We start from the raw sequence: 57671 nt of genomic DNA, 5'->3' as shown, positions 1-57671 counted from the left end.
CCGAGATCGGCAGACCGCCCGCAAGGCTCTTTGCAACCGTAACGAGGTCCGGCTGGATGCCGGAATGCTGGAAGCCGAACATCTGGCCCGTACGACCGAAGCCGGTTTGAATCTCGTCCGCAATCAGCACGATTCCGTGCTTTTGCGTCAGCGCACGCAGTGCCTGCATGAACTCGGGCGGCGCTGCGAGGAAGCCGCCATCACCCTGCACAGGCTCGAGAATGATTGCAGCGACGCGATCCGCTGCAATTTGCGTTGCGAAGATCTGCTCGAGTGCGGCCAGCGCGTCGTCCGACGACACACCGTGATACGCGTTGGGATACGGTGCGTGGTAAACATCCGGCGCAAACGGGCCGAAATTCTGCTTGTACGGTGCGCTCATACCGGTCAGCGTCATACCCATCAGCGTTCGGCCGTGGAAGCCTCCACGGAACGCAATGACGCCGGGTCGGTTCGTGTACCCGCGAGCGATCTTGATAGCGTTCTCGACAGCTTCGGCACCCGTCGTGAAGAACGCAGCCTTGTAGCCCTGGCCCGGAGCAACAAGCTCGGACAGGCGCGCTGCGAGACGAACGTACGGCTCGTAGCCGGCCACCTGGAAACACACGTGCGAAAACGACTCCAGTTGCTGCTGGACCGCGGCAACTACAGCCGGATGATTGTGGCCGACGTTCAGCACGCCGATGCCACCGACGAAATCCAGGTATTTCCGGCCTTCCTCGTCCCACAGGTAAGCGCCAGCCGCACGCCGGGCAAAAATGGGATGCGCGGTTGCCACGCCGCGTGCCACGTACGATTGGCGCATCGCGGCCAGTTCGCTGGTCGCATTCAGTTCTCGACTGCTCATGAGCTTCACCTCCTTGGAATGCGCTCATGGTAGGAAGCCAGAACCCGGACGAATACCTACCAAAAGTAGGAAAATCATCATCCCGCTTCCGTTTTATCGAGCCTTATCCTATCTTTTATACGAATATAGCCTTCAGACTTCCTCTCTCCTGTGGGTAGTTATGCGATTTGTGGCTAAGTTCAATGACTGTGAACGGGCACGAAACCGCGACCCGCGCCCCGGCTTTATGCCGTCGCCATTAATGCGAATCAGGAGTAGTGGAGATGAATACCGTGCAGCTGTCCGCGGTCTACGAAGAGGACCGATCGGCGCGGCGACGCGCCATCGTTGCAACCGTACTTGGCAACGGATTCGAGTGGTTCGATTTCATGGTGTATGGCTTCTTTGCAATTACCATCGCGAAGCTGTTCTTTCCGACCGGAAACGACCTGACGTCGTTGATGCTCTCGGTCGCGACTTTCGGTGTCGGGTTTCTCGTCCGACCATTGGGCGGCATCCTGCTCGGGATCTACGCCGATCGCGCCGGACGCAAGGCAGCACTTTCGCTGACGATTCTGCTGATGTGTGCCGGCACGGCGCTGATTGGTCTTGCGCCGACGTACTCGCAGATCGGTATCGCGGCCCCCTGCCTCATCGTGCTCGCACGGCTGCTGCAGGGGTTCTCCGCCGGCGGCGAGATGGGGACTGCAACCGCCTTTCTCACCGAGCATGCACCGCCCGGAAAGAAGGCGTACTACTCGAGCTGGATTCAGACGAGCATCGGCTTCGCCGTCCTGCTTGGCGCTTGCTTCGGCACGGGGCTCACACTCGGCCTGTCGTCGGCGGACGTCGAAAGCTGGGGATGGCGCATTCCGTTTCTGTCGGGTCTCTTGATCGGGCCGATCGGCTTCTTCGTCCGGCGGAATCTCGAAGAAACGCCGGTGTTCCTGAACGCGACCGACAAATCGAAGACGCCTCTTTCAGACGTACTGCGGGACTATCCGTGGCAAGCATTTGCCAGCTTTGCAATGGTCGTCCTCTGGACCGTCTGCATCTACGTCATCTTGTTCTACATGCCGACTTTCTCGGTCAAGGTACTGAAGCTGCCGTCATCCGCGTCGTTCATCGCCGCGATGGTGGGCGGCGGAGTCATCACCGTGTGCTCGCCCATCACCGGTTGGTGGTCGGACCTTATCGGAAGAAAGTGGCTGCTCGGTGGGGCGTCTGCTGCCATGCTTGCACTCGCATGGCCGATGTTTGCGATGATCGTGACAGCGCCGTCGCTTGGCACTTTGTGCGTGTTCCAAGCCGTCTTCGGCGTGCTGATCGCGATCTATACCGGCCCGATTCTCGCCGCGCTTGCCGAAACGTTCCCGACCAAGGTTCTGTCGACCGGCCTGTCCATCGCGTACAACCTTGCGGTGATGACGTTCGGCGGATTCGCATCGCTGATCCTGACCTGGTTGATCAGCAAGACGGGAACCGCAATGGCACCCGCGTTCTACGTGATGTTCGCGGCGGGCTTCAGTTTGCTCGGCGTGATCTTTGGCTACCGACAGCCACGCACCACCTGACATCATTCGAAATCGCGGCGCCCCGCCGCGGTACAGCCGGGGAGCCGAGATGAAACTTGATACCGCCATTCGTGAAACCGTACTGCGTGATGCCGACGTCGTCGCCGGTGGGCAGAATCTGCAACGGGAAATCTCCTGGGTGCACATGGTCGATCACCCGGACATCGTGAACTGGGTGAAATCCGGCGAACTGCTGCTCTCGACCGGCTACAACTGGCCGCCCGACGAAAACGCGTCACGCCAGCTTGTTCGAGACCTGAGCGCAATCGGACTCGCCGGCGTTGTGCTTGCCGTGCCGAACTTCCGCGAGCATTTCCCGCCTGAAGCGGTCGAAGAAGCGAACCGCGTCGGGCTACCGCTTCTGGAGCTTCCATGGGAAATCCAGTTCAGCGACGTCACCCACGAGATCCTTGCCAAGATCATCAATTTCCAGGGTGAGCTCATCGAACGCTCGGAGCAACTGCACCGGGCACTCACCAACGCAGCCGTTTCGGCAACAAGCCTGTCCGATATCGCGCACGCGCTCAGTAATCTACTCGGGCGGCCGGTGACCTTTACCGACCCAGCCGGTCATATGCTTGGCAGCTCGATCGACGACACTGACACAACCGCCGCACTGGAAGCGGAATTCGTCGATGCGGCCCGTAGTGACCTGCACTCTCACTACCGCATCCCGGCGACCCGGCCGACAAAGGTCCCATTTCCGGTCACGGATGGCTTTGTGCAACGTCTCTGTCATGCCGTACGCCTTCAAGAGACGGTCGTTGCGCTCATCTGGCTCGATCTAGTTGACGACGGGAACGACGAGCTGGACGTGCGCGCAATCGAACACGCGAGCGTTGTCGCGGCGCTGCACATGATGCACCAGCGGCAGCTCGCTCAACAGGAAGATCGTCTTGGCTATGCTCTCGTCGCAAGCCTGCTTGATGGCGAATTTACCGCGTCTGCAAGTGCGCTCGAGCGTGCTCGGGTATGCGGCTGGAGCGAGGCTGCATCATATCGAGTTGGCCTCGTACTCATTGACGAGCCGATTCCGCTTACGACTGAAGGTCTCGAGCGCCGCGAACGCTGGGTTGACGCGATAAAGCGTCAGTTGCGTGCGAAAGGCATGCCCGAAATGCTTGCAATCTGGTTGAATCAAATTCGATTCATCCTGCCGGCTGACGCATCGATAGAGGCGTTATGGGACGCCGTGACAGACCGACGAGCGGCCATGGCAGTGAGCCGGGTACATAGCGGCGTGCAAGGGATGGCAACTGGCGCGAAAGACGTCGAGGCTCTGGTACCCACCCTGCGGCCGGGCCGGCTACATCACTTCGATGAGATCCTTTTTCCTCGAGCACTCATGGGCGAAGCAGACGCGCGGAACATGCTCGTCGAGCGACTCGTGCTGCCATTGGTGGAAAAGCGTCGAGGCGAATCGCTACTCGATACGTTAGGCGCGCTTTCGGACGAAGGTTTCCAGCTTGCAAATACCGCGAAAGCGCTCGGCATACACATCAGCACGCTGCGGTACAGGGTCGAACGAATCGAAAGCGCACTCAACGTGTCGCTGGAAGATCCTCAGACCCGGTTCAAGCTGCAGTTCGCGATCGCACTGTATCGACTTCGCGAAGAATAGCCTCCGCTTTCCTATTTGATATAGGAAGATTTCGGGGTTACATGACGCTTTAATACGGAAGACTGGCTGCACGTCCGGAATGCACCGGCTTTTGCTCGGTATCAGCATGACGGCCGTGTCTGCCCCTTGAAATGCGACTTCCGATTAGGCGTGATTCGATGACTTCCGGTACCGCGGCCACTCGCCACGACCTCAATACCCTCCTCGCTCTGCAGCAAACGCTCAAGCGCACGACTCAGGCTGAAGTCCGCTTCGATGCCGGATCGCGCGCGGCTTACGCGTCGGAGGCATCCAACTATCGCCAGGTGCCGATCGGCGTTGTCGTGCCCCGCTCGATCGATGATGTCGTCGAGATCATGCGCGCATGCGCGGCCGCCGACGTTCCCGTTCTGCCTCGTGGCGCCGGCACGTCGATGTGTGGCCAATCGGTCAACCACGCCGTGATCATCGACTCATCGAAGTATCTGACGACGATCGAACAGATCGATACCGATGCCCGCATTGCGACCATCCAGCCCGGCGTCATCTGCGATCAACTGAAGAACTCGGCCGCCAAGGTTGGGCTGACTTTCGGCCCGGACCCTGCCACGCACAGCCGATGCACGCTCGGCGGGATGATCGGAAATAACTCTTGCGGCGCACACTCGGTGATGGCAGGCAAGACTGCCGAAAACATCGAATCCCTGGAGATCCTGACTTACGACGGTGAGCGCTTCTGGGTTGGTCCCACCGATGAGTCTGCATTCAATGCACACCTCGCAGCCGGCGGACGACGCGCGGAGATCGTCAGCCAGCTCAAGGGTCTGGTCGATCGCCATGGCGACGCGATCCGTGAAGGTTTCCCCAAGCTCAAGCGACGAGTCTCCGGCTACAGCCTCGATCAGTTGCTGCCCGAGAACGGCTTCAACATTGCTCGCGCGCTGGTCGGCTCCGAAGGTACCTGTGCGACGGTATTGCGCGCGACGACCAAGCTGGTGACGAATCCGACCCACCGAGTGCTGGCGGTATTCGGCTTTCCGACGATCTTTGATGCGGCGGACTGCGTTCCGCAACTTCTTCCGCTCGGACCGATCGCGATGGAAGGGTTGGATACTGGCATCATTGGTGGCCTGACCGAACGCGGTCTCGCGCTCGACGACATCGCCGAACTGCCGACCGGAAACGCGTGGTTGATGGTCGAGTTCGGCTCAACCGACGCCAATGAATGCATCACACTCGCCGAACGCGCAGCCTCGCTTGCGTCGACGTTCTCCGGCCAGCCTGCCGTCCGCGTGGTCGCCGATTCACAGTTGATGCGTCGACTGTGGTCGATTCGTGAGATCGGCGCATCCGCAACGTCGATTGGCAACGATCCTTCCAAGCCTGATCCGGTGGTCGGCTGGGAAGACGCGGCGGTCGAACCGCATTTGCTGGGCGCATACCTGCGCGAATTCTCCGCACTCGTCGACCGGTACGGCTATACGACCAATCTCTACGGTCACTTCGGCGACGGTTGCATTCATTCGCGCATCACGTTCGACTTGCGCAATGCCGAAGGTGTTCAAACCTGGCGTCGCTTCCTTGTCGAGGCAGCCCAGCTGGTTGTCAAATACGAGGGTTCACTGTCTGGCGAGCACGGAGACGGGCAAGCGAAGGGCGAACTGCTGTCGCTGATGTACTCCCCTGAGTTGATGGAGGCATTCCGAGAGTTCAAGGCCATCTGGGATCCGCGCGGCAGGATGAATCCCGGCAAGCTCATCGATGCGATGCCCGTCGATCAGAATCTCCGCCTTGGCCCGACCTACCGACGTGTGGACCACGCCAGTCCGATGAGCTTCGGCGACAATGCGCGCCCCGACACGTTCGCACGCGCAACGGAACGCTGTATCGGTATGGGGAAATGCCGCTCGCTGGAAGGCGGCACGATGTGCCCGAGCTTCCGTGCAACACGAGAAGAGAAGTATTCAACGCGCGGTCGCGCTCGGCTCCTGTTCGAACTGCTCAAGGGAGAAGTCATCGAGGACGGCTGGCAAAGCGAGGCCGTAAAGGATTCGCTGGATCACTGTCTCGCGTGCAAAGGTTGTCGCAGCGACTGCCCCACCCATGTGGATATCGCGAAGTACAAGAGCCAGTTCCTGTACGAGTACTTCAGGAAAAAGCGGCGTCCGCTCATGGATGCCATGATCGGGCGCATCGGCACGTGGCTGCCTGTCGCCACCCACTTCAGCGGGATTGCCAACATGCTGATGCGCAACCGCGCATTCCGCAAGGTCGGCGCGAGCGCTGGTTTGGCACCAGATGTCCGCTTCCCCGCGATTGCCCGGACTAGTTTCCGAAGCAGCAACACGGCGCGGTTGCTCCTTTCCGGGCGTGCGCCTGACGATCGCGCCAGCCGGACTCCGGTACTGCTGTGGACCGATACATTCAACAACGGCTTTTCGCCCGAAGTACTCGAAGCCGCGGTCCGGGTTCTCGAGTCGCAGGGATTCGATGTTCGGTTGCTCCGCAAACACGTTTGCTGCGGCCGTCCGCTTTACGACTCGGGACTTCTCGACCTGGCTCGGCGCAACATCGAGGAAATCATGGAAGGTCTGTCTGACGTGATCGCCTCGCGCATCCCCGTAGTCGTTCTCGAACCCAGCTGCCTTTCCGTGTTCCGCGACGAACTTCGTGCGTTGTTCCCCAACGATGAACGGGCCAAGGCGCTTTCCGCATCCGTCAAGACGCTTGCGGAGCTGCTGCAGTCGAAGGGCGTGGATATTCCGCGATTCGACGAAGACGTCCATGTGCACGGCCACTGTCACCAGAAGGCATGTGGCGGAATGCAGGCGGAATCCCAATTGCTGAAGCAAGCGACCCATTCGGGAACCGTTCTCGCCACGGGCTGCTGCGGAATGGCCGGTGCCTACGGCTACCACACCCGCACCGCGGACATCGCGAAATCGGTTGCCGCATCCGAACTCGTTCCGGCTATCAACGCGCTCGATAACGAGGCGGTTGTCATCAGCGACGGATTCAGCTGTCGGTCGCAGATTCGCAATACGACCGGGAAGAAGGCTATTCATCTGGCGCAATGGCTGGATGAACGCGCTACCACGTCCGAAGCGGTCGCCTCATTGGAGCGCGTCGGAAAAACGGAGCTGGTATGAGTCGCAGAGCGCCCCATGCATGGCACCCGACGTGACCGAAGGAAGTGCTGCGACAAACCTCCAATTCAGCTGTTTCTGCTTGCAGGTACATGATTTCACACGGTGTTTCCGCCGCCGTCGTTGCATAACATTGAACACATAGCCGCCACCATCTTTTACTAGGTACATCATGTCAATCTCGGCACTCATCGAATCGGACCGCAAGCACCTGATTCATCCGGTCGTCAACTTTCGCGCACATGAAGCACGCGGCGCCACGATTCTCGAATCGGGCAACGGCGCTTGGCTTCGCGACGCCGACGGCAACGAACTGCTCGATGCGTTCGCGGGTCTGTGGTGTGTGAACACGGGCTATGGCCAGGAAAGCATCGTCAAGGTGGCGATGGAGCAGATGACGCGCCTGCCCTACGCGACCGGCTATTTCCATTTCGCCTCCGAACCCGCGATCGCGCTGGCCCAGCGACTGGTCGATCTGACTCCCGCATCGCTCAAGCACGTCTATTTTTCGCTCGGTGGCTCCGACGCAGTCGATTCGGCCATCCGGTTCATTACCCACTACTACAACGCAATCGGTCGCCCGACGAAGAAGCACTTCATCGCGCTCGAGCGCGGGTACCACGGATCTTCCTCGATCGGTGCAGGCCTCACTGCCATCGCCAGCTTCCATCGGAACTTCGACGTGCCGCTCGCGGTTCAACATCACATTCCGTCGCCGTATCCCTATCGCAGCGGCACGCCTGACGATCCGGCAGCAATCATTGCCGCGTCGGTCGCCGCGCTCCAGGCCAAAGTGGCAGAGATCGGCCCCAACAACGTCGCGGCCTTCTTCTGCGAGCCCGTGCAAGGATCCGGCGGAGTGATTGTGCCGCCGAAGGGCTGGTTGAAGGCAATGCGCAAGGCCTGCCGCGAACTGGACATTCTGTTCGTTGCGGACGAAGTGATCACCGCATTCGGCCGCACTGGCCCGATGTTCGCGTGTGAGGCAGAAGACGTCGAGCCCGACCTCATGACCGTTGCCAAGGGCCTCACCGCCGGCTACGCGCCCATGGGCGCCGTATTGATGTCGGATCAGGTCTACCAGGGAATCGCGGACGGCGGCAAGCGGTCCGACGCAGTCGGACACGGTCAAACCTATTCCGCACACCCCGTCAGCGCCGCCATCGGGCTTGAGGTACTTCGCCTGTATACGGAAGGTGGATTGCTCGCGAACGGTGTTGCGCAAGCGCCCCGTTTCGCTGCGGGGCTCGACAGTCTTCTCGATCATCCGCTCGTCGGCGACTCCCGACATCGCGGCCTGCTCGGCGCAGTCGAGCTCGTCTCCGACAAAGCGAATCGCACGCGCTTCGATCCGTCGCTCGATCTCGCGAATCGAATCTTCGAAGCCGCGTATCGCAACAAGATCATTTTCCGAGCATTCGGCGACAACATCCTCGGCTTCGCGCCCGCCCTCTGTTTCTCGGAAGGCGATATCGAGCAAATGGTCGAGCGGGTCAGCAAGACGCTCGACGAAGTCCTGGAAAGCCCGGACGTACGCCGCGCAATGAAAGGCTAATGCCCCGTTACCGTGCTCCGCACGGATAAAAAAGCAGCATATTCTCCAAAGGTATCGAGTATGGAACTGAAACTGAAACGCCAAGAACTCCTGCGCTTCCAGAACCTGATTGGCGGCGAATGGACGGATGCGGTCAATAGCGCCCGCTACCCTGTCACGGATCCGGCTACCGGCGAACTCATCGTCGAGGTTGCCAACAGCGGAAAAGCTGACGCGCACGCGGCAACGGACGCAGCGGCGAAGGCAGCCCAGGAATGGCGTGAACGCCTGCCCCGCGAGCGAGCAGAGATTCTCCGGCGGTGGCACGGACTGATTGTCGCGAACACGGAGGACCTCGCAACAATCATGTCCATGGAACAGGGCAAGCCGATGGCGGAGAGCCGTGGCGAAGTGGCTTACGGTGCGTCCTATGTTGCCTGGTTCGCAGATGAGGCAACGCGCATCTACGGCGACATCATTCCGCAAGCACAGCGTGGCAAGCAGATGCGCGCCATCAAAGAACCCGTCGGGATCGTCGCGGCCATCACGCCGTGGAACTTCCCGCTCGCGATGATTGCGCGCAAGATTGCTCCCGCTCTGGCGGCCGGCTGTACCGTCGTCGGCAAGCCCGCCGAAGACACGCCGCTCACGGCGCTTGCTCTCGCTGCACTCGCTCAAGAAGCAGGTGTTCCCGCTGGGGTTCTCAACATGCTCAGCGCATCGCGCGATCAAGGCATCGAAGCGGTGGGCGACTGGCTGGCCGATGACCGCGTCCGTAAAATCACGTTCACGGGTTCCACGGCGGTCGGGAAGTATCTCGCCCGCGAGTCTGCCGGCACGCTCAAGAAGCTGTCACTGGAATTGGGGGGTAACGCCCCCTTCATCGTCTTCGACGATGCGGACCTCGAAGCGGCCGTCGCAGGCCTGATGGCGGCGAAGTTCCGCAATGGCGGCCAGACGTGCGTGTGCCCGAACCGGATCTACGTGCAAGCGGGCGTATTCGACAAGTTTGCCGCGCTGCTGGCGGCTCGCGTGGGCGCGCTCAAGGTCGCCCCGGCAACCGACCCGCAGGCGCAAATCGGTCCGATGATCAACACGAAGGCAATCGACAAGATCGACCGCCACGTTACCGATGCGGTTTCAAAGGGTGCCACGGTTCTGACCGGCGGCAAGCGCCTGACCGAGATCGGGCCGAACTACTACGCTCCGACGGTTATCGCGAATGCGAACAGCGAAATGCTCGTCACCTGCGAAGAGACCTTCGGGCCTGTGGCGCCGCTGTATCGTTTCGAAACCGAGGAGGAAGTCGTGCGTTTGGCAAATGACACCCCGTTCGGTCTCGCGGCTTACTTCTACACGCAAGACATGCGGCGTGCCGATCGCGTGTCGCGCCAACTCGAGGCCGGCGTTGTCGGGCTGAATGAGGGGGCGGTTGCAAGCGAAGCTGCACCGTTCGGCGGCGTCAAAGAATCGGGCTATGGTCGCGAAGGATCGAAGTACGGTCTCGACGACTATCTGTCCATCAAGTACATCTGTCAAGGCGGTCTCGAGTAACGCATTTCCGTCGACCGTGAGGCCATCGTCCCACAGGGACGATGGCCTTCTCTCTTCCTCAGTCCGAACGCCGGCCGGATGCTGACTCGCGGGTCGATTCGATGGGAGTGCTCAAGGGCGACACATATGCCATCCCGAGCAACAACTGCTTGTGGAGCAAGCCAGCGCTAACGCATGACCGAGTGAATCGATAGAGAGCCTGTCACACTAACCATCTCACGAGAGTTGACCCGTGCAAGGCAGTGGCGCTTGACCGTCTTCGCCGAGCCGGCGTGAGCTCGAGCCGCTACCCGGATTGAAGCGTCGATAAGACGCCCTGTGGCGCAGTCTGCCGACGTACTGGCTAACTGTATCGTCTACTCGTCCGATAGAAGCTTCTCGAGCGGTACGCCGTGCTTTACAAATGGCGAGCGAATCACGATGTAGCTGAAGTACTTCTCAATGCCGAGGTTACGATCGAGCAACCGCTCAATCACGTCCTGGTAGTGCCCGATGTCCTTGACGACGAATTTGAGAAGATAGTCGTATCCGCCACTCACCAAATGACATTCGGTGATTTCGTCGAAATCGCGGAGATTCGCCTCGAATCGGACGAAGTCCTCGCGCCGGTGATCGTGCAACATGATTTCCGTAAATACAGACACTGTACTCGTCAGCTTCGTGACGTTTACGTGAGCGCCGTACCCAGAAATCACACCCGTGGCCTCAAGCCGTTTGACGCGTTGCAAGCATGGGCTGGCCGATAGGCCTACAGCAGCTGCGAGGTTCGCATTTGTGATGTTGCCGTTCCTCTGCAGCTCCGCGAGGATTTTGATGTCGATCCGGTCGAGTTTGGTTCGGTTACTCATATCGTGCTGGTCTCGAGTCGGCGTGCGAACCGCACTTCCTGTCGGGTTCACGAAAGTTCTTCGTGATGCGCCTTGACGAACTGTGCCATGCTGGTGAACTTGAAGTCGACCGTCGGCTCCGCAAGCGTGCGCGCCGTCGCGCCAAGTCCGCGTTGCTCGAATCGCCTGTGAATCCAGCACGAACGGATATCGAGCCGATTCGCTGGCTCGTGATCATGGTACATGCTGTCTGCGACATGCAGAATTTCATCCTTCTGCACACCGAGCGTAGTCAGCACGTCGAGCATGTATTCGAAATTTCGGTTCGACGGCTTGTAGCTGCCGACATCCTCAGCCGTCACGATGGCATCGAACGGCACGTGAAGCTTGGCGTGGCTGAAAGCAAAGTTGTCGTTGTCGACGTTGGATATCACGACAAGCTTGAAGTACTTCTTCAGATACTGAAGGGTGCTTGCTGAATCCGGAAAAGCCGGCCAATCACGCACCGAACGCCCATATGCGACTGCCTGTTCGTGCGTATAACTCAGCCCCCATTCCTCGGCGAGTCTCTTGTAAACCACTTCGAGCAGCCGATTGTACGGCATGTCCGGAGTTGAGATCTGCTGGTAAGACTCGTGCCGAGCGTGCGCTTCAAGTATTTCGTCACGGGTCAATGGCTGGTCAAGTGACGAAGTCAACGACGCCAGGCCAGCAACGATGCCTGACTCCCAGTCGATCAAGGTGCCGTAACAGTCGAATGTCAGGGCCTTGAAATCGGTCAGCCGCATGAACGACTCCTTAGCTGGATATTCCGGTTCACGCGGACAATACCACGTCCGGAAATGCCTCCGCGCCAAGATCGGCGCGAAGGTGGGTCATGCCGACATGGACGCCGGCTGGTGACGCGACTGCTTACTTTTGCAGCAGCGCTTCCTGGTGCGCCTTCGCGAGTTCCGCCATGCTGTTGAAGCGGAAATTCACCGTCGGCTGCTCACCCGGGTTCATCGTCGCACCGAAGCCAGGCTGCGAGTGGCGACGATAGATCCAGCACGAAGCAAGTCCGAATGCGTTCGCAGGCTTGTGATCGTGGAACAGGCTTTCCGCAGTGTGCAGGATCTTCTCCGACTTGATGCCGCGGGCGCCGAGCTTGTCCAGCATGTATTCGAAGTTCCGCGGCGACGGCTTGTACGAGCCGACGTCCTCGGCGGTGATGATCGCGTCGAATTCGACCTGAAGCTTCGCGTTGCTGTACGTGAAGCTGTCGTTGTCAATGTTCGAGAGAATCACGAGCTTGTAGTACTTCTTCAGGTACTGCAGCGCGCCCGGCGAATCCTCGAACGCCGGCCAGTTTTGCACCGACTTGCCGTATGCCACGCACTCTTCGTGCGTGAACGGCACGCCCCATTCCTCTGCCAGGCGCTTGTACACGATCGGGAGCAGGTCCTGATAGCGTTTCGCCGGCGTGTAGAGCTGCTGCGACGACTCGTGACGTGCATGCGCCTCGAGCACCTGATCGCGCGTCAGCGCCGGTTTGACGCGCTCCAGCAGGGAGCGCAGCCCCTCGAAGATGCCGGTTTCCCAGTCGATCAGCGTGCCGTAGCAGTCGAACGTCAAAGTATCGAAGTCGGTCAGTTTCACGGTACTCCTCCTGTTGGTTAGTGAGTAAGACATAGTCTATTGAGCCTGCTCAGTAACCGTTACTTATGTTGGCTCCGGCGTCAGCACTCTCTGTTGCCTGAAAATGCTCGATCAGCAGAATCTGCTGCTGCGTTATGCGCGAGGTAGCAGGCGGGCTTGAAACTGCCCACGTCACCGCTCCCTATCGTCCTGACGAGCCAGCCCGACTGGAATGCGAGCTCAATAACCCAATGATTTTGAAAGAAAATTACCCAATCGCGGGTAGCTGGATTCCTCAGGCACTCATGCAGACCACATACGCCCCAAGGGAGGCCAGTGCACACCACGGTAACGGTGGATCGGGGACGGCAGACCGTCTCGGGAACAGTCGCGTCCCGTTGTTAGGCTTCAGGACGCGCGACCGACGGCTGTGCGGCAAATCCCCCGCTAAGTCTCAAATGGGTATGCTGTACCGGCGGCGACCCAGCGTCTCGAAGATGTGCTGGTCAGCTAATCGAATTCTCGGACTTGTCGAGAATGGACGGCTCCGTGATCGAGATCGTGTCCACGCCGACCGCCGCCGGTACTCAAAGGCCCTGTTTCGCGCTCCGCGCGACGAACGCTCGCTACTGACGGATCTGGTTCAACTTGCCGTCGACGATCTTGTAGAGCGTAACCGGCGCGTTAACCCATTCACCAGACGAGTCGAAACGTACCGTCCCGACGAGCGTCGAGAAAGCATCCTTCTTCAACAGCGGAACGAATTTCTCGGGGTCTGTCGAGTTGGCTCGCTTCATGGCATCGGCAACGAGCATCGTGGCGGAGTAAAAGGCGGGTGAGTAGATGTCGGCTTTGCCACCAAACTCCTTGGTGTAACGAGCAGCGAACTCCGGGCCCTTCGCAAGCTGCTCGAGCGGCAAACCGCCTTGAGCGCAATAGCCCCGCCCGTCCAGTGCGCCGCCGGCCAGCTTGGGCAGTTCGACCGAGCAGATCCCATCGCCGCCAAGGATCGGAGCATCGAACGCAAGTTGCCGCGACTGGCGGCCGACGGTCGCTGCTTGCGCGTAGTAGCCGCCATAGAAGACCGCGTCCGGCTTCGTTCCCTTGATCTTGTTCAGGATCGCAGTAAAGTCGACCGATTTATCGGTCGCGAACTCGCGAGTCGTGACAGTCATCCCCAGCTTCTTCGCCGTTGCCACGAAAACATCCGCGACGCCCGATCCGTACGCGGTCCGGTCGTCAATCACCGCGACCTTCTTCGCCTTGAGCTGGTCGTGTGCGAACTCAGCCATCCGCGCGCCCATCACGTTGTCGTTCGCTGCCAGGCGAAAAACGTACGGCAGGCCGGCCGCCGTGATGGCCGGATTCGAGGCGGCGCCGGTAATTACCGGAATGTGCGCGTTGTTATAGATGCTGTCGGCAGGGATCATCACGCCGGAGTTGTAGTGCCCAATCACGGCCTTGACGCCCGAATCGACGAGCTTCTGGGCAATCGACATCCCGGTCTTGGGATCCGCTTGATCGTCTTCCGAGAGCAACTCGAACTTGACGGGTTGTCCGTTGATCTTGAGGTTCGAGGCGTTGAGGTCGTCGATCGCCAGCCTCACACCGCGCTCGTTATCCTTCCCGAACAGCGCCTGCGCACCGGTCAGCGGGCCTGCCACGCCGATCTTGACCACTTCTGCATGCGCTGCGACGGCAAATGCGAGCGCCGACAGTGCAAATACGGATTTGAGTTGCATTTTCATTAGCTACCTCACCTCATCAAGGGAAAGCTGGCTCACGCGCCTCCTTTCCTGACATGGCTGAGGTCGCATCGTCCAGCGGCTCCGAGCATAGGTAGCCAATTTCGGCGAACCATCCTCTACGACATATGAAAACCGGGGAAGCTTTCGGTATCGCATGTAGCAACACGCGACGCGGTGGAAATTGTCAGTTGAATCGAGATGACCGGACTGACACCGCGATGGCGTCCACACCGCGTGCAAACCTACCCAGCTCTTCGAATCCGGGCGGAGAACAGGCCTCGAAGCTAGCGAGGCGATGGTGGCGACGCGGCGCCGGATGCTTCAATCCGGTCCACGTGAGCCAATGTCTTGCGCCACAGACTGCAATACGCTTCTGTTGTCATATATGCGGCATGGGCGGTCATCGTGACGTTGGGCTGTGAACGTAACCAGTCACCGGACGGTAGTGGTTCTTCGTCAAACACATCGACGGAAGCGTAGCCGATCTGCCCGCTGGCCAGCCCGCCCCGGAAGGCAAGGTGATCGAGAATAGCGGCCCGCGCTGTATTGACGAGGAGGAAGCCCCGCTTCGGCAACGACAGCAGTTCGCGGTCAAGGAAACCGCGAGTCTGCTCATTCAGGGTAACGTGGACGGTCACAACCTCAGCGCCCTGCAGCACTTGTCGGATGTCCGGGCAGTAGAAGCTGACGTTGCGTGTGGTTCGATTCCAGCCGGATACCTGCATGCCGATCGCTTCGGCAAGCTGCGCAACAGCCGTCCCGATTCCACCAAGACCAATTACGGCAAGACGCTTGCCCTGCAACTGCATCCCCGACAGCGGTGCCCATTGACCAAGCCGAATGTCACGGTCCATATCGGCCACTCGCCGAGCGCCGGCGAACATCAGCGCGATGGTATGTTCCGCCACCGCACGGTCGGCATATTCCGACACGGTCGAAACCGAGATTCCGGCCCGTTCGGCGAGTTCCAGATTGACGTAGCTCGCCGCGCCCGTTCCCATAAAGACGATCTCGCGCAGCGAGGTGTTGTTGATCAGAACCTCGTCCGGAATCGCCGTATGCTCGACCAGAACGACGGCCGCTCCCCTGCACCATTCCGAGATCTGACGGCTATCGAATGAGCCGTCCCGTATCTCCATGCCTTCGGGAATCCGCAAACCCTGAGCGTCGATCACCGCGCGCAGGTCAGCAGTACAGTCGAGAAATACCTTCTTCATTGCAAAATCGCCGCCTTGCGTGTGTTCGACTGGATACGCCGCATGAGGATCGCGATGCCATAGCCTGTTGAGCCCTGCGCCGCCACGGACACCGCTGGCAGTACCCGTGGCGCTCGAAGCAAACCGCTCCGCGCGTCGCGATGCGTGCTTCGACCGGATTCCCTCATCGGGAACTCACAGATACCCGTACGGGTGCGGACAAGTCTTCCCGCTTCCGACGCGCCTGATTCAGCCAGGACGCCGCAACGACGATCGTCGCCAATGCCCCGGTTGCGGCAACCTCCATTCTTTGTGCATCTCGGAGCAGCATCGCGATCAGCAAGCCGCAAATGAACACGATGACGAGCCACGTCAACCACGGGAAGCACCACATCTTCAGCTGGATGCGCGCGCCGCCCGCCTCGAGCGTCTCACGCATCCTCAGTTGCGACACTGCAATCACGAGATAGACCAGCAACGCGATAGCACCCGATGTCGCGAGGAGAAAGTTGAACACGTAGTCCGGCATCAGATAGTTCGCGATCACCGTGAGAAACCCGAATGCGGTGGACGCGAACACTGCCGCGCGCGGCGTACCAGCAGCATCCGTTTTGCGCAAAAACGCAGGCGCGTCCCCTCGCTTGGATAACGAGAAGATCATCCGTGAGGCGGTGTACAACGCGGAGTTCAGACAGCTCGCGACCGACACGAGAACAACGATGTCGATGATTGCCTTGGCATGCGGAATACCGATCAATTCCATTGCGCGCTGGTATGACCCGTGCGAAGACAGCAGAGCGTCGTTCCACGGCACGATCGACGTGACAACCAGAATGGAGCCCAGATAGAACAGCGAAATCCGCCAGATCACCGAGTTGGTCGCGCGTACGATTTGGCTCTGCGGGTCGTCTGATTCGGCCGCTGCGATGGTGACGATCTCGGTCCCCATGAAAGAGAACATCACCGTGAGCATCGCTGCGAATACCGCGCCGATCCCGTTCGGCATAAAGCCGCCATTGTTGAAGAGACGCGCTGCGCCAGATACGTTCGAGTGCGGGAAAATTCCCACAATCGCCGCGGCACCGATGCATAAAAACACGATAATCGCAACAACCTTGATCAGCGCAAACCAGAACTCGAACTCGCCGTAGTTTTTGACCGAGAACAGATTGGTGACGGTCAGTACGGTCGTGATACCAAGAGCAAAGATCCACGTCGCAACAGAGGGAAACCACGCGTTCAGGATCGTTGCAGCTGCCGTCGCCTCGATTGGGATCACGAGCACCCAGAACCACCAGTACAGCCAGCCGATCGTAAAGCCCGCCCAATGGCCGATGGCTCGATCTGCATAGGTCGAGAACGATCCGCTGTCTGGTTGAGCCGTGGCCATCTCGCCCAACATTCTCATCACGAGGACAATGAGGGCGCCGGTAATCGCGTAGGCAATGACTGCCGCCGGTCCCGCGGACGCGATTGCGTGGCCCGAGCCGACGAACAATCCTGCGCCGATCACACCGGCAATCGACATCATGGTGACATGACGCTGCTTGAGGCCATTGCTCAGCCCCGACTCTGTTCTTACTTCCATGTCTCCTCCAATAGCGACGTACCCTCATCCTGCATCTTCAACTGTCGGTGATCTCGCAGGGTATGCGGCATCAGTGCCAGACCCAGTACCTTGAGCACGTTCGAAACCACGTTCCGTACGGCATCTGCACGCGAAGAGCCGTTAAGACGGAGACGAACGAACTGCGTGCCTCGAGATCATCGAGAGAGTCCATCTTAGGAATGAAAGAATTTGGCCGATACCTACTCAAAATAGGAATGGACCACTGAATCGTCCTGTCAAAGATTTACATCAGGATGTGCGGAAATCCGGTACATCGAATCGCCGGCCACAGGCGCATACTGCAGCCGTTGATACAGCGGGATATCGATCGGACAGACCGTCAGCAGAAAATGTTGCATCTCAGTGATGAACGCTCCGCCTCAGTTCGGCAGGCTGATCACCTGCTGTTCGTCCTCGAGCAGTTGAGTCAGCGATCTCCTAAAAAAGTTCGCGACGTACTTCGCGAAGGAGTTGCGGTGAAGTACCCTATGCCAAAGATTCTGGTTCCGGCAGGGGGCGTAGACGCATAGCCGGCGGACGCTTCGAGGTGCGGCGTGCGCTGTACATGGCGACGCTCACCGCGACTCGCTTCAACCCGGCCATTCGTGCCTTTTACGAACGTCTGGTGGCCGCTGGCAAACTCAGGAAGATGGCCTTGATCGCCTGTATGCGAAAACTCATCCCCCACCTCAATGCCATCGTCCGTACCCACCGAAATTCTCAAAATATAGCCCTCTCAGCTTGACACTCAACTCGCTTACTCAGGTCACGTTGAAATGACCCAGTTCCAGACCTTCATCTATGCATGCCAATTCAGCGGTCAACGCCTGAGCGTTCGATTCGACGAAAAATCGTTATGGCCGTGTGTAAACGACGTGGCGCGACTCTTTGGCAAAAAAACGTTCACAATTCGAAAAGGCACTGAAGTATTTGCGGCTCAATCGTGAAATTGACGGGACCGTTGATATGATTGAAGTTAAATTAAAATCAGCGACGTTCGATCTATTATTGAATCACCGTGCAGCAATTTCACTCGGGTACTATCTGAATCTTGGATGCGTCCCTCCCTTCAGGACGTGGTGCTCGGAAAGGCTACCAGGATTAGCCGTCGCGCGAACCGACAGTATGTCCGCAAGAGGCCTTCCAGCGATAGCTGCGTAAGAGCGGTCAGACGAACCTGGCAGGCGGAATCGCTGGCACACGCAAGGTTGCAAATATTACGATTCACCAATTCCGACATATTAACCAATCCAATATCTTAAGGCAGAGCAATACTTTGCAGGTTGCCACACCAGAGGCAACATCACTCCTACTTTGATCCGCCATCTTACCGATCACGAAGTACGATATCGCCACCACAAGCCCATAAGTCTGAAAAAGAGCGCCTGCGGTTATCACAAATTGGCAATTCGATACGTACCCGAGTAATTCTTCGGCGTTGAATGCCAACTCCGATGCAGACTGCTGCCTGTCCGCAACAACCCGGATTGCCGACGCAATTTTGGCTACTTACGGTAGTGCGCCGACCAAAGGAGCGCCGATGTCCGAGCCTGCCGCTATTGCTCTGCCGACCGTCGAAGCCGCGCGCGAGGGCCAGGTTCGACATGTCGCTTGCAGCGACGTCGATCAGCACGCCAGCGCGATGCATGGATGGCATTTAACCGTCGATCAATTTTCGCCAGGGAAGTTTCAAAGCGAACTGAGTGAAATACGCGTCGATACCTTGCAGCTCTTTCATGAGCGTATGAATCGAGCAGTCCTCAAGCGTGGTGCCGCGTGGGTCGGTTCGCTTACTTTCAGCATCCCGCTTCACATCAACGGTACTGCCCATCTGGCTGGCAACGCGCTCGAACACAGCGCCCTGCTCGTGACCGACGGCGAATGTCTGCCCGAGTTGCGCACGCCGTCGTCCCACGAGATAGTTGTGGCGGCGCTCCCTGCCACTCTGCTGAGCGGGCTGGCCGAGCTGGTGTCCGAGGGGAAACCTCAGCCGCGGGAACCGAGATTGATTGGTCTTGACGCGCCGCGCCGTGCCCGATTGCAACAGGCACTGGCCGACACCTTCCGCGCACTTCGAGCCGATCCGACGCTAATCGACCATCCTCAAGTGCGCAAGACGCTGCACGACTCGATCGTGCTCGAGCTCTTATCGCTCGCGTATACCGAGCGCGACGTGATGCGTCTAGACGGCACCGCGCGCCGGCGTATCGTCGAGCGCGTGCGCGACCACGTGCTGGCCCATCCCGACTCGCCGCCCACGGTACTGGACCTGTGCACAACCGTCGGAGCAAGCCGGCGCAAGCTGCAATACTGCTTTGAGCAGATGCTCGACACGCACCCCGCACACTACGTACGTGCGCTGCGGCTCAACGCGGTCCGTCGCGAACTGCGGTGCGCGCTCCCCGGTTCTACGTGCATCGGCGCTGTGGCTGCGCGCTGGGGCTTCTGGCACCTGAGCCGATTCGCGTCGCACTACCGGGAACTGTTCGGCGAACTGCCGTCCGATACGCTCAAACGCCCCTCACGATAATTACCAAAAGCGGATAACGCGCCGGATTTTGACGTTCCTAGACTCCGTACACATTTCAACTGTACGGGAAACGGCACGATGAAAGTCCTCAGACGCCCGCATGGCGTGCGGCACTGTCGCACACGCACCACCGTCGTCGCGATCGGCACATTGGCGGCAACGCTCGCATGTCAGAGCGCTGGCGCGCTTGAAAACGACGGCCCGATCACGCCGTTCGGCGTGTTCGATTTCGGCGCAGGGATGACGCCGCCGCCCACGCCCAACGGCACGCTCGCCACACGCTTCGCGTACTACTCGACGCACACGATGCGCAACGGCGGCAATGCCGACTTCTCATTAACAGCCGCGTCGTGGAGCCTCGCATACATCAGAATGACAAACGCGAGGCTGTTCGGCGCGAACGTCGGCTTCGGCGCGATCGTGCCGTTCCTGAATCTGAACGGGCACGTGAACGTACCGACGCCCGCCGGAACGCTCGCAATGTCGGCCGATCCGACCAATATCGGCGATGCGGATTTCCAGCCGCTGATTCTCGCGTGGACTTTGCCTAATCTGTTCGTCAACGTCGCACTCCAAGTGCAGGCGCCAACGGGAGCCTATCGGTCCACTCGACTTTTCAATCCTGGCGTCAACCACTGGACCTTCTCGCCGATCATCGGCGCAACGTACATCACCGACAGCGGATTCGAAATCTCGACCAGCATCGAGGTCGATCAGAACACGACGAACCGTGCAACGAACTATCGAAGCGGCACCGGGTTCCGCCAGGAATTCGCGCTCGGACAGCACATCGGCCCGTTCACCGCCGGCCTCGGCGGCTACATCGAGCGGCAACTGAGCAACGACCACGGCCCGAATGTCGACGGCAACCGCGCGCACGTGAACGCGCTGGGCCCCGCGATCAGCTATGTCGAACCGGGAAAGCCGGCGGTATGGCTGCACGTTTACAAGGAATTCGGTGCGCAAAACCACGCGCAGGGGTACCAAATCGCGCTGCGTGCCGCGCTGTCGTTCTGATGTTCTGATTCGGGAGCAGTCGATGAATCCGCTTTCTTCCACGCATACCGCGCCATATTCACGTGCCGCTAGGCAAGCCGGCGCCAGCCAGGGTGCTGTGCTGCTGCTCGGCAGCAGTCTCACCGTAATGGGCGCAGTCATGATCGCGCCGATCCTGCCGAAACTCGCGGCGGACTTCGTGCCAGCCAACCCGCGCCTCGCCGCACTCGTGCCGCTCGTCGCGACGGGCCCCGCCCTTGCGATCGCGCTGTGTGCGCCGCTCGCCGGCTGGCTTGCCGATCGCGTCGGACGCAAGATGCTGCTTTTGCTAGCAACGCTCGTGTACGGGCTGGTCGGCGCTGCGCCGGCATGGCTCGACAGTTTCACCGCGATCCTCGTCTGCCGGTTCGCGCTCGGCGCCGCGGAAGCGTGCGTGATGACGTGCTGCACGACGTTAATCGGCGACTACTGGCACGGTGAACAACGGGTGCGCTACGTGAACCGGCAGGTCGTCACGATCGGTGTCGTCGGCACGATTTTTTTCGTGCTTGGCGGCGCGGCCGGCGAGCACGCATGGCGCTATCCGTTCTATCTTTACCTGCTGCCGATCCTGCTCATACCTGCGATTGCCGCCCTGCTGTGGGAGCCGCTGCGTCATGGTCGGCCCGCCGAGCCGGGCGACGGCGGCACGCCACTGTCCGGCGGCAAGCTCGCGTCGACGCTCGCCATTGGCTATCTGCTGATCTGCGTCGGAATGGTCAGTTCCTTCGTGGTCCCGGTGCAGATGCCGCAGCTGATGATCGACATCGGGCAGCACTCGTCGACGATGATCGGTGCGGTCTCGGGTATCGGTTTGCTATCGACGCTGGCCGGCTCCATCGCATGGCCATGGTTGCGCGACGCGCTCGGCCGGCGCTTCGTCAATGTCGCGCTCCTTGTGCTGCTTGCTGTGGGTCTGTATCTGCTTGCGAGCGCCAATACGGTGCCGGCCATCGTCGTGGCGGTCGTGATTCACGGCTTCGGCGGCGGCATGCTGGTCCCAAACGCAATCCTGCCGCTGATGCGCAGGCTATCGCTCGCGATTCGTGGCCGCGCCCTGGGCGGTTTCACAGCCGCGCTCTATTTGGGCCAGTTCCTCAGCCCGTTGGTCGTGCTCGGATGTGCACAGGCGTTCGGCGGACTGCGTCCCGCAATCGTCTCCATCGCGTCCGGTACAGCCGCCACGGCACTGCTGTGGTTGCTGCCGGCATTTCGTAGCCGCGGCGACGATTGATCCACTCCCATTGTCTTGTTCTCGAACGATAGACCTATGAAAGATTTCCAAACGCTCATCGCCACGCATGATGGCATCGCGCTCGCGGCGCTCGTTCGCGAGAAAGAAGTAACGCCGACGGAACTGCTGGACGCCGTCCTCGCCAGACTCGACGCGATCAACCCCTCGCTGAATGCCGTCGCAGAGCGCCTCGACGAAACGGCCAGACTAGCCGCATCGACCATCACTGGCCACGAGAGCGTACTTGCCGGTGTCCCGACACTCATCAAGGACCTTTTCATGCCGGTGCGCGGCGCACGCATGGCGAACGGATCGTTCCTGTTCGGCGACTACCGGCCCGACTTCGACGGCGAACTCGTGGGGCGCCTACGGCGCGCGGGCATACCGATCGCTGGAACCTCGCTGTCGCCCGAACTGGGCACGTCGTTTTGCACCTCCTCAGCGCGTTTCGGCGTCACACGCAATCCGTGGAATCCGCATGTGAGCGCCGGCGGATCGAGCGGCGCCGCGGCAGCGCTTGTCGCCGCGCGCGTGCTGCCGTTCGCGCACGGCAACGACGGCGGTGGCTCGCTGAGGGTGCCCGCGTCCTGCTGCGGCGTGTTCGGATTGAAGCCGACACGCGGTCGAACGCCGAATGGCCCGATGATCGGCGAAGGATGGGCCGGCATGGCCATCAACCACGCGATCACGCGCTCGGTTCGCGACAGCGCCGCCCTGCTGGACCTGACCGCGGGCGCCGATACCGGCGCGCCCTATGCGGCGCCATGCCAACCGGAGACGTTTCTCGCGGCCACGCAGCGCGATCCGCGGCCGCTAAAAATCGCCGTGATCGAGCAAGCGCCGCCGTGGCCGCTTCATCCGGCCTGCCGACCCGCACTCGCACATACCGTCGCGTTGCTGCGCTCGCTCGGACACCACGTCGAGCCGCTCGATAGTCCGGTCGATTCGGAGGCGTTCTATGACCGTGTATTCACGATCATCGGCGCACAAACGCGTGCGCTGGTCGACATGATAGGCAACCAGCGCGGACTTCCGGTACGCGACGGCGAAATCGAGGCCCGCACCCGTATCATCCTGCGGGAGAAAGGCAATGCAAGCGGCGCCGAATACGCGAGCGCCGTCGACTGGATCCATGCATTGGGCCGGACGTTCGGCCGGTTGATGGAGCGCTACGACGTGCTGCTAACGCCGACGCTCGCGATGCCGCCGCTTGCGCCGGCCGAACTTGCGACCGCGGACGACACGCAGTCGTTGAGCGAAGTCATCGATCGAGCGCATCGGTTTTCTCCGTTCACGGCATGGTCCAACGCGACCGGTCAGCCCGCGATGTCGGTGCCGCTTTACTGGGACGAGCAAGGCCTGCCGATCGGCAGCCATTTCGCGGGGGCGTTCGGCGCAGAGTCGCTGCTGTTCTCGCTCGCCGCGCAGCTTGAGCGCGCTGCACCGTGGGCGGATCGGATCCCCCCGCTTTGCGTTTGAGTGACGGTCCGGTGAACTTCCTGGCTGCAGGCGACTGAGCGCACGGGCGCGTTTGACCAGAGAGGAAGCAGACACCCCGAACGTCGTGTCGGGGTGTCCCGATATTCAATGTTGTACGCGCAGGCTTTCGCGTTTCCCGTTCTTGAACGTATAGAGTGTCATCGTCGCATTCTGGAGATCGCCCTTGGAATCAAATCGCGTTTTACCGATCAAGCTCTTGTAGTCGATCTTTCAGATACGGGAGGCACTTCGCCAGGCCGGACGAGCCAGCAGACTTCTTTGCGTCGACGGGTAATCATCCTTCGCCTGCGACTAAATCACCAGCATAACCGCATCGGACGTCCCACTTAAAATCTCAGAAGACTGTCCGAACGTGACAGGCACCTCTATCTGTTGTCACGCTCACGATCACGGCACCCTACGCGTGCGTCCGCCTCTCCTCGCATGTAGAGAACCTGCCTGACAACGCCTGCGAGCCGGGCGCAGGGCACCATGCTCGTCAGTCAAGCGTCGCGCCGGACCATCCCCACGTACGCGACCGGGTTGCGCAACACGCCGAGCCGCTCGATCTCGACTTCGCACACGTCTCCGGCTTTCATCCAGAGCTGCGGTTCGCGCGCCATCCCGATACCGGCAGGCGTGCCCGTGACGATCACATCGCCGGCCTGCAGCGTCATCACGTCACTCAGCAGCACGACCAGCGTCTCGACATCGAAAATCATGTCCGACGTCGATGCCTCCTGCACGACCGCACCGTTCAAGCGCGTCTGGATCTTCAGCCCCTTGCAGCCGCGCGGCAGTTCGTCGGCCGTGACGAACCACGGCCCGAATGCCCCCGTCCCGTCGAAGTTCTTACCCATCGTCCATTGCGGCGTGCGGAACTGGTAATCACGCAGCGTGGCGTCGTTGAAAATCGAATAGCCGGCAACATGATCGAGCGCCCGCTCGCGCGCGATGCTGCGTCCGCCCTTGCCGATCACCGCCACTAGTTCGCCCTCGTAGTCGAGTTGGGACGATTGCGCCGGCAGCGCGATCGGGTCGCCATGGCCGATCAGGCTCGACGCAAACCGCGCGAACACGGTCGGATAGGCCTGCTTCGCAAACCCGGTCTCGGTCGAGTGGTCGAGGTAGTTCAATCCGACACAGACGATCTTGCCGGACCGTCCGAACGGCGGCAGCAAGCGCACCGCCTCGAGATCGACCGGCGCGCCGCGCGCGAGAAGCGCGCCCACTTCGGCAAGATCAGCGCCGTGCGCCAGCAGCGCATCCAGATCGCCCGGATAGGCGGTGTCCTCGGCGGTCAGCCCGAACCATCGCCCGCCGTGCTCCACCGCGATGCCGCGGTGCCCATCCTTTTTATAGACTGCAAATCGCATCGCACACTCCTTGCTCGCCGTCCATGAAGTCGCCGACTACGCCTTCAATGTCCTGTTGGAGCACCGCTGGAGGCAGCGGTAGCCCCTCCTTCATCACGTTTCCGTCGCCCATGTACTGCTAGCGCGCGTACATCCAAACAGCCATCATTTGCGCACGGCCATCACCCCCGCATCCACATTCCAGATGGCACCGGTTACCCACGAGGTCTTGTCTGAAAGAAGGAAGACGATCGTGTTTGCAACGTCTTCGGGCGTACCGACGCGTCCGAGCGGATGAAACGACTCGAGCGCTTTCATCGCACCGGCAATGTCTTCCTTCGCCATAAAGCCTTCATAAATCGACGTCTGTACGATCGCCGGCGAGACAGCATTCACTCGGATACCCGCATCGGCGAGTTCAATCGCGAGATTGCGCGTGAGCGCGTGCAGACCTGCTTTTGCCATGGAATACGCCGATGCCGCGGAGTCGCCCAGCGCTGCCTGGGCTCCGATCGACCCGACGTTCACGATAGCGCCTTGGAGCTTCGCAGCGAGCATGTTCCTGACCACGTCCCGCGTAATGAAGAAAGTGGCACGATTGAGCGACAGGTACATGTCGTAATCAGATTCTTCGTGGTCGATGAAGGCCTTCGGAGCAAAGATGCCCGCAGAATTCACCAGAAGCGAGATATCTTTGTGATTCGCGTTGATCTCCGAGCGGATGGCGTTCATGCCTTCCTCGGTCATGAGGTTCGCCGCAATCACGGAGACCGGACCGAGCCCGCTCAGTTCGGCACGGACCGCTTCAGCTTTGTCTTTCCTGTTTCCCGTCAAGACGACGCTACCGCCGCTTTTCAGCACTTGTTTGGCCGTTGCGAGCCCGATACCGCTGGTGCCACCGACGACAAGAAGTTTCTTACCGGAAAAATCATTCATTTTGGCTTCCTTAATTTAAATGTCTGGATCAGTTCCGCATGCGCGGCCGCGCCAACGCGGACATTACTCGTCTTGCCGCGTCCATGAATCAGCTCGCCTCGCGGAGAACGCAGAACGCAGAACGCGGCCGGTATCGCAAGTACCTCCGCTGGTTAGCCTTCGCGGACTTCGAGAGTCGAGACCATGCGGATCGCCTTCGAGAAATTCGCGAGGTTGACCGAAGTTTTCGTCACGACCTGGTGCAACTCCTCGACACGCTCGCGCGAAGCGTCCGTGTGCAGGCGAACGACATAGCTCACTTCGTCGTATCCCGGGTTCACGCTCTCGTCGAGCCCGAGGAAACCGCGCAAGTCCAGCTCACCATCGGTCTCGATTTCCAGACTGTGGACAGTGATGCCCATCGCGGCGGCGTTGACCACGTATCCGACCGTCAAACAAGCGTTGAGCGCGGCCATGAGCAGCTCTTGCGGATTAGGCGCGCTATTCGTGCCCAAAAGCTGGGTGGGTTCGTCCGCTGCGATTTCGAAATGCCGCTGGTGAGTCACCCCGCCCAGCTCATAGTGGCTGACAGTCGCCACGGAACGCGTCTGGTGTTCCCATTTCGTCTTGACGTTGAAGCGCGCGTTTCGCTTCGTGGGGTCCGTGGCGACTTCTTGCGCGAATTGCTGCAAAGCCGGCACATCGATTCCGTTCGGGTGGGTAGTCATCTGCTGGTCCTCCTAGGAGCGCTCTCGCGCAGGGAAAAGTTCAAACACGCGGCAAGCCTACCATCTAGTTGGTAGCTTCACAAGGGCATTTCTCGTCCTTGTAGTCGTGACGCTCCTTCGAGATTGATCGGACGAATTTGCCGCTCTGCCCGCTCAATGAAAAAATGCACGAGGTCGGTTAGTGCAATTGGGGACACGTTCCTCCACCATCTGCTTGCGGGGCGTCCCTGCAAGGTTGGCCCGCTGCGAAGACGAGATGCGCCGTCATGCTTGACAAAAAACCAACTAGTAGGTAGACTGCGCTTGCAGTGATTCGCTGGGTTCGTTCAATTGAAGATGGCAGTGTGCCGGAGGATGCATGGCAGTAGGTACGCGCGACGCGTTGGTTCAAGCTGCAGAAGGCCTGATGCGCTCGAGGGGTTATGCCGCCTTCAGTTATGCGGATCTGGCCGAAACCGTTGGCATCCGGAAGGCAAGCATTCACCATCACTTCCCGACGAAGGAAGATCTGGGCGTTGCGATTGTGGAAGCCTATGTCGCGAGAGTGGTGGAAGCGTTCGAGCGAATCGACCGCGAGAATGAGGACTTCTGGGGCCGCTTGAACGGATTTTTCGATACCTTTCGCGCCAGCAGTGATGGAAGCCTGCTCCCGCTCTGCGGTGCGCTTGCCGCCGAGATGGCTGCTTTGCCGCCCGAACTGCAGAAGCTCACGCACCGGTTTTTCGAGCTGCAACTGCGCTGGCTGACCAGGGTCATCGACAAGGGCATCAGCGACGGCGAGATCCCCGCCGGTGTGGGGAGCTGCCAGAAGGCGTATCAGGTATTGAGCGTTCTAGAGGGAGCCAGCTTTGTCGAGTGGGCCATGAAGAACGGCGAAACGCTCGACCGCGGCATCATTCGACTCATCGTCTCCGCAGCATAAAAAGGGGATCGCTTCCCCAAACGATTCATCGTTGCACCCAGCGCCAGAGCCGTTTTCCGCGTGAACATGGCTCTTTTATTTGAGTATTTACCCTACCAACTAGTTGGTTGTTATTTGGAGAAAACCATGGAAAACTGGACTGAAACAATCGGCGCCGTCACCCGTCGCGTGCATGAACTCGCACGGTACACCCCGGACACGCTCAAAGGCGTTGGTTTGCTCGGTGCCGCCGGCGCCAAGACAAATCATCTCGACGCAAAGACGCGAGAGCTGATTGCGTTGGCAGTCGCTGTCACAACACGCTGCGACGGCTGCATCGCTTTTCACGCGGCAGAAGCCAACAAGCTCGGTGTGACGAAGGAAGAAGTCGCAGAAGCACTTGGTGTCGCCATCAATCTCAATGCCGGCGCCGCTGTGGTCTATAGCACTCATGTCCTCGACGCGCTGGACCATCTCGGTCGCGAGTAAATGTCCTACCCGGCGCTACCGCTGCGAGCGGAGCGCCACGAGGCAGCAATTTCTAGCTGAGGATGAAACATGAAGCGGGTCAATGTAGAAGTGTGGTCGGACTTTGTCTGCCCCTGGTGCTGGATCGCAAAACGACGCCTGGAAAAAGCGATAGAAGGCGTGACGCAGCACGTCGACGTGGTCGTGACACACAAGTCCTACCGTCTTGCGCGAGGCATGGTTCCGACCGGCTTTACAGACGCGCTTTATGCCAAGTTCGGAAACGCGACAGCAGCGCAAAGAATGATGGATGCGGTGTGCTCGGCCGGAGCCCAGGAAGGTCTGAACTACCGATTCGAGACCATGCGCTTTGGCGATACGAGCGACGCGCACCTACTCGTCAAAAGTGTCCAAACGTCCGAAGACAAACAACGGATGATCGAAGCGATCTACCGGGCCGCGACGACCGACGGGATTGACATCTTCGATAGAGCCGCGCTCATCGACCTTGCGAAGAGCATCGGCATTTCTGCTGCGTCGCTCTCCTTCGACGATCGCGAGATGGTGTCCGAAATCGCGCGAGATGAAGCAGAGGCAAATCGAATCGCAAATGGCGTTCCGCTGTTTGTCTTCAACAACCGAACGTACCTCTCAGGCGCACGTGAAGTTGCCGTGTTCGAAAAAGCGTTGTTCGACTCCGCCGAGAACGTACCGGACGAAAGCGAAGACACCGGAGGCATGAGCTGCAGCATTGACGGGTGCGCTCACTAGGCAGGCAGCCCCCCATTCACAAGGTATCGATTCTTTCCGGACTGACCGAAATGCGCGTGAAGCAGATTCCCGGCTGTTAGATAGCCATCCGTTTCATTTCGCATTTAACCCGACACTCACCAGCGCCCTGGCGCACCTACATTTTGAGCAACATGATGAGTAAATTGTTTACGCCCTACGATCTCTCCGGGACGCAGCTCGCCAACCGCGTCGTCATGGCACCGATGACGCGCACGCGTACGCCCGATAACATTCCCAACGATCTCACCGCGCTCTACTACGCGCAGCGTGCTTCCGCCGGCTTGATCATCACCGAAGGTCTTCCGGTGTCCGAAGAGGGCCGAGGCTATCTGTATACGCCGGGTCTGTACACCGACGAGCAGACGGAAGGATGGCGGAAGGTCACCGACGCCGTGCACAAAAAGGGCGGCAAAATCTTTGCCCAGCTCTGGCACGTTGGCCGGCTGTCCCACGTTTCCATCCAGCCTGGCAATGCGGCTCCGGTGTCGTCGGGCGAAGTGCCGGCGACCACGACCATGGTCTACGCGTGGGTAGAACCCGGCAAGGAGGGCCCGGTCCTCCCGAGTGTGCCGCGTGCGCTGACCACGGACGAAGTGCAACGTGTCACTCAGGACTTCGTTGCATCCGCGCGTCGGGCGATGGACGCAGGCTTCGACGGCGTAGAAGTGATGGCGGCCAATGCCTTCCTGTTCGACCAGTTCCTGAGCAGCGCGCTGAACACCCGCACCGACCAATATGGCGGTTCCATCGCTAATCGTCAGCGCTTTTTGCTGGAGACGATCGACGCCCTGGCGGACGCCATTGGCGGTGAAAAGGTGGGCGTGCGGGTCTCGCCGTTCGGGCGCATCTACGATATGGAGTCCTTCGAAGGGGAAGCGGATGCGTGGGCGAGCATGGCCTCGGCCTTGAACGAACGGAAGCTGGCGTTCGTGCACCTGAACTATCAGACGACCATTTCTGCAGCAGGTACTCCGGATGGCTTTGGTGCGGCCTTTCGCAAGGCCTACCAAGGCACGCTGATCGGCGCCGGCGGCTTCACGCAGGAGCTCGCCGAAGCCGAACTGGCGAAGGGAGAACTTGACCTGATCGCGTTCGGCACGGCCTTCATTTCCAATCCCGATTTGGTGGAGCGGATGAAGAACGGTTGGCCGCTCACGGAGCCCGATCGGTCGACCTTCTATGGCGTCATTGGTGCCAAGGGCTACACCGATTATCCGACTTTCGAGCAGGAAACCGCGTAATCGGACTGAAATGCCGACGCATCATTCCGGTCCCCGACATGAACGCGAGATGAGGTACGGCGGGCTCGGACTGCTTGCATGGGAAGTCTCCGAATCAACTTTTCCAAGTCGTTCGAAGTGCTTCCCATCGGCATTTAATAGCATCAGAAGATCTGGCGAAACTTGGCCGGCCGACCGTGATCCGGGCCGGTCAACGCGTCGCCTCAGGTTGCATGCCACATTCAGACTCCCCATCGACGTCAATGCAGGCCTTCGAAACTGTTGCGCGTCATGGGACCGAAAGGTCAAGCGGATATGCCGTCGTCCGTCGGTGCGATAGACCAACAGCTGCATCGCGCGAGGCTCGTTGAATGCTTGATTTCGTACATGGAGAATCCAGTATGGGCTATAACTTTGATCGCTCGATCTCCCGCCGCAACACAAATGCAATGGCGGAGGAAGGTTTCGCGAATTATCTGTTCGGAGCGGATGCACCTGCACTTGCACTCGAGATGCCGAGAGAAGAGCTGATATCGATGTGGGTCGCCGACATGCAATTCGCCGCCCCCGATGCCGCCATCGATGCCATTACCGAGCGCCTCAAACATCCCATCTTCGGCTACACGGCGGACCTGGACGAGCAGCTCTATCAGGCTTTCCACTCCTGGTGTGCGCAACGATACAGCTGGCATTTCGCTCGCGAGGAAATGCAGGTCTCACTCGGCGTCATACCAGCCCTCTTCGCACTCGTAGAATATGTGTGCCGCCCCGGCGACAAAGTGCTTAGTCTGACGCCGGCCTATGGGTACTTCAAACACGCGGCGCTTCAGCGCGATCGCGAATTCGTGACGTCACGCATGCTCGCATCCGACGACGGCAAGTACTCGATCGACTTTGAGGACTTCGAAGCGAAAGTTAGCGATCCGGCGGTGAAGCTCTTTTTCCTCTGCCACCCTCACAATCCGACCGGCCGGATCTGGACAAGCGACGAGCTGCGCCGAATGGGTGAACTCTGCATCGCAAACGGTGTGAAGATTGTTTCTGACGAGATCCATTGCGACTTGCTAAGAACCGGAAATGCACACACGCCGTTGGCGAAGTTGTTCCCGGGTAGCCCGGACATCATCACGTGCATGGCCGTTAGCAAGACGTTCAATCTGGCAGGAATGATGATCGCGACCGTCATCATCCCGGATCCGGAATTGCGCTCAGAATGGAAACGGCGCCACTACCCGTTCGTGAACCCGCTCAGTCTCGCCGCCGCCATCGGTGCGTACCGCGATGGCGCTCCGTGGTTGGATGCGCTGCGGCTGTATCTGGACGAGAACTTCGCCCTGACTCAACGCTTTCTGAGCGAACACTTGCCAAAAGCAAAATTTCGCGTTCCGGAAGCGACTTATCTGGCGTGGATCGACCTACGGACCTATTTCGACGATTCAGTCAACCTCACGCGTTTCTTTCTTGAAAAATCAGGCGTCGTTCTGGAAGGCGGAGAGATGTTCGTCGAGAACGGCGACCGAAGAGTGCGACTCAATCTTGCGTGTCCGCGGGCGCAGCTTCGGCTGTCCCTCGAACGAATCCGAGATGCAATTGTGAAGCAATACCATTGAATCAAGCCGACGTAAGGCAAGACAGCAGCATCAATTCAAACGAACCAAAGGAACACTTATGCCGCTCATTAACGTAAAAGTCATCGAAGGCGTTTTCTCCGCAGCCGACAAGGAAAAGATCATTTCTACCCTTACCGACGCAATGGTGTCGATCGAGGGCGAAAGCATGCGGCCCGTTACCTGGGTTATCGTTGAAGAAGTAAAGAGCGGTGACTGGGGCATTGCCGGCAACGCACTAACAACCGAGAGGGTTAAGGCACTGGCCGCAGGCCAGTAACTGGCTGGCCCTGAACGGGCTCCAGCGGCAGTGAAGCGACCATCGCTTATGCCGTTGGAGCCCTTTTTCATTGCTTCCACGGCATGCTACCTATAACGCGCAGCCAGCTCGATAGATCGAGTGGGCCCGGTCACCGGATAGGTAATTCCCGCGCGGCACCGAACTAGACGATACTGTGCCGGCATTGCCGAAGGCGCCCGAACGCCCATTCGACGTACTGCATTGATGCAGTGGCAACCAGGCTACCGGGTTAGTCTAAGTATTACGCGCCGAAAAATGCCACGCGGGGCCGTAGTTTGATGCTCCCGAACAGCCGCTTGCATCTACAAAGACAAGATAGCGTACACGTTCAATGCTTGAGAGCCACCGGCCGAATCGGTAGAGCCCGCTAAGGTTCTATATCGAGGTCGATTCCGAGCATCAGCGTCGCGAAGAGGTCATGCAGTACATCTACCGCAAGTACGGCCGCGATCGCGCAGCGCTGACGGCCGCCGTCACGACGTACCGGCCGCACAGCGCGTCGCGGGAAGCCGGCAAGGCGCTCGGCGTGGATCCGGCGATCGTCGATCGCGTGGCGAAGCAACACCACTGGTTCGATTCGCGCGCCGATCCGAACACGGCGTCATGATCCTGCTGGAGATGGGGGTGGTCGCGGGGTTCATCGGCGAGGCCACCCCGGTCAAGATCGATCCGGCCGTACTGGGGGAGTTGGAGTTCGCGTTAAATGAAGCGCTTGAGCACGGGGAAAACACTGGAGGATGGTTCGCGGGTGCGTCGGCGCACGATTTGTGCGCGGCGCTTCTGGCCGAGCATGAGCGGCAGCTGCGCGCCACGCCGCTCGCAACGCTGCAGGAGGTATTGGCGAGAGTGAAACGCTCCGCCAAGGGGGGAGCGACACGGTAGCGCACGCCGGTAGACTCCCGTACCGTTTGACGAGGCATATCACACGCCGTTTGGCTGCAGCGTTCGATCGGCTCGCTCCGAGATGATGCAACGGGGTCCCGTTAGTTCGTCGTCCCGCGCACGGACGAACGCAGGCCAGCACCGGGTCAAGGGAGCAAGCGAAGGTTGGTGCGGGAGAAAGCGCCGTGGATGACACGGCCCCGCGCACCTTGACGCAGCAAAGGCAGCGCTACGGTCGCGGAACTAGGACGACAAGCTGATGGGACGGGAGATCGGTGGCGGCGGCATGCCGAGGCGGTGGAACGCCCCGCGCGGCGAGCGCGCTATCGGAGGCGCAAAGCGGCTCAGGTCGATTGTGGGTTGACGAGATCTGCGCTTTCCGCAATCGCTTGCCAGGCATATGCCCGCAGTTGGAGTTGCAGGCCGACGTGGCGCGGGGCCGCGGCCGGCCGTAGTGATTGGTATCGCCGGCGCCGAGTTCGATCATCCGGCGCCGCGCGCAGCACGCGCCAGGCGCCGACCCGCGGCCGAAGATCCACGTCGACGGGCCGCCGGCCGGACGCGGCGATAGGCCCCGCTGGCGCCACGCTCGAGCATCTAGCGGCACCCGCTACGCGGGCCCGGACGGTGACCGGCAGCTGCCACACCAAGTCTCCGTACTGGTGGCCGGCGGCCAGCCGCGGCGGGTCATCAACACCTCTTCTAAAAGATGGTCAATTTTTACTACGCGGTCAATGTATGACGATTATTTCGATCTCGGCGAGTAGAGTTTACCCGGAATACGGAAGCTACTCTGCCTCAGACACCTCACGTCGTCATGCACGCCCTCCAGCAACCCCAAGCACGACAATCACGCTCCATCTGCAATGGAGCCATTTTCTTAGTCCAGTGCGTCGTTTCCATCCGATAGAATCAACCTTCCCAAACTGCCTCGCACACCTCATGCAAGTCCGTGTCGCATACGAACACAGCCTGATCGATGCTCCTGACGACTTCATCGTTCAGGTACCATCTCAGCTTATTGATGACGTCCCAGCAAATGTTCCGCCAGTGCTATTGCCAGAGTACCTTACTGACCTGATCTTGAAACGCTCACCTCAAATTGGGAAGATTCGGAATCTCAGACTGCTTTGATGTCGGAGATCGCCATTATGCACATAGTGGAGGATGGCATTCGATTGCCCTGTCGGACATAGGGTAGATAGACCGCTTATTTTTAAAGATCATTCTCGTGGTCGACTCGACCACTTCGAGCTGAAGACGACGCTGCGTGTCCTTAGCGCCCATAAGGCGCGTTGGACACTGCGCTATTTCAAAGTTAGATCTCGCCCCACTCCGGGGCCTCGATAAGTTGACGCTCCACGAGGAGTCCTCGTTCCGCTTATTAAAGTTAGTCGGTGACCTTTGAGGGTCACCGATAAACGGATAACGCTTCGCGCCCGTGCACTCACATGCACATAGGGCGCTTCGCTTATTAGATCGCTTCGTTTCACTCGCTCACTAAGGTGAACCTTTTTCTCCATCTCCGTAGGTTCTTCCTCCTTTTCCCAGAGGGAAAGGAGGAAGAAACGTGATGCCGAAGCACCACTCCTATAAGATATACGATTAAGACGATATATTTTTATACCGAGTCTATTCTTTGGTAAACAAACTACTCCGGTGCAAACTATCGGGCGTAGCCGCCCTTTCGTTCGAACCGGAGCAGTTTGTCGATTACCATTTAATTCTCCCGCTGGGGAGAGTGCTTCCAAATTTGGATCATGCGCGCCGCCAGTCGCGCCATGTACTTAACTTAAGCACCCCCAAGCCAGCAGACAAGTCCTGACGGAGATCAGCTAGTTGTCGGGAAGGTACCGCAAGCCCCGGATCGGCGCAACCAGATGTTAGCCTTCTGGCATGCTCGACTTGGAAAATGCTCGTCAATCTTCGAGGACTCGTTATTTCAATCACTACCTCACAAGCGAGCACAAAGGCACTGTGGCCCTACGAATTATGCGTCGGCACAATTCGTAGGGTACTCCGGTCACCGGCCCACGTTAAATTGCAGCTTATGACCACCGCGACGGGCATAAAAATACGAACCCGTCGCGGCGATCCAACTTCGACTTCAACGAGTGTATGACTTACGCGTCTCCGCCACCGCTCCCTTCACGATCGACACCTGTTGCTCCATCCGGCGCTTTGCGGCATCGATCAATACGTGTGTTGGCTGGAACCCACGTGCCCCACGAGCGTACCCCCCCGGTCTCTTTTAGTTGAATAAAACCATCTCTCTGAGCTAGATATCCCAACTCATCGTCCAGCGATTTCATCCTGTTTACGTCGTCAACAGCGACGAGTCCTGTTACAGGAGAAGCCGCGTCGTTCACCCCTGATACCCGAACATATGCGGCATCGACGCCAACCACATCCTCCCAAACGCTGGCGACGAGAGTGGACCACTCTCTCGAGTGCTTAACCATCGAAGCATCGAGCAGGAATATCCAGCGATAGTGATGTCCTTTATGCCGCCCCCAAGCCAATGACCAAATGCCACCGATTGCGACGGCTGCGAATTTCCCGTCGGCTCGGAGCCGGTTGACGAATCTTCCGTGATCCCTCTTGGCTTGGCCAAGCGAGACGGGGATCTCAAGTACTGGATTTTCAGGCGGCCGATAAGTACACTCGAGCAGCATTACGTTCAGTTCCGGGCACTGTTGGAAACATTCATTTTTAAATTTCTGCATCCGTTTAGTTGCCCGCACTCCGTCGTCTTTGCGCGCCGACACAATTTTTCCAATCAATCGGGCCTTAGCCTCCCTCCGGAGCAATCTGAATAACTCGTTTACGAGTTCGCCACTAAACAACCTCACATCGGTGTTAAAAAATGTTGGTTGTCTACTTAAACAATCACCAAGAGTCGGCACTCTGCCTACGAGATTGGTGATCACATCGCAAAAGAGTTCGGCATACGGCGGCAACCTGAACCGATCGAGATCCAACTCGGGATCGAATACCGCGCGAACAAGAGGCAGAAGCAAGCCGTAGTAACGTCCCAACGCATGCTCCTGGACCCGAATTACCTTGCCATCCTCCTCACGTCGCTCAAAATCGTACGCGTTTCCTTCGTTGCTTATGACAAGCCACGTAAGCCAGTCCATCAGACTTACGAAGCGCGCCAACGACCCGAATGCCTCAGAAAGAATCCGCAAACTGCCGCCTTCGTGTTCCACGACGGCACTCATCATGTCGTCGTCGATACGATTGAGAATTCTGCGGCGAACAGTGCTGTACGTCAGCACGGCTTGGCGCAGCTGATTGTCGTCATCCGAATAGACGTAGTAGGCACCTGCCGCGATCCATGGCGTTTCGCGTCGATACTGATAAATAGTCATGGCAGGCTCCTGTTAACTCTGCAGAGTAGTGGATTGAGTAGCGTCACACAGAGCCTGGTATCGGCGACGCAGGTGACTCGCAGTTTTTTGGGCACAATTGAAGTGCTCTCGGATACCATCGACCGTTGGACGAACCTTGCCATTGGCAACATCGTCAACAAGCTGCAATAGTCGTCTATCGACCTCCTCGACGACTTGCGAGCCGACTTCGAGAGTCACTATGTCAGTATCAGACGGTTGCCCGCGACTACCCACAGTTGCGCCTGCGACGACCGGAGCGACCACTGCACCCATGTGTCGGCGACTACGCCCAAATACCAAGTACCAGCAAAACCCACCAGTAAGGTCGAGCACGCCCGCACACATGAGCGCAAGGAAGAGGTTCAGCGTTTGATCGTCAACACTAGTCAACTGGGCGAGCCGTGCAGTCACGGGGTCTTCACGCATCGAGTCGTGCAGTCGTTCCTGCAAGTCAGCCCGACGATCGATTTCAGTCTCGCGGCGATATGCTTGACTCTCCTCGACCAATAGTCGCTGGAGCTTGGCGTCGAGTACGTCGTGACGCTTACGCTGTATCTGGCAGTCTGAAGTGCAGTGCTTCGAGTTGTTGCTAGCCATCTCTGTCCGAGTGCGTTCGATATCCACGGCAATCGCCATCAAATCGCGCGTTGGCACCGACTCCTTTTGCGCAACGGCAGACGAAACCTCTGCAGCGTGTGCACGCTGGCTTCCGGCATCGCGCTGAGTCGTGAGGAAAAACGACACCTGGCCATACAGTGTTACGACGAAGCTCGCTGCGCAAAGTGCAATCGCACAACAACGGACAGAAATGGATCGCCCTCGCCCTAAAGCAGGAAGCAAATGGGTTCCCATGACCGCCGCCACTGCCAGTGCGACGCTGACCGCCTGCTCCTGCAGTCCTACTGCTCGCTGCAAACCAGACAGCACTGCGATACCGACTGAGGTCGCCGTCGTCAGAAGTGCGAGAGCCAGCGTAGTTAGCGCACGAGACTGCGCCCATCCTGCTGTTGGTAGAAGAGCGGAAGTCTTCATGGCACCCTGATCGACTTCCATTTCTGAATTCAAGTATGTGTTCACGGAAATCCTTTTCGTTCGTCCGCCGCGATTCGATGGAATAGCCGGCATCTGCCGGAGTTTCAAGCTCAACGGCGGGCATACGCCGCCCGTCCGCGCTTGATGGCGCTGAACAGGCGAACGGTTCAATTCGAATTAACAGCCGGGAAAATATTGCGGCGACAGGCGAATGAACTTGGCACTCCCGCGGCTGTGCAGCGACACCCAGTGGGCTTGACACAAGGCATGCAGCGCCCGCTTGCAACGGACTTCGTCGAGACCAAATCCAGGGGCCATGTCCGCGAGCTCTCCTCTAGTGACAAACGGACGGCGGCACCGGAGAACATGGACATGTAATATGTGCACGAGTATGTCAATGTCGTTCTTCTCCACCGCTGAGGGCTCTTTCGAGCGCAAAAGCACCTGGCTCGTCTGCTGCGCCAACCAGAACCCCAGCTCGGCAGCAACCCGCATCGTTGTGTCCGAGATCAGCCCTTCATCGCCTTCGAAGCGATGAAGGGCGGCAGCAATTCGCGCCATGAGAACGGGAAGCCGCAGTAGATACGGTTCCATTTCAGGCAATTGTCCGACGCTCCAGAACCGCGCCTTGATCATTTGCGGCATGCTATCGAGCATGCGACCTGCGGCCTCGGAAAATTCAAGAACTACCGGGTCGAAGGTGCCATCGCTGCGCATGCGCTTACGCGCATCACGTGCCAACGAGACGACGCGATCGTCATATTCCTCGAGTGCCGCTTTCTCCAGCGTGTGCCCGCTCGGTGCGACCATCGGGCTTCGAGACGGCACGTCCAGAAGCTGGACACGCGACAGAAAACCAGTCTTGAATGCGTTCGCGCCATGCCTGTGCAAGTACTCGAACAGTGGGCCGGGCTGCGTCGCGATGACCATCGAAAGGAATGCCTGCGGGATTGACTCAGTACCTGTGGAAATTCGCTCGTTCTTCGCAAGACGTGCGTCATGTAGCGTGCAAAAGTCTGCAAAGGCGTTTGACAGCTTGCTTGTCAAAAACCGAACGCCCTCGTCAAGCACAATCCCAGCGGATGGCCACGTGGTGTGCAAACGACGACGCAACGCTTGAATAGTTGCGTCCTCAGCAAGCCATGACGCGGTGCGCGGCGATCGTGGCTCGTCGGGAAACAACGCGCTCAATCGCGCACTGAGGCAGCTAGGATCCCCCCCAGCCGCAATTGCTTCATCGATTTCGCGTGTAAGCCGACGGACTTGCGATCGCCACACCACTCGTTTCGCGTGGTAGTGGCGATACAGCTGCGCGCTGCCTTCATTCGCCTCGATCTCCGCCTGCCGGAATGGTCGCAGTAAGCGCGTGAGCACCGTTGACTTTCCACTCGCTGGAGGCGCACTGACAATGAAATAACCCGTGATCGGCGAGAGCGTTCCGTTTCTCAGGTGAACAGACACACCGTCCTGACATGCGAAGGCAGTCATTCCGAGTAACAAGAACAGTGTCAACTCATCCGCCGCGCAGCAGTTGTGTCGAAGCTCGTCGAAAACCCGCTGGAAGCGCGTACCAGTAATTTGCGGCATGCCGGTTCCGACATCCCTATCCACGCTAGGAAGAAGGTATCCGTTCATCACAGAGCCTCCCCGCGCAGAAATTTCGCCACGGCGTCGGCACTCCACATGAGCCGCCGGTTCGGAAGCTTGATAGGCGTCAAGCCGAAATATGAGCCCGTTTGCGACCAGCGCTTCCGAACCGTCTGAGGCTCGATTCCAAAGACGTGAGCGACCTGCTCTGTCGTAAGGCGCGGCTCAAAATGTGGAGATGCGCAATCGCTGGTATCGCGCGTGTGGTTTAGCGCGCTCTGAGCTCGAACATCAAAATCTCCTTGCTCGACGCACGCCAAGTTTTTGCTTACACCCTTGCACCGCTTATCAATTGAAGTCATTTGTGACCCCTCAAAACGATCACTGGTCACAGCAGCAATCTACGTTGAGTGAGGTCCGAAAAATCCCTGCAGCCTGCGTGTCGGACAATGTCACGCAGATGCCTGTTGAAGACGCAAAGCCCCAGTGACCGCAACGGACAAAGAAGCGGTGCAGCGGCAACAACTAGTCGACAACAACGGGATATAGGGGCGTGCAGTGGCACTCTCGATCGAGCGTCCGCCCGACAAGAGGCATCCGAGGCGCAAAAATTTCATGCGCATTCGGACAATGCTGACCATCAGCGGCCAGCTTCACTACAGCTAAGCAGATAGGATGTTTTGGCTATTAGCCTCAACCCTAATGGGTGTATTTGCGATGCTTGGGTGTCTTGATACTGGAGCGGCAACCTGTGACGGAGCGGCTGGCAGGATTTTACATGTATTTATCCCAGCTAGGGGCTTCGAGCATCTTTGATCAACGCTTTCCCAAAACTCCATCGATATCTCATGCTCGGAGACACTGGAAATAGAAGCGGCCCAAGGATTTCCGCACTAGGCCACTGACTCGCAGCACGTGCGGCAACAGCGCCGGAGCGTATCCTGTACACGCGTCGGTCAGCCGGCGCTCAAGATCGTCCGTCAGTGCTGAGCACTCGTCCAGACGCGGCAACAAGGTACTCAAGCGCGCCTTGCTCCCGTCCACCTTCAGCACTGCGAGATGGTGTCTCACGGATGAATTTTCGCGCAAGGTCCAGCAGGCGAGGCCCATAACTAAGCACTCATCGCACTGCCAAGGCGACACTGCGACGTTCTGTTCGCCATACTGCGTGACGGCGCCATTTACCAACCCAAGTCAGCCCCTAATGCATTACGCAGGACATAGGAGCGGAGCACCCCTCGTGGTGACGGTCAAGAGATAGCGACGACGCTCGATGGCGCGCTCAATGTCGATCGGCGTGGATTGCCGTTGACACAGAACGCCTACATGCCGCCTACACATAAAAAGATAGACAAGTCATCGCGAAAATTTCCATCCCCAACTACTTGAAAAGTATAAGTAATAAAATAATTGATTCCTCACACATCCGGATCCGGAATCCGCGCCGACTGAATCACAACCAGCGTGTCCCCTGCCTCGATCCTGCAAGGCGGGTCCTCGTAGAACGAAAAAATCTTCCCGCACCGATCGAGCCCGACGACGATCGCACCCGGCACGACGTTCGTCATGCAGCCGACCTCTTGCGGCATCGCCTCGCGCTCCAGCAGCGTCGCGCGTCCGCGCGTCGACAGCATGTCGTTCACGAACGGCACGATATAGCGGCTATGCACGGCGTCCGCGAGCAGCAGCGCACCGATCTTCGTCGACGACACGATCACGTCGGCGCCCGCCTGCCGCAGTTGCCGCTGGTACAGGTTCTCCTGGATCCGAACGACGATCTTCGTATCGGGCGCGATGCTGCGCACCGACAGCGTCAGCAGGATCGCGGTCGGATCATCGGTCACCGAAATGATCACCGCCTTCGCCGAACGCACCTGCGCCTGCTGCAGCAGATCCTCGTGCGCGGGATCGCCGAGCAGCCCGGTCACGCCGAGCGACGTCGCGGCCTCGAGCGCCTGCTGCTGCGAATCGATCACGATGACCGTCGCCGGATCGACGCCGCTCTCGAGCAATTCGCGCACCGCGATCGAGCCCGACAGGCCATAACCGCATACGACGATGTGATCGGACAATTGCTTTTGCAGGCGTTTCATGCGGAATTCCTCGACGACGCGCTGGATCACGAACTGATAGGCCGTGCCCAGGAAAATGAACCAGATGACGATGCGGATCGGCACGATGAAGAACGCATCGATGAGACGCGCCCGTGCGGTGACGGGCACGATGTCGCCGTAGCCGACCGTCGCGACCGTGACCATCGTGAAGTACACGAGATCGGCGACGGTCATCGGCGTGCTCTTGGTCGAATCGCGCAACCCGTCGCGATCGAGATACAGCACGAGGAACGCGAGCGTGCACAGCAGCGCGACCGCGCCGAGACGGAACAACAGTGTGCGGCGCGGCGACGTCGCGCGACGCGTGAACAGCGTGCGCGCGCGCGGCGCCTGCCACGGGTTGCGCGCGCGGCGCAGGCGTGAGCGCAACGAGCGGCGCTGGGCGGAGGGCGATGCCAACGGGGAATCTCCTGAAGGATGCGGGCTCGATTCTACGATGGGTCGGCCGCGACCGGCCGACGTCATCACATCGATTCGTCCGCTACAACATGCTGCGCGGCCGCACCATCGTCCCGTCGACAAAACGCTGCGCGCGAAATGCCGACAGGTCGAGCGACGGCGCGCCGGTGTCGATCCATTCGGCAAGCAGCCGCCCGACGATCGGCCCCATCGCGAAACCGTGGCCGCAGAACCCCGTCGCAATCGCGAGCCCGGACGGCGTGCCCGGCGCGTCGATCACCGGAATGCCGTCGGGCAGCACGTCGATCAGGCCGGCCCAGGCCTCGACGATCTGCGCGTCCTTCAGCGCGGGAAAGATCGTCTTGAGTTTCGCGAGTGCACGCGGCGCATGCGCGCGATTCGGCTGCGGCTGCGGATCGCGCGGCTCGATCGGCCCGGTCGCACCGTTGATACGCGCAAGCGCATCGCGCCAGGCAGCCCCGTTCACGTGCAGCCGGAATTTGTCGCGCTGCGACCAGAACTCCGGCCAGAACAGGCTCAACCCGCGCAGGTGGCCGAGCGTCAGGTCGACGTCGACCTGCATGTCGTCGGCGAGATTGATCGCGCCGTTCTTGCGCTGCCGGATGCCGAGGCCGTGCCCCCACACCGTCGACGCCGACACCGGCGGCACCACATTGGTGCGCATGCAGGTACCGCGGACGGCCTGCTGCGGCAGCCGGATGCAGACGCCGTCGAGCAGCCGGAAGCTGGTCGCGCCCGCCGCGCAGATCACGCGCCGCGTGCGGATCGTGCCGCGCTCGGTCACGACGCCGACCACCGCGCCGCCGGCCGTCTCGATCGCGGTCACGCCGCAGCCTTCGAAGAAGCGCGCGCCGGCCTCGACGGCACGCGCGGCGAACGCGGCAGCCACCCGGCGCGGCTCGGCCTGCCCGTCGGTCGCCGTATACAGCCCGCCGAGCGTGCGTGCCTGCGGCGAAAGGCCGCTGACGCGCTCGTCGATCTGCGCGCGCGTCAGCGTGCGCGTGTCGAGTCCGTGCTCGCGCGCGACCGCGAGCCACGCGTTGAACGACGCCCAGTCCGTTTCGTTGTCCGCAATATAAAGACAGCCGCCCTGCCGCCATTCGAGATCAAAACCGAGGGTTTCCTCTAACGCTTCCCAGATCCGCATGCCGGCCATCATCAGCGGCACCTCGGCAGCTTCCCGGCCCTGCTGCCGCACGAAGCCCCACGCCCGTGTCGACTGCTGCCCGGCGATACGCGACTTGTCGAGCACGACGGCCTTCAGGCCGCGCAGACCCAGGTAATACGCGGCTGCGCAGCCCATGATGCCGGCGCCGGCGATCACGACGTCGGCGTCGGCCGGGAATGGCGTATCGCCAAGGGTCAGGGCATCGTGCAGCGGATAGGTGGTTGTCATTGCTTCCTGTCAGGGGTTAATGCATCCGGATACGGGCGGCGGTGGTAACGTCGTGACACACCTTTCACACAAACGCACCTTTCACGACGCTGAATAACGACCATTTTGCGGTAAAGTTATCTTTTCCGCGCGTGGCCGGTCGGCTCGCCCCTGGACGTCACGAAGACTGTCCGTCGAGACTGCCGCAAGGCGTCGTTCTGAACGTCACGATCCGTTCCCGTAGCATGACCACTGAAGCAATCACCACGGATTCCCTCGCGGTTGCCGAGCGCGTGCGCGAGCTGATGACCCGCAACGGCATCGGCAAGCGCCAGCAGACCACCGAGCTATGCCGCATCCTCGACCTGAGCTTTTCGCAAGGCCATCGTAAGCTGCGCGGCAGCAGCCCCTGGACGCTCGCGCAGATCAAGAAAGTCGCCGAAGCGTACGGCGAACCCGCCGCCCAGCTGTTCGGCGCGCAAACGCTCGACCCCGGCATGGTCGGCGCCTATTCGCAGGAGGCCGTACTTTATGCGGGCGTCGCCGAGATTCCGTGCACCGCATGGATCGGCGCGCCGCTCGAAGCCGGCGCGCGCCCCGAATTCGTCGCGTACGAACAGAACAGCCGCTGGCGCGTGCTGCGCCACACCGGCGTGCTGTACCAGAACGCGTACGACGTGCACAAGATCGAGATCTATCCGCGCCGCGCGGAGAGCGACAAGCTCGTCGTCGCGGTGATCGACCCCGATCGCGTCAGCGCGACCGAGCTGTGCCGCTATCTCGAACGCCAGGGTTTCGCGACGGCCGCATTCGACGGCCTCGCGCCGTTCGTCGACGCGCTGCAGGGCCAGGCGTTCGACGCGGTCCTGACCGAATGGCTATTCGACGACAGCACGGCCGCCACCGCGATCAAGGCCGTGCGCACGTCCGACAACCCGGGCGCGCCGATCTTCGTGCTGACGGGCGACCTGCTCACCGGCCGCGCGAGCGAGGCCGACATCAGCGAAGTGATCCGCGCGTTCGACGTCGTCTGCTACGAAAAACCCGCGCGCATGGCGATCCTCAGCGCCGATCTCGCGAAACGGCTCGCACGCGGGTAACGTCCGCGGGCCGTTCCCCGTCCGGACGGCCATCGTCCGCGCGGCACGGCGGTCGTGAACAGGGTCGTGGATCAGTACAATAGCCGCACCCGTTCACGCCCACGCCGGCATCCGCCGCCCGACGCCATGGCCCGCCTCATCCCCGACGACTGGAAAAGCCTCGCCGCGACCGGCGCGGCCGAACGCGAGCGCGAAACGCTCGCGGCCCTCGAACACGCGCTGCCCGACGGCTACACCGTGTATCACGGCGTGCACTGGACGCGCGCCGACCAGGCGTTCTCGGTGTTCGGCGAGGCCGCGTTCGTCGTCGTGAGCCCGGCCGGCCGCGTGCTGCTGATCGAGCAGAAAGCCGGCTTCCTGCGCGAAACGCCGAAGGGGCTCGTGAAGGTCTATCTGCAGAAGGAACGCAACGTCCCGATCCAGCTCGCGCGCACGCAGGAAACGCTGCACCGGCGCCTGACGGCCGCGCTCGGCGCGGGTGTCTACGGCGTCGAGGCGCTGCTGTACTGCCCCGACTACTCGATCCGCGACGCGTCGATCGCCGGCGTTGCGGCCGACCGCATCGTCGATGCGTCGCGCAAGGCGCAGCTCGCGCAGGTGATCCTGCGGATCCTGCCCGAGGACGACGAGCACTTTCCGAACGCGCCGAAACTCCACCATTTCCTCGCGGACGAGCTCGCGCTCACGCCCGATACGAGCGCGCTCGTCGGGCAGGCCGGCACGCTTGTCACGCGGCTGTCGGGCGGGCTCGCCGCATGGGCGCGCCAGCTCGAATTCGCGCCGTTCCGGCTGCGCGTCACCGGCACGGCCGGCTCGGGCAAGACGCAGCTCGCGGTGCAGGCAATGCGCGATGCCGTCGCGGCCGGCAAGCGCGTGCTCTATGTGTGTTTCAACCGGCCGCTCGCCGACTACATCACGCGCATCGCGCCGCCCGGCGCGAAGATCGCGAATTACCACCAGCTGTGCGACTGGGTCGCGCGCGACGGCGGTTATACGCCGGACTTCCAGGTGCCCGGCGAATTCGAACGGCTCGAGGCGCGCTTCGCGCAAACGCCCATTTCCGAACGCTGGCGCTTCGACGTGCTGGTCGTCGATGAAGGACAGGATTTCCATGCGCCGTGGGCGGCCGCGCTGGAACGCCTGCTGGTGCCGGACGGCGCATGGTGGTGGCTGGAAGATCCGCTGCAGAACCTGTACATGCGCGAGCCCGTCGCGCTGCCGGGCTGGGTCACGCTGAAGGCGCTCACGAACTACCGGAGCCCGCGCGACCTGCTCGAATTCGTGCGCGACATCGTCGGCAGGGTCGAGCCGCTCGCGGCCGAGCTGCGCTCGGGCAGCCCGTTCGACGGTTCGGATCCGTCGGTGTCGGCGTACGGGGAAGAAGGCGCGTCGCAAGACGCGTTGGCCGAAGCCTGCGTCGACGCGACCAAGCGGGCGATCACGCACGCGCTGTCGCTTGGCTTTCGCAAGCAGGACATCGCGGTGCTGTCGTATCGCGGCCGCGAAGGCTCGGTGCTCGCGCCGCTCGACCAGCTCGGCCCGCACCGGCTCAAGAGCTTCACCGGCAAGTACGACCTGTTCGGCAACCCGGAATATCGCGAAGGCGACGTGCTGCTCGATTCGATCTACCGCTTCAAGGGCCAGTCGGCGCCGTGCGTGATCCTCACCGAGGTCGACTTCGACACGCTCGACGCGCGTGCCGCGCGCAAGCTGTTCGTCGGTGCGACGCGCGCGACGATGAAGCTGCTGATCGTCGCGTCGTCGCGTGCGGCCGCGCAGCTCACGACCGTGACGTAATCGGCAGGCGACGGCGGGCAAGCGCCCGTCGTGTCGCCGCCCACCGTCGCTCAAGCCACCCGGAACGCCCCCACCGCGCGCCGCAACCCATCCGCCTGTTCCTCCAGCGAAGCCGCCGCAGCCGCAGCCTGCTCGACGAGCGCCGCGTTCTGCTGCGAGACCTGGTCCATCTGCGACACCGCGCGGTTCACCTGCTCGATCCCGTCGCGCTGCTCGTTCGACGCGGCCGCGATCTCCGTCATGATGCCCGTCACGCGGCCGATCGCCTGCTGGATGTCCTGCATCGTCGTACCGGCCACGCCGACGAGCCGCGAGCCGTTCGCGACGCGCTCGACCGACTCGCCGATCAGCGTGCGGATTTCCTTCGCCGCCGACGCCGAGCGTTGCGCAAGCGTGCGCACCTCGCCCGCGACCACCGCGAAGCCGCGGCCCTGCTCGCCGGCACGCGCGGCTTCGACCGCCGCATTCAGCGCGAGGATGTTGGTCTGGAACGCGATCCCCTCGATCGTGCCGATGATGTCGGCGACCTTCTGCGAGCTCTGGTCGATCTCGTTCATCGTGCCGATCACCTCGCCGACCACGGTCGCGCCGCGCGTGGCGATCTCGCTCGCGGTGTCCGCGCAGGCCTGCGCCTCCACCGCGTTGTCCGCGTTCTGCTTCACGGTCGCGGTGAGCTGCTCCATGCTCGCGGCCGTCTCCTGCAATGCGGACGCCTGTTCCTCGGTACGCTGCGACAGGTCGGTGTTGCCGGCCGCGATCTGGTGCGTCGCCGTCGAAATCGCCTCGGAACCCTGGCTGACCTGGCGCACGGTGTCCGCGAGGCTGCGCTGCATGCCGGTCACGCCGTTGACCAGTTCGGCCATCTCGTCGCGCGACGACCAGCGCACTTCCGACGTCAGGTCGCCTTCCGACAGGCGGCGGAAATGCGACAGCAGGCGGTTCACCGGCTGCGTAATCGCGTAATGCAGGCCGATCGCGCAGCCGAGGCATGCAGCCAGGCCGAACGCGATACCCGCGATCGCGCCCGCACGCATCCAGCCGTAGTAGGTCTGCGCGGTGTCGTACACCTCCTTGCCGCGTGCGCCCTGGTACGCATCGAGCGCATCGGTCGCCTGCGTGAGCGCAACCGACAGCGGCGGCGCGACCGACATCAGCAGCCGGTCGGCCTCGTCGCGGCGGCCGTCGCGGACCGCGTCGATCATCGGCCTCAGCGCCTGCCCGATCAGCGCCTGGCGCGCGGCGTCGAGGCGGCTCGCGAGCGGGCCTTCGTCGCCGTCGTGCGGCATCGACGCGTAGGCGCGCCACGCGGTGTCGGCCTTCGCGAGATAACTCTCGGCCTTCTTGACGAGATCGGGCACGTCCGGCGCTTCCGGGTGCAGCAGCGCGCGGTCGAGCGTCGTGCGCACGATCGTCAGGTTGAGACTGGCCGTCGACAGCGCGGTCTTCGCCGCCAGCTGCTGCGTATAGGCCTCGTCGAGCGCGCGGTTCGAGCTCTGCATGCCGGCGAGGCCGATCAGCCCCGACACGACGAGCAGCGCGGCGACAAGGCCGAGCGTGGAGAAGATCCGCGTGCGGATCGAGAAACGGGAAAACAGGGCGTTCAGGTTCATGACGGGACGTGAGCGGTGAAAAGTGCCGCGGCAATCGGTCCGCAGCACGCTGTATTACGGTTTGCCTGCAAAAAACTTGAGTCCAGCCCCGCTTTCCGGCTGATCCCGGTCAATTTTTTGCGTCGGCAATCTACTGTTACTGTTGCAACAAATCAAGCCCAGGCAGAAATTGACTGGTCAACTATCAATCGCTATAGTTCGAGCCAATTCCCTGCCATGGCAGATATATCGATGACTACCGACACCCTCCTCACTCCGCCGGCCGCCGAAACGGCCCGCCGTGACGCGCCGACCGGGCTGATCGTCGCCGCGCTGCTGCTCGTCATGCTGTTGTCCGCGCTCGACCAGACGATCGTGTCGACCGCGCTGCCGACGATCGTCGGCGAGCTCGGCGGGCTCGACCAGTTGTCGTGGGTCGTTACCGCGTACCTGCTGTCGTCCACCGTCGTGCTGCCGTTGTACGGCAAGCTCGGCGACCTGTACGGCCGCAAGATCGTGCTGCAGGCCGCGATCGTGCTGTTCCTCGCCGGCTCTGCGCTGTGCGGCGTCGCGCAGGACATGACGCAGCTGATCGTGCTGCGTGCGCTGCAGGGGCTCGGCGGCGGTGGCCTGATGGTCGTGACGATGGCCGCGATCGGCGATCTGGTGCCGCCCGATCGCCGCGCGCGCTATCAGGGGATGTTCGGCGGCGTGTACGGCCTCGCGACGATCGTCGGCCCGCTGCTCGGCGGCTTCCTGGTCGAGCACCTGTCGTGGCGCTGGATCTTCACGATCAACCTGCCGCTCGGCTTTCTCGCGCTCGCGGTGATCGGCGTCGCGTTCCGGCCGCACACCGCGCACGTGAAGCACCGGATCGACTACATGGGCGCCGCGTTCCTCGCCACCGCCCTCACCTGCGTGATCCTGTTCACGAGCGAAGGCGGCTCGCTGCTGCCGTGGACGTCGCCGCAGCTGTGGATGACGCTCGTGCTCGGCGTCGTCGCGATCGGCGGCTTCATTTACGAAGAACGGCTCGCGGCCGAGCCGATCATGCCGCTCGAACTGTTCCGCCATCGCACCTTCGTGCTGGTCAGCCTGATCGGCTTCGTCGTCGGCATCGCGCTGTTCGGCTCGGTCACGTTCATTCCGCTTTACCTGCAGGTCGTGAAGGGTTCGACACCGTCGCAGGCCGGGATGCAGCTGTTGCCGATGATGGGCGGGATGCTCGTGACGTCGATCGTCAGCGGCCGGCTGATCTCGCGGCTCGGCTCATACCGGATGTTTCCGATCCTGGGCACACTGACCGGCGGCATCGCGATGGCGCTGCTGTCCACACTGACGCTCGATACGCCGCTGCACACGATGTATGCGTACATGGCGCTGCTCGGGATCGGGCTCGGCATGGTGATGCCCGTGCTCACGCTCGCCGTGCAGAACACGGTCGAATTCCGGCACATGGGCGTCGCGACGTCGGGGGCGACGCTGTTCCGCTCGATCGGCGGCTCGCTCGGCGTCGCGGCGTTCGGCGCGCTGTTCTCGCACGGGCTGCAGTCGCGGGTGACGGCTGCGCTGCCGGCCGGCACGGAGCTGCCGCCCGCGCTCGGCCCGGCCGCCGTGCACCAGTTGCCGGATGCCGTGCGCGACGCGTACCTGCATGCGTTCGCCGGTTCGCTGCACGTCGTCTATCTCGCGGCGGCGACGGTCATCGCGATCGCGTTCGTGCTCGCGTGGTTCGTCGAGGATGCGCCGTTGCGCAAGCACAACTGACTTGCCGGTGAACCGCGATGCAGCCGCCGGCCGCCTCGCGATTCGCCGCCACCCGCCGTTACGGCACCAGCACGACCCCGCCCGTCGTCGCACGCGACTCCAGCAGCCGGTGCGCGTCGGCCGCCTGCTCGAGCGGCAGCCGCGCGCCGATCTCCACGTGCATCCCGCTCGCCAGCCGTTCGAGCGTCGCGCGCGCAGCCTCCCGATAACCGTCGACGTCGCGCGCGATGAAGCCGAGCACGCTCGGCCGCGCCAGCGCGATCGAGCGCGCCGGCCCCAGTTCGTCGAGATCGAACGTGTGCCGCGCGCCGATCGCGGCCACCTGCCCGATACTCGCGACCATCCCGAACGGACGGACCGCACCGAGCGTGCGCGTCAGCACGTCGCCGCCGATCCCGTCGATCGCGTAATCGACCCCGGTGCCCCCGCCGAACGCGCGCGCCGCCGCGACGAAATCCTCCTCGCGATAATCGACGACCGCCTCGGCGCCATGCGTGCGCACGAGCGCGGCCTTCGCGGCCGACCCGATCGTGCCGATCACCCGCGCGCCGAGCGCACGCGCCCATTGCGTCGCCAGCAGTCCTACACCGCCGGCGGCAGCGTGCACGAGTACCGTGTCGCCCGCGCCGACCTGCCGGACGCGATGCATCAGCATGTAAACGGTGATCCCTTTCAGCAGCCCGGCGGCCGCTGCGTCATCGCTCAAGCCGTCGGGGATCGGCACCACGCGCTCGGCCGGCATCGTGCGCAGGCTCGCATAGCTGCCGGTCGGCATGCCCGCATACGCGACGCGCTGGCCGGGGACGAGATCCGTCACGCCCGGCCCGACCGCATCGATCACACCCGCCGCCTCGACGCCGAGTGCGTCCGGCAGCGCGGGCAACGCATGCGCGCCCGTCCTGAAATAGATGTCGACGAAATTCACGCCGATCGCGGTCTGGCGAATCCGTACCTCGCCGGCATCGGGCGGCGCGACGGGTGCATCGACGCGGCGCAGCACGCCGGCGTCGCCGTAGCGGTCGATCCCGATCCGGATGGCGGTCGTGGTTTGGGTCATGACGTTCCTCACAATCGAATGAAGTGACACGATCATCCCATCGTGCATAATCGATCGGAATTCCCGTTGATCGCCCATCTACTGTGCAAAATTCGACCGATCAAGCATCCACACCCGCGGCCGCGCTACCGATGAGCTGGGACGACATCCGCTACTTCCTCGCGGTGATGCGCGGCGGCAGCCTGTCGGCGGCCGCGCGGACGCTGCAGGTTCAGCATTCGACGGTCGCGCGCCGCATCGACGCGCTGGAATCCGCGCTCGGCATCCGGCTGTTCGACCGGCTGCCGCGCGGCTGGCCGCCCACCGACGAAGGGCTGCATCTTGCCGAGCACGCCGCACGCCTCGAAGCGGACGCGCATACGTTCGCGCGCGCCGCCCAAGGTGCGGCTGCACTCGACGGCGTGGTGCGCGTATCGGCGTCACCGGTGTTCGCCAGCCATTTCCTCGCGCCGCGCCTGGCCCGCGCGCAGCGCGCATGGCCGGCGCTGCGGATCGACCTGATGGGCGAGATGCACGCGGCGAACCTGTACGCGCGCGAAGCCGATCTCGCGGTGCGGCTGTCGCGGCCGACCGAGCCGGGGCTCGCGGCGCGCCGGCTCGGCACGATGCGCTTCGCGCTGTGCGCGTCGCCGGAATGGGCGAGCGCGCCGCCCGACACCTGGACGTTCGTCGGCTACGACGACGCGCTCGCGCAAACGCCGCAGCAGCAGTGGCTCGAGCGTTTCGCGGCCGGGCGCCGTTTCGCGTTCATCGCGAACGACCTCGCCGCGCAGCATCGCGCGTGCGCGGCGGGCGCCGGCGTCGCGCTGCTGCCGCGCTTTCTCGTCGACGATCCGGCCGCGCAAGCCGGTGCGCCGCTCGTCGAACTGACCGCCGCGCCGCGTTGCGATATCGAGCGCGAAATCTGGCTCGTCGTCCATCCGGACGTGCGCCGCTCGCCGCGCGTACAGCGTGTTGCGGATGCGATCGCCGAGGCGGTTCGCGCGGCGGATGGGCGGCTCTGATGCCCCGGCCTCGTCAGAACCGCTGCTGTAGCCCGGCCATGATCCCCAGTTGGCTCTGCCCCGTTTCGACCGTGCCGCCGGCGGCGACCGCCTTGCCTGCGCTCGCGCTGTTCAGCATGTAGCCGACCGACGTATAGACGCGCGTCCGCTTGGACAGCTGATGGTTGGCGCGCCCGGCCAGCAACGTCGCGTTCGCATTGCTCGCGGGCCCGCGTTGCAGATAGCGCGTGCCTTGTGCATCGAACGTGACCGCAGGCGTCAGCGCATAGGCAACGCCCGCGAAGACAATATCGGTCTGCAAATGGCCGGCCGCCGCGACGTTGTTCCTGATCCATCCCGCACCGAGCTTCGCGCGCCCCATCATCGCGTAGCCGCCGACGACGCCGTGCGTGCTCGTATGGGCGCTGCTGTCGAGCGGCGCCGATGCGCCCGCCCCGCCGCGCTTCACGTCGTAGGACACCGCGACGCCAAAGCGCGCCGCGTCGTAAGCGACCAGCGCCGTATATTGCCGGCACGCGAGCGGATTGCCCGGCACCTGCCCCGCGCAGCCGGTCGCGGAAGGCCCGGCTGGCCCGGCGGCATCGCGGCCGAAGCTGTAGGTGCCGCCGATCGTGAGCCCGCGGAACTTGCCCAGGTAACCGATCGCGTTGTCGCTGCGCGCATTCGGCAGATAGGCGTCGAAGTTGCTCGGCGAATGAACGGACGGCCCGATCACGTCGGCGTTGGCCAGCGCATGGGCCGTCATGTTCATTTGCCTGCCGAGCGTGAGCGTTCCGTATGCGCTGCTCAGTCCCACGTTCGCCTGCCGGCCGAACAGTCGCCCGCCGTAGTTGAGCCGACCGGTGCCTGGCTGAAAGCCGTTCTCCAGCACGAAAAACGCCCGGTTGCCGCCCCCCAGGTCTTCGATACCCTTCACGCCCCACCGCGACGGCAATTCGCCGGTCAGATGCGGCATACCTACCGCCGATCCGCCCTGCGCCGCATGGTTGTAGTACGAAATGCCGGTATCGACGATGCCGTACAGCGTCACACTGCCCTGCGCCTGTACGGTGCCCGTCGTCGCGGTCAGCGACGACGCGAACACACTCCATCTCAGCATCGCCTTCGACGCTCTTGAATCGAGATGCATGACTGACTGTCCCCTTCACAGGATGCGGGCCGCGGCGTCGCCGTGCGCGATCGGCCGGCGGCCGCGCGCCGGCGCCGCGGATAAACCGTTCAGGACTGCCCGGCGGACGACACGTGCCGTTCGGCGGCCGAAACCGCCGGGCCGTGGCGCGACGCGGAGCGCCGCTGATCGATCAAGCCGACCGCGACGGCCGCCACCAGCGCGGGCAGCCCGATCGCCATGAAGTTCTGTGCCAGCGGCAAATCGATGCCCACCAGCACGCCAATGACGATCGGCGCCAGGATCGCGCCGCTGCGGCCCACACCCAACGTCCAGCCGATGCCGGTCGAACGGATCGCCATCGGATAGAACTGCCCCGCGTACGCGCAGTTGACGATCTGCGTGCCGATCGTCGACGCACCCGCGAGGCCGACCAGCACGAACAGCAGCGCGGTCGGCATCGGGTAGCCGAGCAGCGTGATCGACACGGCGGCAAGGAGGTACATCGACACGAGCACCGTCTTGATCGGCAGGCGGTCGGCCAGCCAGCCTCCGCCGATCGCGCCGGCCATCGCGCCGGCGTTCAGCACCAGCACGAACGTCAACGCCGAGCCGAGGCTGGTAGCCGGCGCCCGCCATCAGCCGCGTCAACCACGAACTGAGCGCGTACACCATGAACAGGCACATGAAGCACGCGATCCAGAACATGACCGTGCTGAACCCGCGGCCGTCGTCGAACAGCTGCCGGACCGGCGCGTTGCCCGTGTGGTCGGCGCGCGGAACGACATAGCAGTCGCCCGGTTGCGGCCGATAGGCGGGATCGAGCCGCTGCGCGATGCGTGCGAGTTCGTCCGTCCTGCCGTGCCGGATCAGGAACGGCAGCGATTCCGGCATCCATTTCATGAGCAGCGGAACGAGCAGCACCGGCGCGCCCGCGGCGACGAACACCGATTGCCATCCATGGGCGTCGATCATCCCCTTGCCCATGACCGCCGCCAGCATGCCGCCGACGGAATAGCCGCTGAACATCAGCGTCACCAGCGTATTGCGCACGCGGCGCGGCGCGTATTCGGTCATGTGGGCGATCACGTTCGGCATGACGCCGCCGATGCCGATGCCGGCGAGGAAGCGCGCGACACCGAACAGCACGGGCGTCGGCGCCAGCCCGGCCGCCGCGGTAAAGACGCTGAACAACGTCAGGCAGGCCGCGATGGCCCGGCGGCGCCCGATCCGCTCGGCGACGGTCCCGAACACGATGTTGCCGAACATCATGCCGAACAGCGCCGAGCTGACCATGAAGCCGGCCTGCGCGGGGTTGACGCCCATCTCGTTCATGATCGCCGGCAGCGCGATGCCGGCCACTGCCAGGTCGTAACCGTCGAACACGATGATCAGCGCGCACCAGAACAGCACGACGCCGTGCAGCTTGCCCAGCCGCGCATCGTCCGAGAGCGCCTGCAGGTTGATTTGACGCATGGAGCTTCCTTCCTTTTCCAGAGGGGACCCGGGCCCGGCGGTAGCCGTCGCATTACGCGAGTTCGACCTAGTACGATCGATCGGCCCATCAACTTAGTAGTTGTACGAATCATTGACATGAAATGCGCCGCTGTTCGTCCGGCTGCCGGCGCAGTGTAGGAAGCCACAATGATTTCCACTATCCGGAATTTGCAGGCCGCTCGCGAATCCGGTTCGTTTTTCTCGTGCCGCACGCCGCGCGCTATCCGGATTTCTCCCCGGCGGGGACGGGACTATCCGATTCTTGCGAAACTTTCGACAAGCCTGACAAAGATCAATATCATCGTTTCAGGATATCTCGCTCACAAGAGAAACCGATGTGGCACGACGCACATCCGCGGCCAGCCGATGTGCTGCACGAAAAACGCCACGCAGGAGACGCCCCATGCCCCTCACCCCGAATGCGGACGCATTGTCCGCGCTGTATCGGAATTGCGTGTTCCGATCCGGCCTGCGCACGGATGCGCACGAGCAGGTCTCGCTGGAACTGGCCGAGCATGCGCTGCGCTGGAAGCAGGGCGTACCCGACGCAGCGCTGTTCAAGGGGCAACTGAATCATCTGAGCGTCTACGCGCTGCAGTACGGCGCCGAAGTCGAAGTCGCCCCGCGCCCGTTCGACGGCTTTTCGCTCGTCCACACGTCCCTCGCGGGCGGCGCCGAAATCGAGTGCGACGGGCACGTGATGGGCGTGTCCGAAGGGCGCACCGCCGTGCTGGCACCGACGTCGCGCGTGCGCCTGCGCTGGCGAACCGGCACCCGGCAGCTGATCGTCAAGGTGCCCGATTCGCTGATGCGCGCAGTCTGCGGCCGCCGGCCCGACGACGCGGCGCCCGGCCTCGCACCGGGCTTCCTGTTGCCGACGGCGCTTGCGTCGCAGTGGGATCTGATCGCGCAGTCGCTGCTCAACGTGCTCGCCGTTGCCGACGGCGGCGGCATACGGGCCGAATGGCGCGACCACTTCGAACAAAGCCTCGCGCTGTTCCTGCTCGTGCATTGCCCGCCGTCGCCCGCCGCCGTGCAAGCCGGCCCGGCGCTGCAAGCGCGCGGCGCACCCGCGCAAGCCGGATCGCGCGGCGACATCCGACAGATGGATGCGCTGCACGAATTCATCCACGCGCGGCTCTGCGCGCCGATCTCGCTCGAGGATCTCGCCCGCGCGGCCGGTGTCAGCCTGCGGACGCTGAACGTGCTGTGTCGCCGCTATCACGGCGCGACCCCGATGGAGCTGCTGCGCAACATCCGGCTGGACGCCGCGCGCGTGCAGTTGCTGACCGACCCGGCCGCCAGCATCACCGATACGGCGCTGACGTTCGGCTTCGGGCACCTCGGCCGCTTTTCCGCCTACTACTTCGCCCGCTTCGACGAGTTGCCGCGCGACACGCAGAAGAAGCGGCCGACGAACTGAACCCCGCGGCGCCGGACGCGCGGTTACCGCCGCAGTCGCCGCCGCTCGCCATCGCCGCGGCCACCGCTTTACGCGCCGGGCAATCGCCCGCATAGTAGTGGTTTTCCCGTACCCCACCCTGTCGCTCCGTCGCCATGTCCATCTCGCCAGCCGCCTGCGTCGTCCGCGACGCGACCGAAGCCGATCTCGACGCGATCCACGCGATCTATTCGCACCACGTGCACCACAGCGTCGCCTCCTTCGAGGAAACGCCGCCCGACGTCGCCGAACTGCGCGCGCGCCGCGACGCGGTCCTGGGCCACGGGCTGCCGTACCTCGTCGCCGAATGCGACGGCCGCGTGGCCGGCTACGCATACGCGACGCCTTACCGCACGCGCAGCGCGTACCGCTTCACGATCGAGGATTCGATCTACATCGACGATGCGCAGCGCGGGCGCGGGATCGGCCGCGCGCTGCTCGCGGCGCTGATCGAACGCTGCGAGGCCGGCCCGTGGCGGCAGATGATCGCGGTGATCGCCGATGGCGGCACCGGCGGCTCGACGTCGCTGCATCGCGCGTTCGGCTTCGAGCCGGCCGGCATGCTGAAGGCGGCCGGTTTCAAGCACGGCCGCTGGATCGATACGGCGCTGCTGCAGCGCCCGCTCGGCGACGGCGCGAACACGCTCCCCGTCTCGCCATAGGTCCAGTCATGCGAATGACCGGCTCGCGCCGGCCCTTCATGCGCGCGAACGGACCCTGGCGCGCCACGTCGCGCTAGAATGGCCGCATGTCAAAACAGACTCATTCCACACCCGACGAGGCCGCGCCGGACTCCCGCAACGAGTACACGGTCGACGAGCTTGCGCGCGTGTCCGACACGACCGTGCGCAATGTCCGCGCGTACCAGGATCGCGGCTTGCTCGCGCCGCCGGAAAAGCGCGGCCGCGTCGGCATTTACGACGACACGCACGTCGCGCGCCTGAAGCTGATCAACCACCTGCTCGCGCGCGGCTACACGCTGTCGAACATCCAGGACCTGATCAAGGCGATCGACGAAGGCCACGACCTGCGCTCGATCCTCGGCCTCGAAAACGCGATCGGCGGCCGCTGGTCGCACGAACTGCCGAAAACCTATTCGCTCGCCGCGCTCGCGCAGATGTTCGGCCCGCAGGCGACCACGCAGCTGTCACGCGTCACCGAACTCGGCCTGCTCGAACGGCGCGGCCTGTCGTTCGTCGCGAAGAGCCCCGCGCTGCTCGAAGCGGCGGCCGCGATGACGAAGGAAGGCATCCCGCCGCGCGAGTTGCTCGACGTGATCAGCCTCGCGCGGCCGCATTTCGACGCGATCGCTCGGCTGCTCGTCGATCTCGTCGTGAAGCGGCTCGACCGCTACGATGCCGGCACGCTGCCGCCCGCCACCGACGTGCCCGAGCTGGTCGACGCGATCTGGCGCCTGCGCCCGCTCGCGGCCGTGTTCGTCGAAGGCGAGACGAACCGCGCGCTGGAAACCGCCGCGAGCGCCTATCTCGGCGGCCGCGTCGCGACGATCCTCGACAAAAAGCTCAGCGACGAGGCCGCGCGGCAGTCCGGCACGCCGGCATCGGAACACGACGACGAAGCATAGGCGCGCCGCCGTCATATTCATATCGGCAATGCTTCGTTTGCGGGCGCGACCGCCCATGCGACGATTCTTCCAACCGAGCGGCACAGCCGCTCGCCCGAAGACGTTTTGCATGGAGTCCGTTCGATGATTCGTTTCACCCGCTGGATCGCCCGCACCGCCGCCGTCACGCTCGTCACGCTGTCCGCGGCATCGGCCTTCGCGCAAGGTAGCGCCGACAAGGTCGTGCGCATCGGCTACCAGAAGGCCGGCCTGCTGTCGGTCGTCAAGGCACAAGGTTCGCTCGAAGCGCGGCTCAAGCCGCTCGGTTATGGCGTCCAGTGGTTCGAATTCCCGGCCGGGCCGCAACTGCTCGAAGCACTGAACGCGAACAGCATCGACTTCGGCTATACGGGCGCGCCGCCGCCCGTGTTCGCGCAAGCGGCCGGCGTGCACTTCGTCTACGTCGGCGCGGAACCGCCGGCGCCGCACAACGAAGCCGTGCTCGTGAAGGCCGATTCGCCGATCCGTTCGGTTACGGGCCTCCGCGGCAAGAAAATCGCGCTGCAGAAGGGCTCGAGCGCGAACTACCTGCTGCTCGAAGCCTTGCAGAAGGCCGGCGTGCGCTACGACGAAATCCACCCCGTGTACCTTGCGCCGGCCGACGCGCGCGCCGCATTCGAAAGCGGCAACGTCGATGCGTGGGTCGTCTGGGATCCGTACTACGCGGCCGCGCAAAACACGCTGAAGGTACGCACGCTGTCCGACTACACGGGCCTCGCGGCGACCAACAACTTCTATGAAGCGACGCGGGACTTCGCGCAGCAGCATCCCGACGTGGTCGGCGCGATCCTGAAGCAGGCGCGCGAGACGGGCCTGTGGGTCAACGCGCATCCGGCCGACACCGCCGCGCTGATCGCGCCGAAAGTCGGCCTGCCGCAACCGCTCGTCGAGACGTGGATCAAGCGTGTCCCGTTTGGCGCGGTGCCGATCGACGACCGGATCGTCGCGGCCCAGCAAGGAGTCGCCGATGCGTTCTACGCGGCGAAGCTGATTCCGCAGAAGCTGAGCGTGGCCGACAACGCGTGGAGCGACAAGAGCATCGCATCCGCGCTCGCCGCGAAGTAACGCGAACCCACGCTTCGCACA

43 protein-coding genes and 4 pseudogenes (1 of these 47 cut by a window edge) are annotated in these 57671 nt (G+C 61.9%); 28 read left to right on the top strand and 19 right to left on the bottom strand.

All coding sequences use genetic code 11. The features are described from left to right. Positions 1 to 847 carry the 5' portion of a 4-aminobutyrate--2-oxoglutarate transaminase gene (gene gabT / locus ABY44_RS33975; protein WP_125331768.1) on the bottom strand. It extends 455 nt beyond the left edge of the window, so the window shows 847 of its 1302 coding nt (coding positions 1-847); its start codon is at positions 845 to 847; its stop codon lies off the left edge, out of view. Positions 848 to 1110: 263 nt separating this feature from the next. Between gabT and ABY44_RS33970 the strand changes: the two genes are divergently transcribed. The 5 genes from ABY44_RS33970 to ABY44_RS33950 all read left to right on the top strand — a co-directional run bounded on the left by ABY44_RS33970 (position 1111) and on the right by ABY44_RS33950 (position 10234). Then, positions 1111 to 2400, top strand: coding sequence for an MFS transporter (locus ABY44_RS33970; protein ID WP_125331767.1), 1290 nt, complete (start codon positions 1111 to 1113; stop codon positions 2398 to 2400). Between the two features lie 49 nt (positions 2401 to 2449). Beyond that, entirely contained in the window at positions 2450 to 4021 is a 1572-nt protein-coding gene (locus tag ABY44_RS33965) for a PucR family transcriptional regulator (RefSeq protein WP_125331765.1), read from the top strand. Positions 4022 to 4179: 158 nt separating this feature from the next. Continuing rightward, positions 4180 to 7149, top strand: coding sequence for an FAD-binding and (Fe-S)-binding domain-containing protein (locus tag ABY44_RS33960; RefSeq protein WP_125331763.1), 2970 nt, complete (start codon positions 4180 to 4182; stop codon positions 7147 to 7149). 169 nt (positions 7150 to 7318) lie between these two features. Next, positions 7319 to 8701: an aspartate aminotransferase family protein gene (locus ABY44_RS33955; RefSeq protein ID WP_125331761.1), complete on the top strand. Its 1383-nt coding sequence runs from the start codon at positions 7319 to 7321 to the stop codon at positions 8699 to 8701. Between the two features lie 60 nt (positions 8702 to 8761). Next, positions 8762 to 10234 carry an NAD-dependent succinate-semialdehyde dehydrogenase gene (locus ABY44_RS33950; RefSeq protein WP_125331759.1) on the top strand — a complete coding sequence of 491 codons (1473 nt, stop codon included), beginning with the start codon at positions 8762 to 8764 and terminating at the stop codon, positions 10232 to 10234. A gap of 356 nt (positions 10235 to 10590) precedes the next feature. On the opposite strand, the gene ABY44_RS33945 is transcribed toward ABY44_RS33950, so the two are convergent. The 6 genes from ABY44_RS33945 to gabP all read right to left on the bottom strand — a co-directional run bounded on the left by ABY44_RS33945 (position 10591) and on the right by gabP (position 17210). Continuing rightward, complete coding sequence (locus tag ABY44_RS33945) at positions 10591 to 11082, bottom strand: Lrp/AsnC family transcriptional regulator (RefSeq protein WP_047902703.1); 492 nt, start codon at positions 11080 to 11082, stop codon at positions 10591 to 10593. 47 nt (positions 11083 to 11129) lie between these two features. Then, positions 11130 to 11849 carry a haloacid dehalogenase type II gene (locus ABY44_RS33940; RefSeq protein ID WP_047902702.1) on the bottom strand — a complete coding sequence of 240 codons (720 nt, stop codon included), beginning with the start codon at positions 11847 to 11849 and terminating at the stop codon, positions 11130 to 11132. Between the two features lie 124 nt (positions 11850 to 11973). Next, complete coding sequence (locus tag ABY44_RS33935) at positions 11974 to 12699, bottom strand: haloacid dehalogenase type II (RefSeq protein WP_060061505.1); 726 nt, start codon at positions 12697 to 12699, stop codon at positions 11974 to 11976. Positions 12700 to 13304: 605 nt separating this feature from the next. Beyond that, entirely contained in the window at positions 13305 to 14426 is a 1122-nt protein-coding gene (locus tag ABY44_RS33930; protein WP_060061504.1) for a branched-chain amino acid ABC transporter substrate-binding protein, read from the bottom strand. 284 nt (positions 14427 to 14710) lie between these two features. Further along, entirely contained in the window at positions 14711 to 15643 is a 933-nt protein-coding gene (locus ABY44_RS33925) for an NAD(P)-dependent oxidoreductase (protein WP_125331757.1), read from the bottom strand. A 163-nt stretch (positions 15644 to 15806) separates the two neighbouring features. Beyond that, positions 15807 to 17210 carry a GABA permease gene (gene gabP / locus ABY44_RS33920; protein WP_125331755.1) on the bottom strand — a complete coding sequence of 468 codons (1404 nt, stop codon included), beginning with the start codon at positions 17208 to 17210 and terminating at the stop codon, positions 15807 to 15809. 502 nt (positions 17211 to 17712) lie between these two features. Here gabP and ABY44_RS33915 point away from each other — a divergent pair. From ABY44_RS33915 to ABY44_RS33895, 5 genes and pseudogenes are all read left to right on the top strand, one after another. After that, positions 17713 to 17976 (top strand): annotated as a pseudogene (locus ABY44_RS33915) (transposase); the annotation flags it as partial. A 795-nt stretch (positions 17977 to 18771) separates the two neighbouring features. Continuing rightward, positions 18772 to 19761 (top strand): helix-turn-helix domain-containing protein, encoded by a 990-nt coding sequence (locus ABY44_RS33910; RefSeq protein ID WP_124675963.1) that lies wholly within the window; start codon positions 18772 to 18774, stop codon positions 19759 to 19761. 78 nt (positions 19762 to 19839) lie between these two features. Further along, entirely contained in the window at positions 19840 to 20778 is a 939-nt protein-coding gene (locus tag ABY44_RS33905) for a SphA family protein (protein ID WP_011695176.1), read from the top strand. Between the two features lie 22 nt (positions 20779 to 20800). Further along, on the top strand, positions 20801 to 22030 hold the full coding sequence (locus ABY44_RS33900; RefSeq protein WP_124675962.1) for an MFS transporter: 1230 nt from the start codon (positions 20801 to 20803) through the stop codon (positions 22028 to 22030). Positions 22031 to 22066: 36 nt separating this feature from the next. Further along, a complete protein-coding gene (locus ABY44_RS33895) occupies positions 22067 to 23509 on the top strand; it encodes an amidase (RefSeq protein WP_125331753.1) in 1443 nt (480 codons plus the stop codon). Between the two features lie 503 nt (positions 23510 to 24012). On the opposite strand, the gene ABY44_RS33890 is transcribed toward ABY44_RS33895, so the two are convergent. The 3 genes from ABY44_RS33890 to ABY44_RS33880 all read right to left on the bottom strand — a co-directional run bounded on the left by ABY44_RS33890 (position 24013) and on the right by ABY44_RS33880 (position 26507). After that, on the bottom strand, positions 24013 to 24885 hold the full coding sequence (locus ABY44_RS33890; RefSeq protein WP_125331751.1) for a fumarylacetoacetate hydrolase family protein: 873 nt from the start codon (positions 24883 to 24885) through the stop codon (positions 24013 to 24015). A 144-nt stretch (positions 24886 to 25029) separates the two neighbouring features. Further along, positions 25030 to 25800 (bottom strand): SDR family NAD(P)-dependent oxidoreductase, encoded by a 771-nt coding sequence (locus ABY44_RS33885; RefSeq protein WP_011548515.1) that lies wholly within the window; start codon positions 25798 to 25800, stop codon positions 25030 to 25032. A 152-nt stretch (positions 25801 to 25952) separates the two neighbouring features. Then, positions 25953 to 26507, bottom strand: coding sequence for an OsmC family protein (locus ABY44_RS33880; protein WP_011548516.1), 555 nt, complete (start codon positions 26505 to 26507; stop codon positions 25953 to 25955). Positions 26508 to 26865: 358 nt separating this feature from the next. Between ABY44_RS33880 and ABY44_RS33875 the strand changes: the two genes are divergently transcribed. The 9 genes and pseudogenes from ABY44_RS33875 to ABY44_RS33835 all read left to right on the top strand — a co-directional run bounded on the left by ABY44_RS33875 (position 26866) and on the right by ABY44_RS33835 (position 33812). Further along, complete coding sequence (locus tag ABY44_RS33875) at positions 26866 to 27429, top strand: TetR/AcrR family transcriptional regulator (RefSeq protein ID WP_011695171.1); 564 nt, start codon at positions 26866 to 26868, stop codon at positions 27427 to 27429. Positions 27430 to 27555: 126 nt separating this feature from the next. Continuing rightward, entirely contained in the window at positions 27556 to 27897 is a 342-nt protein-coding gene (locus ABY44_RS33870; protein ID WP_011548518.1) for a carboxymuconolactone decarboxylase family protein, read from the top strand. 69 nt (positions 27898 to 27966) lie between these two features. Beyond that, a complete protein-coding gene (locus tag ABY44_RS33865) occupies positions 27967 to 28647 on the top strand; it encodes a DsbA family oxidoreductase (RefSeq protein WP_011548519.1) in 681 nt (226 codons plus the stop codon). 152 nt (positions 28648 to 28799) lie between these two features. After that, positions 28800 to 29909 carry an alkene reductase gene (locus ABY44_RS33860; protein ID WP_125331749.1) on the top strand — a complete coding sequence of 370 codons (1110 nt, stop codon included), beginning with the start codon at positions 28800 to 28802 and terminating at the stop codon, positions 29907 to 29909. Between the two features lie 380 nt (positions 29910 to 30289). Further along, positions 30290 to 31498, top strand: a complete 1209-nt coding sequence (locus ABY44_RS33855; RefSeq protein ID WP_109343340.1) for a MalY/PatB family protein — start codon at positions 30290 to 30292, stop codon at positions 31496 to 31498. A gap of 58 nt (positions 31499 to 31556) precedes the next feature. Beyond that, positions 31557 to 31775, top strand: coding sequence for a tautomerase family protein (locus tag ABY44_RS33850; protein ID WP_011548522.1), 219 nt, complete (start codon positions 31557 to 31559; stop codon positions 31773 to 31775). A 400-nt stretch (positions 31776 to 32175) separates the two neighbouring features. Next, positions 32176 to 32385: pseudogene (locus tag ABY44_RS33845) on the top strand (hypothetical protein); the annotation flags it as partial. A 14-nt stretch (positions 32386 to 32399) separates the two neighbouring features. Then, on the top strand, positions 32400 to 32678 hold the full coding sequence (locus ABY44_RS33840; RefSeq protein ID WP_125331747.1) for a hypothetical protein: 279 nt from the start codon (positions 32400 to 32402) through the stop codon (positions 32676 to 32678). A gap of 942 nt (positions 32679 to 33620) precedes the next feature. Next, positions 33621 to 33812: a hypothetical protein gene (locus ABY44_RS33835; RefSeq protein ID WP_124675957.1), complete on the top strand. Its 192-nt coding sequence runs from the start codon at positions 33621 to 33623 to the stop codon at positions 33810 to 33812. A 989-nt stretch (positions 33813 to 34801) separates the two neighbouring features. Here ABY44_RS33835 and ABY44_RS33830 read toward each other — a convergent pair. From ABY44_RS33830 to ABY44_RS33820, 3 genes are all read right to left on the bottom strand, one after another. Further along, positions 34802 to 36052 (bottom strand): inovirus-type Gp2 protein, encoded by a 1251-nt coding sequence (locus ABY44_RS33830; protein ID WP_125331745.1) that lies wholly within the window; start codon positions 36050 to 36052, stop codon positions 34802 to 34804. Between the two features lie 12 nt (positions 36053 to 36064). Further along, positions 36065 to 37150 (bottom strand): hypothetical protein, encoded by a 1086-nt coding sequence (locus ABY44_RS33825; RefSeq protein WP_124675955.1) that lies wholly within the window; start codon positions 37148 to 37150, stop codon positions 36065 to 36067. A 132-nt stretch (positions 37151 to 37282) separates the two neighbouring features. Further along, positions 37283 to 38692: a DUF3987 domain-containing protein gene (locus ABY44_RS33820; protein WP_193759695.1), complete on the bottom strand. Its 1410-nt coding sequence runs from the start codon at positions 38690 to 38692 to the stop codon at positions 37283 to 37285. Between the two features lie 934 nt (positions 38693 to 39626). On the opposite strand from ABY44_RS33820, the pseudogene ABY44_RS33815 reads away from it, so the two are divergent. Then, a pseudogene (locus tag ABY44_RS33815) lies at positions 39627 to 39916 on the top strand (IS110 family transposase); the annotation flags it as partial. Between the two features lie 194 nt (positions 39917 to 40110). Here the strand turns inward: ABY44_RS33815 and ABY44_RS33810 are convergent. Both ABY44_RS33810 and ABY44_RS33805 read right to left on the bottom strand, forming a co-directional pair. Continuing rightward, positions 40111 to 41205, bottom strand: a complete 1095-nt coding sequence (locus ABY44_RS33810; RefSeq protein ID WP_027789331.1) for a potassium channel family protein — start codon at positions 41203 to 41205, stop codon at positions 40111 to 40113. Positions 41206 to 41287: 82 nt separating this feature from the next. Continuing rightward, positions 41288 to 42622: an NAD(P)/FAD-dependent oxidoreductase gene (locus ABY44_RS33805; protein WP_060173466.1), complete on the bottom strand. Its 1335-nt coding sequence runs from the start codon at positions 42620 to 42622 to the stop codon at positions 41288 to 41290. A gap of 224 nt (positions 42623 to 42846) precedes the next feature. Between ABY44_RS33805 and ABY44_RS33800 the strand changes: the two genes are divergently transcribed. Both ABY44_RS33800 and ABY44_RS33795 read left to right on the top strand, forming a co-directional pair. After that, the gene (locus ABY44_RS33800) at positions 42847 to 43701 is read left to right on the top strand and encodes a helix-turn-helix domain-containing protein (protein ID WP_060173467.1); all 855 of its coding nucleotides are present in this window, start codon (positions 42847 to 42849) and stop codon (positions 43699 to 43701) included. 126 nt (positions 43702 to 43827) lie between these two features. After that, positions 43828 to 45498 (top strand): ATP-binding domain-containing protein, encoded by a 1671-nt coding sequence (locus ABY44_RS33795; RefSeq protein WP_060173468.1) that lies wholly within the window; start codon positions 43828 to 43830, stop codon positions 45496 to 45498. A gap of 50 nt (positions 45499 to 45548) precedes the next feature. Here ABY44_RS33795 and ABY44_RS33790 read toward each other — a convergent pair whose 3' ends face one another. Continuing rightward, positions 45549 to 47108 (bottom strand): methyl-accepting chemotaxis protein, encoded by a 1560-nt coding sequence (locus ABY44_RS33790; protein ID WP_060173469.1) that lies wholly within the window; start codon positions 47106 to 47108, stop codon positions 45549 to 45551. 231 nt (positions 47109 to 47339) lie between these two features. Between ABY44_RS33790 and ABY44_RS33785 the strand changes: the two genes are divergently transcribed. Further along, positions 47340 to 48854 (top strand): MDR family MFS transporter, encoded by a 1515-nt coding sequence (locus ABY44_RS33785; protein WP_060173470.1) that lies wholly within the window; start codon positions 47340 to 47342, stop codon positions 48852 to 48854. 58 nt (positions 48855 to 48912) lie between these two features. Here the strand turns inward: ABY44_RS33785 and ABY44_RS33780 are convergent, their stop codons facing one another. After that, a complete protein-coding gene (locus ABY44_RS33780) occupies positions 48913 to 49911 on the bottom strand; it encodes a quinone oxidoreductase family protein (protein ID WP_060173527.1) in 999 nt (332 codons plus the stop codon). Positions 49912 to 50042: 131 nt separating this feature from the next. Here ABY44_RS33780 and ABY44_RS33775 point away from each other — a divergent pair, with 131 nt between their 5' ends. Continuing rightward, entirely contained in the window at positions 50043 to 50915 is an 873-nt protein-coding gene (locus tag ABY44_RS33775; protein WP_060173471.1) for a LysR family transcriptional regulator, read from the top strand. 13 nt (positions 50916 to 50928) lie between these two features. Here ABY44_RS33775 and ABY44_RS33770 read toward each other — a convergent pair whose 3' ends face one another. Both ABY44_RS33770 and ABY44_RS33765 read right to left on the bottom strand, forming a co-directional pair. Further along, entirely contained in the window at positions 50929 to 52014 is a 1086-nt protein-coding gene (locus ABY44_RS33770) for a porin (protein ID WP_060173472.1), read from the bottom strand. 119 nt (positions 52015 to 52133) lie between these two features. After that, positions 52134 to 53499: pseudogene (locus tag ABY44_RS33765) on the bottom strand (MFS transporter). A 424-nt stretch (positions 53500 to 53923) separates the two neighbouring features. Between ABY44_RS33765 and ABY44_RS33760 the strand changes: the two are divergent. The 4 genes from ABY44_RS33760 to ABY44_RS33745 all read left to right on the top strand — a co-directional run bounded on the left by ABY44_RS33760 (position 53924) and on the right by ABY44_RS33745 (position 57650). Next, a complete protein-coding gene (locus ABY44_RS33760) occupies positions 53924 to 54943 on the top strand; it encodes an AraC family transcriptional regulator (protein ID WP_060173474.1) in 1020 nt (339 codons plus the stop codon). 134 nt (positions 54944 to 55077) lie between these two features. After that, positions 55078 to 55623, top strand: a complete 546-nt coding sequence (locus ABY44_RS33755) for a GNAT family N-acetyltransferase (RefSeq protein WP_060173475.1) — start codon at positions 55078 to 55080, stop codon at positions 55621 to 55623. Positions 55624 to 55709: 86 nt separating this feature from the next. Further along, a complete protein-coding gene (locus tag ABY44_RS33750) occupies positions 55710 to 56546 on the top strand; it encodes a MerR family transcriptional regulator (RefSeq protein ID WP_021156869.1) in 837 nt (278 codons plus the stop codon). A gap of 123 nt (positions 56547 to 56669) precedes the next feature. Continuing rightward, on the top strand, positions 56670 to 57650 hold the full coding sequence (locus ABY44_RS33745; RefSeq protein WP_048022540.1) for a sulfonate ABC transporter substrate-binding protein: 981 nt from the start codon (positions 56670 to 56672) through the stop codon (positions 57648 to 57650). The last annotated feature ends 21 nt before the right edge of the window (positions 57651 to 57671 follow it).

This window comes from Burkholderia sp. ZZQ-2 (assembly GCF_050768715.1).
Taxonomy (GTDB): domain Bacteria; phylum Pseudomonadota; class Gammaproteobacteria; order Burkholderiales; family Burkholderiaceae; genus Burkholderia; species Burkholderia cepacia.
This window is presented reverse-complemented; position numbering and strand designations above follow the sequence as displayed.

Excerpts from the sequence above, each read along its gene's own strand:
- ABY44_RS33970 (WP_125331767.1), top strand. The coding sequence starts at position 1,111 with ATGAATACCGTGCAGCTGTCCGCGGTCTACGAAGAGGACCGATCGGCG.
- ABY44_RS33965 (WP_125331765.1), top strand. The coding sequence starts at position 2,450 with ATGAAACTTGATACCGCCATTCGTGAAACCGTACTGCGTGATGCCGAC.
- ABY44_RS33960 (WP_125331763.1), top strand. The coding sequence starts at position 4,180 with ATGACTTCCGGTACCGCGGCCACTCGCCACGACCTCAATACCCTCCTC.
- ABY44_RS33955 (WP_125331761.1), top strand. The coding sequence starts at position 7,319 with ATGTCAATCTCGGCACTCATCGAATCGGACCGCAAGCACCTGATTCAT.
- ABY44_RS33950 (WP_125331759.1), top strand. The coding sequence starts at position 8,762 with ATGGAACTGAAACTGAAACGCCAAGAACTCCTGCGCTTCCAGAACCTG.
- ABY44_RS33945 (WP_047902703.1), bottom strand. The coding sequence starts at position 11,082 with ATGAGTAACCGAACCAAACTCGACCGGATCGACATCAAAATCCTCGCG.
- ABY44_RS33940 (WP_047902702.1), bottom strand. The coding sequence starts at position 11,849 with ATGCGGCTGACCGATTTCAAGGCCCTGACATTCGACTGTTACGGCACC.
- ABY44_RS33930 (WP_060061504.1), bottom strand. The coding sequence starts at position 14,426 with ATGAAAATGCAACTCAAATCCGTATTTGCACTGTCGGCGCTCGCATTT.
- ABY44_RS33925 (WP_125331757.1), bottom strand. The coding sequence starts at position 15,643 with ATGAAGAAGGTATTTCTCGACTGTACTGCTGACCTGCGCGCGGTGATC.
- gabP (WP_125331755.1), bottom strand. The coding sequence starts at position 17,210 with ATGGAAGTAAGAACAGAGTCGGGGCTGAGCAATGGCCTCAAGCAGCGT.
- ABY44_RS33910 (WP_124675963.1), top strand. The coding sequence starts at position 18,772 with ATGTCCGAGCCTGCCGCTATTGCTCTGCCGACCGTCGAAGCCGCGCGC.
- ABY44_RS33905 (WP_011695176.1), top strand. The coding sequence starts at position 19,840 with ATGAAAGTCCTCAGACGCCCGCATGGCGTGCGGCACTGTCGCACACGC.
- ABY44_RS33900 (WP_124675962.1), top strand. The coding sequence starts at position 20,801 with ATGAATCCGCTTTCTTCCACGCATACCGCGCCATATTCACGTGCCGCT.
- ABY44_RS33895 (WP_125331753.1), top strand. The coding sequence starts at position 22,067 with ATGAAAGATTTCCAAACGCTCATCGCCACGCATGATGGCATCGCGCTC.
- ABY44_RS33890 (WP_125331751.1), bottom strand. The coding sequence starts at position 24,885 with ATGCGATTTGCAGTCTATAAAAAGGATGGGCACCGCGGCATCGCGGTG.
- ABY44_RS33885 (WP_011548515.1), bottom strand. The coding sequence starts at position 25,800 with ATGAATGATTTTTCCGGTAAGAAACTTCTTGTCGTCGGTGGCACCAGC.
- ABY44_RS33880 (WP_011548516.1), bottom strand. The coding sequence starts at position 26,507 with ATGACTACCCACCCGAACGGAATCGATGTGCCGGCTTTGCAGCAATTC.
- ABY44_RS33875 (WP_011695171.1), top strand. The coding sequence starts at position 26,866 with ATGGCAGTAGGTACGCGCGACGCGTTGGTTCAAGCTGCAGAAGGCCTG.
- ABY44_RS33870 (WP_011548518.1), top strand. The coding sequence starts at position 27,556 with ATGGAAAACTGGACTGAAACAATCGGCGCCGTCACCCGTCGCGTGCAT.
- ABY44_RS33865 (WP_011548519.1), top strand. The coding sequence starts at position 27,967 with ATGAAGCGGGTCAATGTAGAAGTGTGGTCGGACTTTGTCTGCCCCTGG.
- ABY44_RS33860 (WP_125331749.1), top strand. The coding sequence starts at position 28,800 with ATGATGAGTAAATTGTTTACGCCCTACGATCTCTCCGGGACGCAGCTC.
- ABY44_RS33855 (WP_109343340.1), top strand. The coding sequence starts at position 30,290 with ATGGGCTATAACTTTGATCGCTCGATCTCCCGCCGCAACACAAATGCA.
- ABY44_RS33850 (WP_011548522.1), top strand. The coding sequence starts at position 31,557 with ATGCCGCTCATTAACGTAAAAGTCATCGAAGGCGTTTTCTCCGCAGCC.
- ABY44_RS33840 (WP_125331747.1), top strand. The coding sequence starts at position 32,400 with ATGATCCTGCTGGAGATGGGGGTGGTCGCGGGGTTCATCGGCGAGGCC.
- ABY44_RS33835 (WP_124675957.1), top strand. The coding sequence starts at position 33,621 with ATGCAAGTCCGTGTCGCATACGAACACAGCCTGATCGATGCTCCTGAC.
- ABY44_RS33830 (WP_125331745.1), bottom strand. The coding sequence starts at position 36,052 with ATGACTATTTATCAGTATCGACGCGAAACGCCATGGATCGCGGCAGGT.
- ABY44_RS33820 (WP_193759695.1), bottom strand. The coding sequence starts at position 38,692 with ATGCCGCAAATTACTGGTACGCGCTTCCAGCGGGTTTTCGACGAGCTT.
- ABY44_RS33805 (WP_060173466.1), bottom strand. The coding sequence starts at position 42,622 with ATGACAACCACCTATCCGCTGCACGATGCCCTGACCCTTGGCGATACG.
- ABY44_RS33800 (WP_060173467.1), top strand. The coding sequence starts at position 42,847 with ATGACCACTGAAGCAATCACCACGGATTCCCTCGCGGTTGCCGAGCGC.
- ABY44_RS33795 (WP_060173468.1), top strand. The coding sequence starts at position 43,828 with ATGGCCCGCCTCATCCCCGACGACTGGAAAAGCCTCGCCGCGACCGGC.
- ABY44_RS33790 (WP_060173469.1), bottom strand. The coding sequence starts at position 47,108 with ATGAACCTGAACGCCCTGTTTTCCCGTTTCTCGATCCGCACGCGGATC.
- ABY44_RS33785 (WP_060173470.1), top strand. The coding sequence starts at position 47,340 with ATGACTACCGACACCCTCCTCACTCCGCCGGCCGCCGAAACGGCCCGC.
- ABY44_RS33780 (WP_060173527.1), bottom strand. The coding sequence starts at position 49,911 with ATGACCCAAACCACGACCGCCATCCGGATCGGGATCGACCGCTACGGC.
- ABY44_RS33775 (WP_060173471.1), top strand. The coding sequence starts at position 50,043 with ATGAGCTGGGACGACATCCGCTACTTCCTCGCGGTGATGCGCGGCGGC.
- ABY44_RS33770 (WP_060173472.1), bottom strand. The coding sequence starts at position 52,014 with ATGCTGAGATGGAGTGTGTTCGCGTCGTCGCTGACCGCGACGACGGGC.
- ABY44_RS33760 (WP_060173474.1), top strand. The coding sequence starts at position 53,924 with ATGCCCCTCACCCCGAATGCGGACGCATTGTCCGCGCTGTATCGGAAT.
- ABY44_RS33755 (WP_060173475.1), top strand. The coding sequence starts at position 55,078 with ATGTCCATCTCGCCAGCCGCCTGCGTCGTCCGCGACGCGACCGAAGCC.
- ABY44_RS33750 (WP_021156869.1), top strand. The coding sequence starts at position 55,710 with ATGTCAAAACAGACTCATTCCACACCCGACGAGGCCGCGCCGGACTCC.
- ABY44_RS33745 (WP_048022540.1), top strand. The coding sequence starts at position 56,670 with ATGATTCGTTTCACCCGCTGGATCGCCCGCACCGCCGCCGTCACGCTC.